The sequence below is a fragment of the Sphingobium chungbukense genome (assembly GCF_001005725.1).
Taxonomy (GTDB): domain Bacteria; phylum Pseudomonadota; class Alphaproteobacteria; order Sphingomonadales; family Sphingomonadaceae; genus Sphingobium; species Sphingobium chungbukense.
The window spans coordinates 55,267-112,937 of sequence record NZ_LBIC01000019.1; the positions used below are offsets into that span (position 1 = coordinate 55,267).

The 57,671-nt window shown below is 65.4% G+C and carries 49 protein-coding genes and 2 pseudogenes (2 of these 51 only partly in view); 17 read left to right on the forward strand and 34 right to left on the reverse strand.

Features of this window, described 5'->3' with window-relative positions; genetic code table 11:
* The 8 genes from YP76_RS24420 to YP76_RS24455 all read left to right on the forward strand — a co-directional run.
* Positions 1 to 1,323: the 3' portion of a hypothetical protein gene (locus YP76_RS24420; RefSeq protein WP_046765997.1), read on the forward strand. 63 nt of this gene lie to the left of the window's left edge; 1,323 of the gene's 1,386 nt are visible here — the last part of the coding sequence; its start codon lies off the left edge, out of view; it ends in the stop codon at positions 1,321 to 1,323.
* 56 nt (positions 1,324 to 1,379) lie between these two features.
* Entirely contained in the window at positions 1,380 to 1,802 is a 423-nt protein-coding gene (locus YP76_RS24425; protein ID WP_046765998.1) for an iron-sulfur cluster assembly scaffold protein, read from the forward strand.
* Positions 1,802 to 3,622 (forward strand): cation:proton antiporter domain-containing protein, encoded by a 1,821-nt coding sequence (locus YP76_RS24430; protein WP_046765999.1) that lies wholly within the window; start codon positions 1,802 to 1,804, stop codon positions 3,620 to 3,622. Before YP76_RS24425 ends, YP76_RS24430 begins: the two co-directional genes overlap by 1 nt.
* Entirely contained in the window at positions 3,619 to 3,945 is a 327-nt protein-coding gene (locus YP76_RS24435) for a DUF423 domain-containing protein (RefSeq protein ID WP_046766000.1), read from the forward strand. Before YP76_RS24430 ends, YP76_RS24435 begins: the two co-directional genes overlap by 4 nt.
* A gap of 46 nt (positions 3,946 to 3,991) precedes the next feature.
* Complete coding sequence (locus YP76_RS24440) at positions 3,992 to 4,462, forward strand: Fur family transcriptional regulator (RefSeq protein WP_046766001.1); 471 nt, start codon at positions 3,992 to 3,994, stop codon at positions 4,460 to 4,462.
* 120 nt (positions 4,463 to 4,582) lie between these two features.
* Positions 4,583 to 6,508 (forward strand): 1-deoxy-D-xylulose-5-phosphate synthase, encoded by a 1,926-nt coding sequence (dxs, locus tag YP76_RS24445; protein ID WP_046766002.1) that lies wholly within the window; start codon positions 4,583 to 4,585, stop codon positions 6,506 to 6,508.
* A 65-nt stretch (positions 6,509 to 6,573) separates the two neighbouring features.
* Complete coding sequence (locus YP76_RS24450) at positions 6,574 to 7,029, forward strand: SRPBCC family protein (protein ID WP_046766003.1); 456 nt, start codon at positions 6,574 to 6,576, stop codon at positions 7,027 to 7,029.
* Entirely contained in the window at positions 7,016 to 7,345 is a 330-nt protein-coding gene (locus tag YP76_RS24455) for an ArsR/SmtB family transcription factor (protein WP_046766004.1), read from the forward strand. Before YP76_RS24450 ends, YP76_RS24455 begins: the two co-directional genes overlap by 14 nt.
* Before the next feature lie 7 nt (positions 7,346 to 7,352).
* Here the strand turns inward: YP76_RS24455 and YP76_RS24460 are convergent, their stop codons facing one another.
* From YP76_RS24460 to gpmA, 8 genes are all read right to left on the reverse strand, one after another.
* Positions 7,353 to 7,766 (reverse strand): DUF3035 domain-containing protein, encoded by a 414-nt coding sequence (locus tag YP76_RS24460; RefSeq protein WP_046766005.1) that lies wholly within the window; start codon positions 7,764 to 7,766, stop codon positions 7,353 to 7,355.
* Between the two features lie 4 nt (positions 7,767 to 7,770).
* Positions 7,771 to 8,283 (reverse strand): signal peptidase II, encoded by a 513-nt coding sequence (lspA, locus tag YP76_RS24465; RefSeq protein ID WP_046766006.1) that lies wholly within the window; start codon positions 8,281 to 8,283, stop codon positions 7,771 to 7,773.
* Between the two features lie 127 nt (positions 8,284 to 8,410).
* On the reverse strand, positions 8,411 to 11,386 hold the full coding sequence (ileS, locus tag YP76_RS24470) for an isoleucine--tRNA ligase (protein ID WP_046766007.1): 2,976 nt from the start codon (positions 11,384 to 11,386) through the stop codon (positions 8,411 to 8,413).
* Positions 11,387 to 11,420: 34 nt separating this feature from the next.
* The gene (locus tag YP76_RS24475; RefSeq protein WP_046766008.1) at positions 11,421 to 12,362 is read right to left on the reverse strand and encodes a bifunctional riboflavin kinase/FAD synthetase; all 942 of its coding nucleotides are present in this window, start codon (positions 12,360 to 12,362) and stop codon (positions 11,421 to 11,423) included.
* Between the two features lie 8 nt (positions 12,363 to 12,370).
* On the reverse strand, positions 12,371 to 12,895 hold the full coding sequence (locus tag YP76_RS24480; RefSeq protein ID WP_046766009.1) for a dihydrofolate reductase: 525 nt from the start codon (positions 12,893 to 12,895) through the stop codon (positions 12,371 to 12,373).
* Positions 12,892 to 13,962 (reverse strand): 5-(carboxyamino)imidazole ribonucleotide synthase, encoded by a 1,071-nt coding sequence (locus YP76_RS24485; RefSeq protein ID WP_046766010.1) that lies wholly within the window; start codon positions 13,960 to 13,962, stop codon positions 12,892 to 12,894. Before YP76_RS24485 ends, YP76_RS24480 begins: the two co-directional genes overlap by 4 nt.
* Position 13,963: 1 nt before the next feature.
* Complete coding sequence (gene purE / locus YP76_RS24490; protein WP_046766011.1) at positions 13,964 to 14,458, reverse strand: 5-(carboxyamino)imidazole ribonucleotide mutase; 495 nt, start codon at positions 14,456 to 14,458, stop codon at positions 13,964 to 13,966.
* A gap of 97 nt (positions 14,459 to 14,555) precedes the next feature.
* A complete protein-coding gene (gene gpmA, locus YP76_RS24495) occupies positions 14,556 to 15,242 on the reverse strand; it encodes a 2,3-diphosphoglycerate-dependent phosphoglycerate mutase (RefSeq protein WP_046766060.1) in 687 nt (228 codons plus the stop codon).
* A 155-nt stretch (positions 15,243 to 15,397) separates the two neighbouring features.
* On the opposite strand from gpmA, the gene sppA reads away from it, so the two are divergent.
* Complete coding sequence (gene sppA, locus YP76_RS24500; protein WP_046766012.1) at positions 15,398 to 17,302, forward strand: signal peptide peptidase SppA; 1,905 nt, start codon at positions 15,398 to 15,400, stop codon at positions 17,300 to 17,302.
* A gap of 52 nt (positions 17,303 to 17,354) precedes the next feature.
* On the opposite strand, the gene YP76_RS24505 is transcribed toward sppA, so the two are convergent.
* The 4 genes from YP76_RS24505 to YP76_RS24520 form a co-directional block, all read right to left on the reverse strand.
* Positions 17,355 to 18,125, reverse strand: a complete 771-nt coding sequence (locus YP76_RS24505; protein ID WP_046766013.1) for an ABC transporter permease — start codon at positions 18,123 to 18,125, stop codon at positions 17,355 to 17,357.
* Positions 18,122 to 19,054: an ABC transporter ATP-binding protein gene (locus YP76_RS24510; protein WP_046766014.1), complete on the reverse strand. Its 933-nt coding sequence runs from the start codon at positions 19,052 to 19,054 to the stop codon at positions 18,122 to 18,124. Before YP76_RS24510 ends, YP76_RS24505 begins: the two co-directional genes overlap by 4 nt.
* Before the next feature lie 68 nt (positions 19,055 to 19,122).
* Positions 19,123 to 19,752, reverse strand: a complete 630-nt coding sequence (locus YP76_RS24515) for a class I SAM-dependent methyltransferase (RefSeq protein WP_046766015.1) — start codon at positions 19,750 to 19,752, stop codon at positions 19,123 to 19,125.
* A gap of 82 nt (positions 19,753 to 19,834) precedes the next feature.
* Entirely contained in the window at positions 19,835 to 20,737 is a 903-nt protein-coding gene (locus YP76_RS24520; protein WP_046766016.1) for a LysR family transcriptional regulator, read from the reverse strand.
* A 110-nt stretch (positions 20,738 to 20,847) separates the two neighbouring features.
* Between YP76_RS24520 and YP76_RS24525 the strand changes: the two genes are divergently transcribed.
* The 5 genes from YP76_RS24525 to YP76_RS24545 all read left to right on the forward strand — a co-directional run bounded on the left by YP76_RS24525 (position 20,848) and on the right by YP76_RS24545 (position 25,317).
* Positions 20,848 to 21,990, forward strand: coding sequence for an acyl-CoA dehydrogenase family protein (locus YP76_RS24525; protein ID WP_084733343.1), 1,143 nt, complete (start codon positions 20,848 to 20,850; stop codon positions 21,988 to 21,990).
* A 29-nt stretch (positions 21,991 to 22,019) separates the two neighbouring features.
* Positions 22,020 to 23,078 carry an enoyl-CoA hydratase/isomerase family protein gene (locus YP76_RS24530; RefSeq protein ID WP_046766017.1) on the forward strand — a complete coding sequence of 353 codons (1,059 nt, stop codon included), beginning with the start codon at positions 22,020 to 22,022 and terminating at the stop codon, positions 23,076 to 23,078.
* Between the two features lie 79 nt (positions 23,079 to 23,157).
* Positions 23,158 to 24,042: a 3-hydroxyisobutyrate dehydrogenase gene (mmsB, locus tag YP76_RS24535; protein WP_046766018.1), complete on the forward strand. Its 885-nt coding sequence runs from the start codon at positions 23,158 to 23,160 to the stop codon at positions 24,040 to 24,042.
* Between the two features lie 164 nt (positions 24,043 to 24,206).
* Positions 24,207 to 24,692 carry a GAF domain-containing protein gene (locus YP76_RS24540; RefSeq protein ID WP_046766062.1) on the forward strand — a complete coding sequence of 162 codons (486 nt, stop codon included), beginning with the start codon at positions 24,207 to 24,209 and terminating at the stop codon, positions 24,690 to 24,692.
* A 124-nt stretch (positions 24,693 to 24,816) separates the two neighbouring features.
* Positions 24,817 to 25,317, forward strand: coding sequence for a hypothetical protein (locus YP76_RS24545; RefSeq protein WP_052757571.1), 501 nt, complete (start codon positions 24,817 to 24,819; stop codon positions 25,315 to 25,317).
* A 6-nt stretch (positions 25,318 to 25,323) separates the two neighbouring features.
* Here the strand turns inward: YP76_RS24545 and YP76_RS24550 are convergent, their stop codons facing one another.
* The 3 genes from YP76_RS24550 to YP76_RS24560 all read right to left on the reverse strand — a co-directional run bounded on the left by YP76_RS24550 (position 25,324) and on the right by YP76_RS24560 (position 30,261).
* Positions 25,324 to 27,846 (reverse strand): sensor domain-containing protein, encoded by a 2,523-nt coding sequence (locus tag YP76_RS24550; RefSeq protein WP_046766019.1) that lies wholly within the window; start codon positions 27,844 to 27,846, stop codon positions 25,324 to 25,326.
* A 227-nt stretch (positions 27,847 to 28,073) separates the two neighbouring features.
* Positions 28,074 to 28,892 (reverse strand): arginyltransferase, encoded by an 819-nt coding sequence (locus tag YP76_RS24555; RefSeq protein ID WP_046766020.1) that lies wholly within the window; start codon positions 28,890 to 28,892, stop codon positions 28,074 to 28,076.
* Between the two features lie 121 nt (positions 28,893 to 29,013).
* The gene (locus YP76_RS24560) at positions 29,014 to 30,261 is read right to left on the reverse strand and encodes a threonine ammonia-lyase (RefSeq protein WP_046766021.1); all 1,248 of its coding nucleotides are present in this window, start codon (positions 30,259 to 30,261) and stop codon (positions 29,014 to 29,016) included.
* A gap of 97 nt (positions 30,262 to 30,358) precedes the next feature.
* Here YP76_RS24560 and YP76_RS24565 point away from each other — a divergent pair, with 97 nt between their 5' ends.
* Together YP76_RS24565 and YP76_RS24570 are read left to right on the forward strand one after the other, a co-directional pair.
* Positions 30,359 to 31,228 (forward strand): NAD(P)-dependent oxidoreductase, encoded by an 870-nt coding sequence (locus tag YP76_RS24565; protein ID WP_046766022.1) that lies wholly within the window; start codon positions 30,359 to 30,361, stop codon positions 31,226 to 31,228.
* 314 nt (positions 31,229 to 31,542) lie between these two features.
* Positions 31,543 to 32,927: pseudogene (locus YP76_RS24570) on the forward strand (amidohydrolase).
* A gap of 8 nt (positions 32,928 to 32,935) precedes the next feature.
* On the opposite strand, the gene YP76_RS24575 reads toward YP76_RS24570, so the two are convergent.
* The 19 genes and pseudogenes from YP76_RS24575 to YP76_RS24665 all read right to left on the reverse strand — a co-directional run bounded on the left by YP76_RS24575 (position 32,936) and on the right by YP76_RS24665 (position 56,693).
* Positions 32,936 to 34,675, reverse strand: coding sequence for a hypothetical protein (locus YP76_RS24575; protein ID WP_046766023.1), 1,740 nt, complete (start codon positions 34,673 to 34,675; stop codon positions 32,936 to 32,938).
* Positions 34,675 to 35,427 carry an FkbM family methyltransferase gene (locus YP76_RS24580; RefSeq protein WP_046766024.1) on the reverse strand — a complete coding sequence of 251 codons (753 nt, stop codon included), beginning with the start codon at positions 35,425 to 35,427 and terminating at the stop codon, positions 34,675 to 34,677. Before YP76_RS24580 ends, YP76_RS24575 begins: the two co-directional genes overlap by 1 nt.
* Positions 35,424 to 36,563 carry a glycosyltransferase family 4 protein gene (locus tag YP76_RS24585; RefSeq protein WP_046766025.1) on the reverse strand — a complete coding sequence of 380 codons (1,140 nt, stop codon included), beginning with the start codon at positions 36,561 to 36,563 and terminating at the stop codon, positions 35,424 to 35,426. The genes YP76_RS24580 and YP76_RS24585 overlap by 4 nt, the downstream gene beginning before the upstream one ends.
* Positions 36,560 to 37,846: a hypothetical protein gene (locus tag YP76_RS24590; protein ID WP_046766064.1), complete on the reverse strand. Its 1,287-nt coding sequence runs from the start codon at positions 37,844 to 37,846 to the stop codon at positions 36,560 to 36,562. Before YP76_RS24590 ends, YP76_RS24585 begins: the two co-directional genes overlap by 4 nt.
* Before the next feature lie 38 nt (positions 37,847 to 37,884).
* Complete coding sequence (locus YP76_RS24595) at positions 37,885 to 38,628, reverse strand: methyltransferase domain-containing protein (RefSeq protein ID WP_046766026.1); 744 nt, start codon at positions 38,626 to 38,628, stop codon at positions 37,885 to 37,887.
* Positions 38,629 to 38,689: 61 nt separating this feature from the next.
* Entirely contained in the window at positions 38,690 to 39,823 is a 1,134-nt protein-coding gene (locus YP76_RS24600; protein ID WP_046766027.1) for a glycosyltransferase, read from the reverse strand.
* Positions 39,823 to 41,172, reverse strand: a complete 1,350-nt coding sequence (locus YP76_RS24605) for a sugar transferase (RefSeq protein WP_046766028.1) — start codon at positions 41,170 to 41,172, stop codon at positions 39,823 to 39,825. The genes YP76_RS24600 and YP76_RS24605 overlap by 1 nt, the downstream gene beginning before the upstream one ends.
* Before the next feature lie 64 nt (positions 41,173 to 41,236).
* Positions 41,237 to 43,132, reverse strand: coding sequence for an XrtA/PEP-CTERM system amidotransferase (locus YP76_RS24610; protein ID WP_046766029.1), 1,896 nt, complete (start codon positions 43,130 to 43,132; stop codon positions 41,237 to 41,239).
* Between the two features lie 10 nt (positions 43,133 to 43,142).
* Positions 43,143 to 44,666 carry an exosortase A gene (gene xrtA / locus YP76_RS24615; RefSeq protein WP_046766030.1) on the reverse strand — a complete coding sequence of 508 codons (1,524 nt, stop codon included), beginning with the start codon at positions 44,664 to 44,666 and terminating at the stop codon, positions 43,143 to 43,145.
* Positions 44,663 to 45,892, reverse strand: a complete 1,230-nt coding sequence (locus tag YP76_RS24620; RefSeq protein WP_046766065.1) for a TIGR03087 family PEP-CTERM/XrtA system glycosyltransferase — start codon at positions 45,890 to 45,892, stop codon at positions 44,663 to 44,665. Before YP76_RS24620 ends, xrtA begins: the two co-directional genes overlap by 4 nt.
* Positions 45,889 to 46,950, reverse strand: a complete 1,062-nt coding sequence (locus YP76_RS24625) for a FemAB family XrtA/PEP-CTERM system-associated protein (protein ID WP_046766031.1) — start codon at positions 46,948 to 46,950, stop codon at positions 45,889 to 45,891. The genes YP76_RS24620 and YP76_RS24625 overlap by 4 nt, the downstream gene beginning before the upstream one ends.
* Positions 46,947 to 47,792: an XrtA system polysaccharide deacetylase gene (locus YP76_RS24630; protein WP_046766032.1), complete on the reverse strand. Its 846-nt coding sequence runs from the start codon at positions 47,790 to 47,792 to the stop codon at positions 46,947 to 46,949. The genes YP76_RS24625 and YP76_RS24630 overlap by 4 nt, the downstream gene beginning before the upstream one ends.
* A gap of 7 nt (positions 47,793 to 47,799) precedes the next feature.
* Positions 47,800 to 49,035: an XrtA/PEP-CTERM system-associated ATPase gene (locus tag YP76_RS24635; protein ID WP_046766033.1), complete on the reverse strand. Its 1,236-nt coding sequence runs from the start codon at positions 49,033 to 49,035 to the stop codon at positions 47,800 to 47,802.
* A gap of 30 nt (positions 49,036 to 49,065) precedes the next feature.
* A complete protein-coding gene (locus YP76_RS24640; protein WP_046766034.1) occupies positions 49,066 to 50,652 on the reverse strand; it encodes a hypothetical protein in 1,587 nt (528 codons plus the stop codon).
* The gene (locus YP76_RS24645; RefSeq protein WP_046766035.1) at positions 50,652 to 51,572 is read right to left on the reverse strand and encodes a P-loop NTPase; all 921 of its coding nucleotides are present in this window, start codon (positions 51,570 to 51,572) and stop codon (positions 50,652 to 50,654) included. The genes YP76_RS24640 and YP76_RS24645 overlap by 1 nt, the downstream gene beginning before the upstream one ends.
* A gap of 12 nt (positions 51,573 to 51,584) precedes the next feature.
* A pseudogene (locus YP76_RS24650) lies at positions 51,585 to 53,095 on the reverse strand (XrtA system polysaccharide chain length determinant).
* 2 nt (positions 53,096 to 53,097) lie between these two features.
* On the reverse strand, positions 53,098 to 53,745 hold the full coding sequence (locus tag YP76_RS24655) for an XrtA/PEP-CTERM system exopolysaccharide export protein (RefSeq protein WP_046766036.1): 648 nt from the start codon (positions 53,743 to 53,745) through the stop codon (positions 53,098 to 53,100).
* 135 nt (positions 53,746 to 53,880) lie between these two features.
* The gene (locus tag YP76_RS24660) at positions 53,881 to 55,113 is read right to left on the reverse strand and encodes a pyridoxal-dependent decarboxylase, exosortase A system-associated (protein ID WP_046766037.1); all 1,233 of its coding nucleotides are present in this window, start codon (positions 55,111 to 55,113) and stop codon (positions 53,881 to 53,883) included.
* A complete protein-coding gene (locus tag YP76_RS24665; protein WP_232307714.1) occupies positions 55,110 to 56,693 on the reverse strand; it encodes an acyl-CoA ligase (AMP-forming), exosortase A system-associated in 1,584 nt (527 codons plus the stop codon). The genes YP76_RS24660 and YP76_RS24665 overlap by 4 nt, the downstream gene beginning before the upstream one ends.
* Before the next feature lie 49 nt (positions 56,694 to 56,742).
* Here YP76_RS24665 and YP76_RS24670 point away from each other — a divergent pair, with 49 nt between their 5' ends.
* Positions 56,743 to 57,671, forward strand: partial view of a GNAT family N-acetyltransferase gene (locus YP76_RS24670; RefSeq protein ID WP_046766038.1) — the 5' portion only. 79 nt of this gene lie beyond the right edge of the window; only the first 929 of its 1,008 coding nucleotides appear in the window; it begins with the start codon at positions 56,743 to 56,745; its stop codon lies off the right edge, out of view.

Below are 57,671 nucleotides of genomic sequence, written 5' to 3' on the forward strand. Positions count from 1 at the left end.
TCGCTCAGCTACTGGCCGGGCCTCGTCACCTATGATTCGGTCCGCCAATATGACCAGGCGTTGAGCGGCGCGTTCGACGACTGGCATCCGCCGATGATGGAGGGCCTCTGGCGATTGATCCTGCCGCTCTGGCCGGGACCGGCACCGATGCTGCTGTTGCAGCTTGGCCTGTATGCGGCGGGCATGGCAGGGCTGATCGCCTGGGCGCTGCGGCGGGGACGGCCGGGCGTGGCCATGGGGTTAGGGCTTTGCGCACTGCTGCCTTTGTCCGTCGCGCTGATGGGCGAGGTGCTGAAGGACTGCCTGATGGCAGGTGCGCTGACGGCGGCCGTGGCGCTCATGCTGCTGTCGCAGGAAAGCCGGTCCGTCATGCCGCGGGCGGGTGCGGCGGCGCTGGTCTTCCTTGCCGCGACCTTGCGCTTCAACGCCTTTCTGGCGGGCGTGCCGATCCTGCTGCTGGCGCTGGGGCCGGCGGTGCTGGTTTCCCGGTTGCGGATGGTCCTGGCCACAGCCGTCATGTCCGTGCTGCTGCTGCTGGCCATGCCGCTGGCCAACCAGGCGCTGGGCGCGGCGCCGAGCGACGTCAATCTGTCGCTGGTGATCTTCGACCTGGCCGGGATCACGGAACATGGCGGGCAGGACGCCTTTCCCGCGATGAAGGTCGAACAGCCGATCGCGGCGGTCCATCATTGCTATACCCCGGTGAAATGGGACAGCTTCTCCTGGTGGGTCGATCCGCTTTGCCCGCTGAATTTCGAGCAGGTCCGGCGGGACTTTCATGCTTCGCACATCAGCGCCCTTCCCTATTGGATCGAACAGATATTTCGCCATCCGGTCGCCTATGCGCAGCATCGCCTCGCCCACTGGAACATCAATGCCCGCTTCTGGGTCCATGACGAGATCGAACGGCCCGTGCAGCGGGAATCGGCGCCCAATGACTGGAATTTCCACGTAACGGCTGGTCCGGCGCTGGATTTCGTCGATGCGGCGGCGATCAGGAGCGCCGATACGCCGCTCGGCTGGCCCTGCGCCTGGATGGCGCTGGCCTTCGGGTTGATGCTGGCGGCGCGGCGGATGCCGTCGGCGCGGACCATCGGCATGCTCGCCGGATCGGCCCTTTTCTATGGCCTTGGCTATGCGGTGTTCAGCGTTGCGTCGGAGTTGCGCTACTATCTCTGGACCATGATGGCGGCAGCCATGGCGGCCGTGATCGCGCTGGGCGATATGCCTGCCCTGCCCCGTTCCGTCCGATGGCGGGCAGGAATGGAGATGGCCGCGCCGCCACTGGTCATCACGCTGGTCGCCGCTCTGGCGCGGCTATGACAAAACATGGGTTCGCGCCCTTTCTCCCGAACACGTCCTGCCCTACATGGGTGGGAATGAGTGCCCCCCTGTACAATAAAGACATTCTGCGGCTCGCTGCGAACGTTCCCCACCATGGTCGCCTGCCCGATCCGCAGGCGAGCGTGGAGAAGCGCTCGCCCACCTGCGGATCGCGGGTGACGGCCGACGTCAGGATGGAGGCGGGGCGGCTCGCCGAAATGGGGCTTGACGTGAAGGCCTGTGCCCTGGGGCAGGCCTCCGCGGCGCTGATGGCCGCGCAGGCGATCGGCCTGACCGCCGCTGAACTGGCCGATGCGCGAGACCGGTTGACCGCCTATCTGGCGGGGGAAAGCGACGATCTGGACTTCTGGCCGGGACTGGCGGTGCTGGCGCCGGCGCGGGGCTATCCGGCGCGGCATGCTTCCATCCGGCTGGGCTTCGAAGCCATTGCCGAGGCCGCGCGCATGGCCGACGCCTGATGCAGGGACCGGCCGCTCAGATCGGCGCTTCGCCGGTTTCCGCCACCGACATATTGCTTTCCGAGGGCGTTATCCTGTTGGGCGCGGCGGTGCTGTTCGTCATGCTGTTCCGCCGGTTCGGGCTGGGCGCGGTGCTGGGCTATCTGGTCGCGGGCGCGCTGGTCGGGCCGCAGGGACTGCATCTGGTCGGCGGCGCGGAATCGAAGCTCGCCATTGCCGAGATCGGCATCGTCCTGCTGCTGTTCCTGGTCGGGCTGGAACTGCATCCGGCGCGGTTGTGGCGATTGAAGCGCGATATTTTCGCGCTGGGCGCCGCGCAGGTCGTGCTGTGCGGATGCGCGCTCACGGCGATCATCTTCTACAGCACTGGCTTTAGCTGGGGGGCTGCGATCGCGCTGGGCTTGCCGCTGGCCCTCTCCTCCACGGCGCAGGTTCTGCCAGGCCTCAAGAGCAGCGGCCGGATCAACTCGCCCTTTGGCGAGAAGGTGTTTTCGATCCTGCTGTTCCAGGACCTGTCGATCGTACCGCTGATCACCATCGTCGCGGCCCTTTCGCGCAATCCCGCCGATGCGGGCGGGCCGCCCGGATGGATGATGGCGGGCTATACCGTCGCGGCCATCGCCGGGCTGGTGCTGGCGGGGCGTTTCATCCTGCGGCCGTTGCTGCATCTGGTGGGGCGGCTGGGCGAGCGCGAGCTGTTCGTCGCGGTCGGGTTGTTCACCGTGCTGGCTGCCGCCGCCTTGATGCACGCATTGCACCTGTCGACGGCGCTGGGCGCTTTCGTCGCGGGCGTGATGCTGGCCGACTCCCCCTATCGGCATGAGATAGAGGCGGACGTCGAACCCTTTCGCTCGATCCTGCTCGGTCTGTTCTTCCTGGCGGTCGGCATGGTGCTCGACCTGCGGACGGTGGCGGCCAATCCGGTTTTCGTCATCGGCATGGCGGCGGTGCTGGTCGCGACAAAGGCGGCGTTGATCATGGGCCTCGCCCGGCTGTTCGGCATGGAACGGAACCAGGCCATCGGCGCGGGACTGCTGCTCAGCCAGGGCGGCGAGTTCGGCTTTGTCCTGTTCGCGCAGGCGCAGAACGCCCTGCTGATCGCCCCCCAGGCCGCGAGCCTGTTCAGCGCCATCGTCACCTTCTCCATGGCGACGACGCCGTTCCTGATGCTGTTCGCCCGTCGGCTGGAATTCGCCAAGCCGAAGCAGGCATCGGACCTGCCACGGCCTGAAGACGCGCCGCGCGGTACGGCGATCATCGTCGGCTACGGCCGTTTCGGCCAGACGGTGGCGCAGATGCTGATGGGCCATGGATTCGGCGTCGTGCTGATCGACAAGAAACCCTCCCAGATCGAAGTGTCCAGCCGCTTCGACATGAAGGTCTATTATGGCGACGGCACCCGGATCGACCTGTTGCGGCGGTCGGGCGCCGACGAGGCGCGGTTGATCGCCTTCTGCATCGACGATCCCTCGCTCGACAGACGCGTGCTGGCGCCGATTGCCGAGGCCTTCCCCCAAGCCGCGCTCGTGGTGCGCGCCTTCGACCGAAGGCAGTTGCTGGATTTCAAGGACCTCGATCTGGCGGGCGTCGTGCGCGAGGTGTTCGAGTCCGCCATTTGCATGGGGGTGCAGGCCATGCAGGCGCTGGGCGTGCCGCAGGAGGAGGTGGAAGAGGTGGAGCGTCAATATCGCCAGAATGACGAACAACGCATGGCGTTGCAGATGGAACATGGCAATTTGCTCGCCGCCAAGGAATTGATGTACCGCCCCGGCAGGCGGATGCACCTGATGGTGCGCGGCGAAGGGGAGGACGAGGCATGATTGCGGTTCTGGCGGCATTATCGGCGGCATTGGCGATCGCGGCGGGAGCCTTTGGCGCGCACGGCGCGTCCAGTCCGCAGGCTGCCGAATGGCTGCGCACCGGCGGCCTGTACCAACTCGTCCACGCGGTCGGCGCGCTCGCCATCATGGGCGTGGCGCGGGGACCGGCGGCGCTGCTGTTGAGCGGGGCGGCGGTCTTTGCCCTCACCCTCTACGCCATGGCTCTGGGAGCGCCGAAATGGTTCGGCGCGATTACCCCGATCGGAGGAACCCTGATGATCGCCGGCTGGCTCTGGGCCGCCTGGATCTATTGGCGGAGCTGAACCGCTCGCCCTTGCCCCGGACATCACCCAAGCTTAGATTGTACTTATGGCCGATCACCACCACCACGACCATCATGAACCGTCAGGCGACAATCTGGCGGATGCCGCACGCGCGACGCTGGAGGCGAGCCAGGAACAATGGACGCCGATGCGCGCGGCCATTTTCGACGCGCTGGCGGCGGAGGAAAGACCGGCATCGGCCTATGACATCGCCGACACCGTGTCGAAGGCGCGGGGCAAGCGGGTGGCGCCCAACAGCGTCTACCGCATCCTCGACCTGTTCGTGAGCAACAATATCGCCATGCGGGTGGAAAGCGCCAACGCCTACATCGCCAATGTGCATCCGGGCTGTCACCATGACTGCATCTTCCTGGTATGCTCCCGGTGCAAGCAGGCCACGCATGTCGACGACGATAAGGTCACGGACAAGGTGCGTGCCGTGGCCCGGATGGCGGGTTTTCAGCCGGAACGCCCCATCATCGAGATATTGGGCACCTGCGCCAAGTGCGCGGCATGAAGGAGGCGTTGCGCTTCGGCCCGGAACGGCCCAGAGCGGTCTTCGAAGCGGATGCCGTCCGCTGACTCGGAAAACGCGACAAACAGGGAACCTCCTGCGCTCGGGAGTCTATAGTCTTTCATGAACGATCGTCCTTCCACCCCGCTGCTCGACCAGGTCGTCTGGCCTGCGGACCTGCGCAAATTGCAACCCGACCAACTTCGGCAGGTCGCCGATGAGCTGCGGCAGGAAGTGATTTCCGCCGTGGGAGTGACGGGAGGCCATCTGGGGTCGGGGCTGGGCGTGGTGGAACTGACCACGGCCATCCATTATGTGTTCGAAACGCCGGACGACAAGCTGGTCTGGGATGTCGGGCATCAATGCTATCCGCACAAGATCCTGACCGGACGGCGCGACGGCATCCGTACCTTGCGCCAGGGTGGCGGGCTCAGCGGCTTCACCAAGCGGGCGGAGAGCGAGTTCGACCCCTTCGGCGCGGCGCACAGCTCCACCTCGATCAGTGCGGCCCTGGGCTTCGCGGTCGCGAACAAGATGCAGGGCAAGCCCGGCAAGGCGATCGCGGTGATCGGGGACGGCTCCATGTCGGCGGGCATGGCCTATGAGGCGATGAACAATGCACGGGAGGCCGGCAATCGGCTGATCGTCATATTGAACGATAATGACATGTCGATCGCTCCTCCCGTCGGAGGGCTTTCGGCCTATCTGGCGCGGCTGGTGTCGAGCCGGGAGTTCCTTGGCCTGCGCGACCTTGCCAAGCGGCTGGCGCGCAAGTTGCCCCGCCCGCTCCACAATGCGGCGCGCAAGACCGACGAGTTCGCGCGCGGCATGGCGATGGGCGGCACCTTGTTCGAGGAACTGGGCTTCTATTATGTCGGGCCGATCGACGGGCATAATCTCGACCAGTTGATACCCGTGCTTGAAAATGTCCGCGATGCGGCGGAGGGCCCCTGCCTCGTCCATGTCGTGACGCAGAAGGGCAAGGGCTATGCTCCGGCCGAGGCGGCGGCGGACAAATATCATGGCGTGCAGAAGTTCGACGTCATCACCGGCGCCCAGGCCAAGGCGCCTCCCGGACCGCCCAGCTATACCGGCGTGTTCGCCAAGGCGCTGATCGCCGAGGCGGAGCGCGATTCGACCGTGTGCGCGATCACCGCCGCCATGCCATCCGGTACGGGTCTGGACAAATTCGCCGCCGCCTTTCCGGACCGGACCTTCGACGTCGGCATTGCGGAGCAGCATGCCGTGACCTTCGCGGCGGGGCTGGCGGCGCAGGGCATGCGGCCCTTCTGCGCGATCTACTCGACCTTCCTGCAACGGGCCTATGATCAGGTCGTGCATGACGTGGCGATCCAGAACCTGCCTGTGCGCTTCGCCATCGACCGCGCAGGCCTGGTAGGCGCGGACGGATCGACCCATGCGGGCAGCTTCGACATCACCTATCTCGCGACCTTGCCCAATATGGTGGTGATGGCAGCGGCCGACGAAGCGGAACTGGTGCACATGGTTCACACCTGCGCGCTGCACGACGATGGGCCGATCGCGGTGCGATACCCGCGTGGCAACGGCGTGGGCATCGCCCTGCCCGAAACACCGGAGCGGCTGGAGATCGGCAAGGGCCGGATCGTCCGCGAAGGACGGCAGGTCGCGATCCTGTCGCTTGGCACCCGGTTGGAGGAGGCAATGAAGGCCGCCGAGGCGCTGGAAGCCAGGGGCCTGTCGACCAGCGTGGCCGATCTGCGCTTCGCCAAGCCGCTGGACGAGGCGATGATCCGCAAGCTGCTGACGACCCATGAGGTCGCCGTCACCATCGAGGAAGGGGCGATCGGCGGCCTGGGCGCGCATGTCCTGACCATGGCGAGCGATCAGGGCCTCATCGACAACGGGCTCAAGCTGCGAACGATGCGCCTGCCCGACATATTCCAGGACCAGGACAAGCCCGAGAAGCAATATGCCGATGCGCGACTGGATGCGGAGGCGATTGTCGACACGGTGCTGACGGCCCTGCGCCACAACAGCGCGGGCATCGGATCGGAAGTACGCGCCTGATTAGCAACTATATGGTTGCATGAAGGGATCAGCGCGCCCATATTGGCAACCAGGAGGTTGCTGATATGACCGATTCCATCATCAAGACCATCGAGATCGCCGCGCCTGTCGAAAAGGTCTGGGACGCGCTGATCGATCACGAGAAATTTGGAGCTTGGTTCCGCGTAGCGCTGGACCAGCCTTTCGCCGTGGGCCGGGCCTCGACCGGGCATATGACCTTTCCCGGTTATGAGGATTACCGCTGGGAAGCGCGGATCGTGGCGATCGAACCGATGACCCGCTTTGCCTATGAGTGGCCGGCAACCGGGGGTGACAAGGCATTGATGGACAGCGGCGCGACGGTGCCGGAGTGGACGCTGGTGGAGTTCCTACTGGAGCCGCTGGGCAACGGCACGCGGCTCACGGTGACGGAGAGTGGATTCGACAAGGTGCCCGAGCCCCGGCGTTCCAATGTCATGCGGTCCAATGACGGCGGCTGGACCGAGCAGGTGAAGAATATCCGCGACTATGTCGGGGATTGAGGGCTCCCCCGCCCGCCTGTTCGCGGCATTGGGGGATGCGACGCGGTTGGGTTTGATCGGACGGCTTTCCGATGGATCGGAGCGGTCGATCGTCCAACTGGGCGAGAATCTGCCGATCAGTCGGCAGGCGGTGGCCAAGCATCTCGACGTGCTGCTGGGCGCGGGGCTGGTGCGGCGGACCAGGAGCGGGCGGGAGGTGTTGTTCACCTTGCAGCCGGAGGTCTTGGTCGATGCCCGCAACTGGCTGGATCAGGTGAAGAGCCAGTGGGACGGGACTTTGGGCCGGTTCAGGGACTTTGTCGAGAACCAGCCCTAAGCGGTTCTTATTGCTGCGGCGTGGAGGCGCGGGCGTCCTGGCCGTCGCCTTCCGGGGCAGCGATGATGTCGCGGGTCGTGGCGCCCTTATCCACGACTTCCGTGCCCGGATCGCCCGCCGATGAGCGGATGCCCGCTGCGGCGTTGACGCGGCCGGCGGCGTTCAGCGTGCCGGTTTCGGCGACGCTGCGGGCGGCGGGGCCGCCGAACATGGCCTCCATCGCGGCCTTGCTCGAATCGACCTGGGCCGCCGCGGGGGTACCAGGCGCAGGCGGGACCAGCGCGAAGTCGGGCGGGATCACCAGCGGAGCCTGACGCGAGACGGCGAACTCATCGGGGCGGGCGCGGTTGAACAGGCCGCCACCGCCGCCGCAGGCGGACAGCATCGAAATCAGGCCAGCGGCGAGGATCAGTTTACGCATCAGTTCAGAGTCTCCGTCTTTTTGCGCCCTTCTCGCGCAGCAGAAGCGCTCGCGCAAGGAGGATCAGCACGCCGAAAGTGATGGCCGCGTCAGCCAGGTTGAAAATCAGGAATGGCCGCCATTCGCCGAAATGCAGGTCGGCATAATCGACCACATAGCCCAGCCGCACACGGTCGGCGATGTTGCCGATCGCGCCGCCAAGGACGAGGCCAAGTGCCGCGACGTCCTGCCGCGCCTTTTCGCGCCACATCCACACGCCCACGAAGCCGGCGATCAGCATGGTCATGCCGACCAGTATCCAGCGCATCATATTGGTGTCGGCGTGGAAGAAGCCCATGGAAACGCCGCGATTTTCCAGCCAGCGCAGGCGGAAGATCGGCAATATCTCGATGCCGTCGTCCATCCGGCTTTTCAGCGCCAGTGGATAGGTGACGGTATATTTGACGAGCTGATCGAACATGAGGGTGACGATCGCGACGGTGAGCCCCAAGGGGCGATGGTTGATCGGGGTGGGCATGGGCTTCAGATCGTCGCCTTAGTGATAGAAACCCATCGTGCTCCTGCGAAGGCAGGAGCCCAGATCAGGCCTTGGGACTGGGCTCCTGCCTTCGCAGGAGCACCTACCTCTTGGCAAGCGCTTCCTGTCACGCAGTTAGCACCTCATCGCAGCGATTGCAGAGCGTGCCGTCTTCTTCCACCTCTGGCAGCAGACGCCAGCAGCGGCCGCATTTGTGCTTTTCGGACGGTGCAACGCTGATACGCCTGATGCCTTCAAAATTATCGTCGGTGAAGCCGGAAATGGAGGCCGAGGCAGTGATACAGATTTCAGCGAAATCGACTGCGCTGGATGCAAATCGCTCAACCGCTTCCGGATCTTTCAAGTCTACTGCCACTTCGGCTTCGAGACTGGATCTTATCGTCTTGTCGCGACGATAAGGTTCGATGGCATCAGTCACATAGCCACGCAAGAGGCGAAGCTCTTCCCACTTTTCCGCAAGCGTTTCATCGAACCAAGCGGCGTCGACCTCCGGCCATTCCAGGAAATGCACGCTTTCTTCAGGGTTTGGATAACGGCTTTGCCACACTTCCTCAGCGGTGAAGGGGATGATCGGCGCGGCGTAGCGGACCAGCGCGTGGAACAGCGTGTCCAACACTGTGCGATAGGCCCGGCGCTTGGGGTCCGACTTCGCGTCGCAATAGAGGCAGTCCTTGCGAATGTCGAAGAAGAAGGCCGACAGGTCGCTATTGGCGAAGTCCATCAGTGCGCGGGTGTAGCGGCTGAATTCGAGCCAGTTTTCGCTGCCTGCCGCCTTGTCGACCACGGACTTGAGGTCGGTGTCCAGTTTCGCCAGCAGATGGAGCATGTAGCGCTCCAGTTCCGGCATTTCGGCTACTGGCAGTTTTTCCTCTTCGGAGAAATCGGAAAGAGCGCCGAGCAAGTAACGGAAAGTGTTACGGAGTTTGCGATAGGCGTCGGAGGAACCGGCCAGCACTTCCTTGCCGATGCGGACGTCGTCGAAATAGTCGGTGCTGGCGACCCAGACGCGCAATATGTCGGAGCCGCTTTCGGCGATGACCTTGAGCGGGTCGACCACATTGCCGAGGCTCTTCGACATTTTCCGGCCCTGCCCGTCCAGCGCGAAGCCGTGGGTGAGGACGGCGTCATAGGGCGCGCGGCCGCGGGTGCCGCTGCTTTCCAGCAGCGAGGACTGGAACCAGCCGCGATGCTGGTCGGAGCCTTCGAGATAGAGGTCGGCGCGGACGCCTTCGCCATAGCGGCCCTCGACCACGAAGCTGTGGGTGGAGCCGCTGTCGAACCAGACGTCGAGAATGTCGTTCACGACCTCATAGTCGTTGAGGTCGTAATGGGGGCCGAGAAGGGCTTGGTGGTCGGCGCCGAACCATGCGTCGGCGCCAGCGCCCTTGAACGCTTCGATGATGCGGGCGTTGACTGATTTATCAACCAGATATTCGCCGGTCTTGCGATGGACATAGAGGGCGATGGGGACGCCCCAGGCGCGCTGGCGGCTGATCACCCAGTCGGGGCGGCCCTCCACCATCGAGCGGATGCGGTTGATCGAGCGTTCGGGGACCCATCTTGTGTGTTCGATGGAGTTGAGGGCGAGGTCGCGCAGGGTGGCGCCGTTGTCGCCCTCACCCTTCCCACTCGCTGGCGCGAGCGGGCCCCTTCCCTCTCCCGCAGGAGAGGGATTCTGGTCCATGGGGATGAACCATTGGGGGGTGCAGCGGAAGATGATCTTTGCTTTCGAGCGCCAGCTATGCGGGTAGCTGTGCTTGAAGTCGTCGGAGGCCGCCAGCAGCCCGCCCGCCTGCGCCAAGTCGGTGCAGATCGGGCCGTCCTTGCCGACGAATTTGGGGTTGATGACCGATCCCTGACCACCGAGCCAGAGCCAGTCCTCGCGATATTTGCCGTCATTCTCGACCGCGAAGACCGGGTTGATGCCGTTCGCCTTGCAGAGCGCGAAGTCGTCCTCGCCATGGTCGGGCGCCATGTGGACGAGACCGGTGCCCGCGTCGGTGGTGACGAAATCGCCTGCGAGCAGCGGGCGGGGCTTGGCGAAGAAGCCGCCGAGATGGTGCATTGGGTGGCGGGCGATGGCTCCGGCTAGGTCGGAGCCTTTGCCGCTCCAAAGTGGTTTCGCGAACTGGTCATCATCAGACGAAAACGCCGAACGCCCCCGAAACTCATCGAACAGTTTGGCCGCTACAAGGACAACCCCTTCCCAATGGGTTTCCAATTGGTCGCCCGAAGTAACTGTGCCGACCCCTTCTTTGCGAATGAACTGCCGACCACGGATCGCTACATACTCAACCTCCGGCCCATAGGCCAAAGCCTGATTGACCGGGATCGTCCAGGGCGTGGTCGTCCAGATCACCGCATGGGCGCCGACCAGTTCCGGCGCGTTGGGTGCTTCGACAATCTCGAACGCCACGTCGATCTGGGTCGAGACGATGTCCTCATATTCGACCTCCGCCTCGGCCAGCGCGGTCTTTTCGACAGGCGACCACATGACGGGCTTGGCGCCGCGATAGAGCTGGCCGCTTTCCGCGAATTTCAACAGTTCGCCGACGATGGTGGCTTCGGCGTCGAACTTCATGGTGAGATAGGGGTCGTCCCAATCGCCCATGATGCCAAGGCGCTTGAACTGGTCCTTCTGCACGCCGACCCATTTGTCCGCATAGGCGCGGCATTCGGCGCGGAATTCCTGCGCGGGAACCTCGTCCTTATTCTGCTTCTTCTTGCGATATTCTTCTTCGATCTTCCATTCGATGGGCAAGCCGTGGCAGTCCCAGCCGGGCACATAGGGCGCGTCCTTGCCGAGCAAAGACTGGCTGCGGACGATGATGTCCTTGAGCACCTTGTTCATCGCATGGCCCATATGGATGTCGCCATTGGCATAGGGCGGGCCGTCGTGGAGGATGAAGCGTGTCCGGCCCTTCCGCCGCTCGCGCAGCTTGCCGTAGAGGTCCATTTCCTCCCATTGGCCAAGGATCGCCGGCTCCTTCTGCGCGAGGCCCGCCTTCATCGGGAAGTCGGTGACGGGCAGGAAAACGGTGCTCTTGTAATCTTTGGTTTCTTGGCTGGGCTGGTCGGTCATCGGGGTCCGCGCGTTTTGATCTGATCGCGCGGCATTAGGCGAGGTGGGGCATTCCCGCAAGGATTTGCCGCGCATCCTCGCAGTCCTTCGCAATCGCCGCCATCAGCGCATCGAGGCCGTCGAATTTTGCTTCGGGGCGGAGGAAGTGGATGAGTTGGACCTCTATCACCTGATCGTAGAGGCTTTCGGCGAAATCGAAGAAATGCGGCTCCAGCAATTCCTTGGGCGGATCGAAGCTGGGGCGGATGCCCAGATTGGCGGCGCCGTCGAGGATGCGGCCGTCGGGAAGCAAGCCGCGCACGGCGTAGATGCCATAGGCCGGGCGCAGATAATGGCCCATGTCGACATTGGCGGTCGGGAAGCCGATGGTGCGGCCGAGCTTGTCGCCATGCTGGACCATGCCTTCGATGGTGTACGGGCGGGTCAGCAGGCGGGTGGCGGTGGCGCAGTCGCCGGACTTGAGCGCCTGCCGGATGCGGGTGGAGGAGATGACCTCTCCGCCCTCCCCCGTGACCGGGGCCACGGCCTCGGCAATGAGACCCATGGAGGCGCCCAGTTCCGCGAGGCTTTGGATGGAACCCGCGCGGTCCTTGCCGAACGTGAAATCCTGACCCGTGACGACTCCGGCGACGCCCCAATCCTGGGCCAGCATGCGAACGAAGGAGAGCGGGTCGAGCGCGGCCAGTTCACGGGTGAAGTCGAACAGCAGCATCGCGTCGGCGCCCGCCCTGGCGAACAGGCGTTCGCGCTGGTCGAGCGTGGTCAGGCGAAACCAGGGCGTGTCCGGGCGGAACAGGCGCATCGGATGCGGGTCGAAGGTGGCGATGATCGCGGGGCGCCCCTCGGCCCGGGCGCGTTCTATCGCGCGGCGGGCGACGGCCTGATGCCCGGCGTGAAATCCGTCGAAATTCCCCAGCGCCATGATGCTGCCGCGCAGATGGGCAGGCATCGCGTCACTGCTGTGCAGCCGCTCCATGAGGCGCGCTATAGGGGCGCGTCCGGCCGCTGGCAATGCGCGGCGGTACGACGGAAAGTGACGAAGCTGTAGGCGAGGCGGCCATTTTCCGCCGGATGATCCTCGCGGGCGATTTCCTGCCAGTCCGCGGGATCGGGATAGGGAATGTGGGTGTCGCCTTCCGCGTCGATGTGGACTTCGGTGAGTTCTATGCGATGAGCGAGCGGCTGGAAGAGACGGTAGATTTCAGCGCCGCCGATGACCGCGATCGTGGCGGCACCGGCCTGAGCCATGGCGTCCTGCGGGCTGCCGGCGGTTTCGGCACCCTCCCCTGTCCAACTCGCGTCGCGGGTCAGGACGATGTGGCGGCGGCCGGGCAGCAGGCCGGGCAGGCTGTCGAAGGTCTTGCGGCCCATGATCATCGGATGCCCCAGGGTCAGCGCCTTGAAATGCTTGAGGTCGGCGGGCAGACGCCAGGGCAGGTCGCCATCCCTGCCGATCACGCCATTATCGGCGCGGGCGAGGATGAGCATGATTTCGGGGGGTTCGTTCACAGCGTCAGGCGCGTGACGTGGCCCATCTTGCGTCCGGGGCGGGCTTCATGCTTGCCGTAGAGGTGCAGGTGGTTCGCCGGATCGGACAAGATCCGCTGCCAGTCATTGGCCTGTTCGCCGATGAGGTTGTGCATTTCCACCTTCGCGGCGGCGAGGCGGGTGTCGCCCAGCGGCAGGCCGCAAATGGCGCGGACATGGTTTTCGAACTGGCTGGTGAGCGCGCCTTCGATGGTCCAGTGGCCGCTATTGTGGACGCGCGGGGCCATTTCGTTGAAGACCGGACCGTCGGCGCTGGCGAAGAATTCAAGCGTCAGGACACCGACATAGTCGAGGGCGTCGGCCACCTTCGACGCGAGGGCGCGGGCTTCGGGAAGCTGGCCTTCGATGAGGGGGCCTGCGGGGACGGTCGAGGTGTCGAGAATGCCGTCCGTGTGGACGTTCGCCGCGCTGTCCCAGAAGCGGATTTCGCCATGGGCGCCGCGCACGAGGATGACGGAGAACTCCTGCGCGAAGGTGACGAAACCTTCGAGGATGGCGCTCTGGCGGCCGATGGCGTTCCACGCGCCGACCGCGTCGCCGGGGTCGGACAGGCGCGCCTGCCCCTTGCCGTCATAGCCCATGCGGTTGGTCTTGAGGATCGCCTTGCTGCCGATCTGATCGAGCGCTTCCTCAAGATCGTCGAGGCTTTCGACCGGGGCGAAGGGGGCGGTCAGGCCGCCAAGGTCGCAGACGAAGCGCTTTTCCGCGAGGCGGTCCTGCGCAATGCGCAGCGCCTGCGCGCCGGGGCGGACGAGGCCGTGGGTGGCGAGGACTTCGACCGCCGAGGGGTCGATATTCTCGAACTCATAGGTGACCACATCGACGCTGTCCGCGAAGGCCGCGAGGGCGTCGGCGTCTTCATAGGCGCCCTGCGTCCAGCGCGGGGAGACGTCGGCGGCGGGACCGCTCGTTTCCGGGGCGTAGATATGCGTGCGATAGCCAAGCTGCGCGGCGGCGATCGCGATCATGCGGCCCAATTGGCCGCCGCCGAGTATACCGATGGTGGAGCCGGGCGGGATGATGGTCATCTTATTCGGGGGTTTCCGCGACGTCGTTGGTTTGGCTAGCGCGCCAGGCGTCGAGGCGCCCGGCAAGGGCCGTGTCGGTGGTGGCGAGGATCGAGGCGGCGAACAGCGCGGCGTTGATCGCGCCGGGCTTGCCGATGGCGAGCGTGCCGACGGGGATGCCGCCGGGCATCTGGACGATGGAGAGCAGGCTGTCCATGCCCTTGAGCGATTTGGATTCGACGGGGACGCCAAGGACCGGCAGGCGGGTCATGGAGGCGGTCATGCCGGGGAGGTGCGCGGCGCCGCCTGCGCCCGCGATGATGACTTTCAGGCCGCGGGCTACGGCGCCGGTGGCATAGTCGTAGAGGCGCTGCGGGGTGCGGTGGGCGGAGACGACCTTGCACTCATGGGCGACGCCAAGGGCCTCCAGCGTCTCGGAGGCATGGCGCATCGTTTCCCAGTCGGATCGGCTGCCCATGATGATGCCGACTTGCACGGCTTCGACTGCCCCGTTCATTTCGCTTCGCACTTTCCCTGATCATGCGGAAAGCAAAGCCCCTTAGCGGGAGGACCGCCAAGGGGCAATGCGGGATTTGCCCGCAGGGCGTACCCTGTCAGCGTTCGGACAGATAGTAGCGGTCCTTGGCGGTCAGATCGTCGTTCAATTCATAGACGATCGGCTGGCCGGTCGGGATTTCCAGTTCGGTGATCTCGTCGTCGGGGATGTTGGACAGATGCTTCACCAGCGCGCGGAGCGAATTGCCATGGGCGGAGATGACGACGCGCTTGCCGGCCTTGAGATCGGGAGCGATGCGCTCTTCCCAATAGGGCAGCACACGAGCGATCGTGTCCTTCAAGGATTCCGTCGAGGGGATCGGGATGCCGGCATAGCGGCGGTCCTTCGATAGGTCGAACTCGCTGCCCGCCTCCAGCGGCGGCGGGGGCGTGTCGAAGCTGCGGCGCCAGATCTTCACCTGATCGTCGCCATGCTTGGCCGCCGTCTCCGCCTTGTTGAGACCGGTGAGACCGCCATAATGGCGCTCATTGAGGCGCCAGTCCTTTTCGACCGGGAGCCACAGGCGGCCCATTTCCTCCAACACGAGGTTCAGCGTCTTGATCGCGCGGGTCTGGACCGAAGTGTAGCACTGGTCGAAATCCAGCCCTTTCTCCGCCATCAGCTTGCCCGCCGCACGGGCTTCCTCCGCGCCCTTTTCGGTCACGTCGACATCCCACCAGCCGGTGAAGCGGTTTTCGAGGTTCCAGGCCGACTGGCCGTGGCGGATAAGGACGAGCGTGGGCATGAGGCGTGTCTCCTGCACGAAAAGCCATGAGTTGCGGCCTCCCATAGCGCCGGATTCATCCGGCGCAAGCTTGCGCGGTCCCCGCCCGCCCCCACATTGCAGTCGGTCCGTCGATGGGATAGCCCATTCAGGCATTGTAGGAAGGAACCGGCGACTTGGCATTTGTGAAGGGGATGTGGCGCATATTGGTCGCCATCAAGGACGGGCTGGTGCTGTTGTTCCTGCTGATGTTCTTCGGGCTGCTTTATGCGGCTCTGTCCTGGTCGCCCAAACCGTCCCAAAGCGTGAGCAGTGGCGCGTTGCTGCTGAAACTGGACGGCAGCATCGTCGAACAGCCCGCGGAGGTCGATCCGATGGCGCTGCTCACCGGTTCCCGCGACAAGAGCAAGGAATATGGGCTGGCCGAGATCGTCGCCGCGCTGGACGCCGCGAAGGACGATCGGCATGTCAAGGCCGTGGTGTTGAACCTGGACGGCTTTGCCGGCGGCGGCCAGGTCGCGCTGGCGCGCGTGGGCAAGGCGCTGGACGCGGTGCGCGCGGCGAAGAAGCCGGTCCTGGCCTATGCCACCATCTATAGCGACGACGGCTATCAGCTTGCCGCGCATGCGAGCGAAAGCTGGGTCGACCCGCTGGGCGGCGTGGCGATCATCGGGCGCGGCGGATCGGGGCTTTATTACAAGGGACTGATCGACAAGCTGGGGGTCAACACCCATGTCTATCGCGTCGGCACCTACAAGAGCTTCGTCGAGCCTTTCACCCGCACCGGCCAGTCGCCCGAGGCCAAGCAGGCCAATCAGGCGCTGGCCGATGCGCTGTGGGAGGATTGGCAGCAGGAGGTGGCCAAGGCACGGCCCAAGGCGAAGCTGGCGGCCTATGTGAGTAATCCGGCGGGTCTGGCGGAAGCGGCTGGCGGCAATCTGGCGAAGGCGGCGCTGGGTGCGGGCCTGATCGACAAGCTGGGCGACGAAGCGGCGTTCGGGAAGCGTGTAGCCGAAATCGCGGGCGATGCGCCCGACGACAAGGCAGGCGACTTCGCGGCCATCGACCTTAAAAACTACATGAAGGCGCACAAGCCCGCCAATGGCGGTGACATCGGCGTGCTGACGGTGGCGGGCGACATCGTCGATGGCGAGGCGGGTCCGGGAACGGCCGCGGGTGACACCATCTCCGCCCTGCTGCGCAAGGCGCTGGCGGAGAAGGACCTGAAGGCGCTGGTGGTGCGCGTCGATTCGCCGGGCGGATCGGTGATGGCGTCGGAGAAGATCCGGGGCGCCATTATGGAGGCCAAATCCGAAGGGCTGCCGGTGGTGGTCTCCATGGGCAATGTCGCTGCCAGCGGCGGCTATTGGGTGTCGACGCCGGGCGACGTGATCTTTGCCGAGCCGGACACGATCACCGGATCGATCGGCGTGTTCGGGATCATCCCGAGCTTCGAGGGCACGCTGGCGAAGATCGGCGTGACCACCGATGGGGTGAAGACGACGCCGCTGTCGGGGCAGCCCGATGTGGTGGGCGGCACGACGCCCGAATTCGACCGGATCATGCAGATGGGGGTCGAGGATATTTACGGCCGTTTCGTCGGGCTGGTCGCGCAATCGCGCCACAAGACGCCGCAACAGATCGACGCGATCGCGCAGGGCCGCGTGTGGGACGGCGGCACGGCGCGGCAGATCGGGCTGGTGGATCGCTTCGGTGGGCTGGAGGACGCGATCGCCGAGGCGGCGAAGCTGGCGAAGATCGATCCGGCCAAGGCCAAGCCCTATCGCATCGCCAAGGAACCGGACAAGTTCGCGCAGTTCGTCCAGTCCATCGTGGATCGCGAAGATGAGGACGATGCCGGGACGACCGATGGGGCGGTGGGACGCGACCTGCTGGGACGGCAGGCTGTGATCCAGCGGAACTGGGCCTTGCAGGCGATTGCCGACGTGCGCGCGCTGGTGAGCGGCGCGGGCGTGCGGGCGGATTGCCTGGAGTGCCGGGGCTATGGCGCGCCGCGCGTGACGAAGGCTGCCGATCAGCGCGGGATATGGGCGATGCTGCTGGGCTTGCTGAAGGGATGAGATAAAGGGAATGGCGGCCGTCCGACCGGGACGGCCGCCATGGCGTCATCCTCTATTTCTTCAGCCGGTAGCCCGTTCGGAACATCCAGCCGATGATTGCCAGGCACAGGGCCAGCATCCCGGCAATGAACAGCAGGCTGAATTCAATGCCCACATCGCCGCGTCCGAAGAAGGTCCAGCGGAAGCCGGAGATCAGATAGACGATCGGGTTGAACAAAGTGATCGTCCGCCACGGCTCCGCCAGCATGTGGATCGAATAGAAGGCGCCGCCCAGGAAGGTCATCGGCATGATGATCAGCAGCGGGATCACCTGCAACTGCTCGAAACTCTGCGCCCAGATCCCCAGGATGAAGCCGAACAGGCAGAAACTGACCGCGATCAGGACCATGAAGACCGCCATCGCCAGAGGATGGGCGACCGGCAGGTCCACGAACAGATGCGCGGTCAGGAAGATGATCGTGCCGACGATCAGCGATTTGGTGGCCGCCGCCCCGACATAGGCGATGATCGTTTCCATGGCCGATACCGGGGCCGACAGCAGTTCATAGATGGTGCCGGTGAATTTGGGCATGTAGATGCCGAAGCTGGCGTTGAAGATGCTTTCCGTGAACATCGACATCATGATGAGGCCGGGCACGATGAAGGCGGCATAGGGAATGCCGTCGATCTGCGTCATGCGCGAGCCGATCGCCCCGCCGAACACCACGAAATAGAGCGAGGTGGTGATGACCGGAACCAGCAGCCCGGTCAGCCAGGTCCGGCGGAAGCGGTGCAGTTCGAACTTGTAGATCGACCAGATCGCGCGCGCGTTGAAGCCGTTCATGCCGCCTTCTCCCGATGGACCAGGCTGACGAAGATGTCCTCCAGGCTGCTCTGCTGCGTATTGAGGTCCTTATATCCGATGCCGAGATCGCCCAGCCTGCGCAGCAGCGAAGACACGCCGGTACGTTCGGCCTGGGTATCGAACACATATTCCATCTCATGGCCGTCCGCCTTCAGCGTGACCTGCCATTCATCCAGGTCCGGCGGAACGGCGGACATCGCCTCCGCCAGCACGATGGTCAGCGTCTTCTTGCCGAGTTTCTTCATGAGCGCGGTCTTTTCCTCGACCAGCACCAGTTCGCCCCTGTTGATGACGCCGACCCGGTCGGCCATCTCCTCCGCCTCCTCGATATAATGAGTGGTGAGGATGATGGTGACGCCGGTCTGGCGCAATTCACCGATCAGTTTCCACATGTCGCGGCGCAGTTCGACGTCGACGCCCGCGGTCGGCTCGTCCAGGAACAGCACGCGCGGTTCGTGGGACAGCGCTTTTGCAATCATCACGCGGCGCTTCATGCCGCCGGACAGTTCCAATATCTTGTTGTTGCGCTTGTCCCAGAGCGACAGGTCGCGCAGAATCTTCTCGATATAAGCGTCGTTGCGCGGCTTGCCGAACAGGCCGCGGGAGAAGGTGACGGTGTCGATCACCTGCTCGAACGCGTCGGTATGAAGCTCCTGCGGCACCAGCCCGATGGCGGAGCGCGATCCGCGATAGTCGCGGATGATGTCATGCCCGGCGACGGTGACGCTGCCGCCGGTCGGGCGGACATTGCCGCAGATGATGGAGATCATGGTGGTCTTGCCGGCGCCGTTCGGCCCCAGCAACGCGAAAATCTCGCCCTCCTCTATTGCCAGGTCGACGCCTTTCAGCGCCTGAAAACCCGAAGCATAGCTTTTCGTCAGGCCGGAAACGGTGATGATGGACGCCATGCGCGGCAGTGCCCCCTTTGTGCTGAGCGGCAAAGATAGGGCGCCGCCAGCCTGAGGCAACGGGTGGCCTATTCGCCCTTGCGGAAAAAGCGGAAAACCGTGGCGGGTGGAAAGTTGCGAACGGTCTGCCCGGCCCGAACCACATCCAGGCCCAGCGCGTCCAGAATCTCGCGGTTGACCGGCGGGCGCAGGGAATAGGTGAACTGGATGAAGGCCCCGCCCGGCCGCAGCATGCGGAAGCTTTCGGACAGGATATCCGCGTGCATCTGGCGGTCCATGGCCAGCAACGGCAGGCCGCTGATCACCGCCTGATATTCCCCCGCCTCCCCGGCCGCTGCCGTGGAAACGACCTGCGCCGGGGTTTCGAGCACCGACACATGGGGGAAATGACGTCGCAGCCCGCGCGCGAAGGCGGGATTGATCTCGACCACCTCCAGATTTTCCGGAGGCAGGCCGGTGCCCAGTATCGCGCGGGTGAAGACGCCGGTGCCGCCGCCCAGTTCGATCACGCGGCCCCCGTCGGGATCGACATGCTCGACCATCAGCCGCGCGAGATAGCGGCTGCTGGGCACGACCGAGGCGGTCTGGCGCGGCTTTTTCACCCAGGCGGCCAGGAAATCGAGATATTCGGTCGCGCGCGCGCGCAAATCGCTGTTCGACAGGGCGATCGCCCGGCTGCGCTTGGACTTATGCTGCATGAGCGAATTGCGACCATTTCACTGTCATGACGACTCCCTTAGCGGGCCGGACAGGCGCCGTCGATTGGCTTTAGGAGGGTTTTCAGGTCGTTCGACCGACAGAAGCCCCGCTCTTCAAGGTTTCGATACGTTCCTGCAACCACAGCGCGACCGCCGCGATTCGAGGCAGTTTCTTGAGGTCGCCATGGGTGACGAGCCAGAAACTGCGCATGATCTCCACCCGATCGGCCATCACCGGCACCAGCCTCGCATCGCGCCCGGCGATGAAGTCCGGGAGCACGCCGATCCCCGCCCCTTCGGCGATCATCCGATGCTGCATGTTGATGCTGGTGGCGCGCAGACTGGCCTCCAGACCCGCCTCCACCTCGTCCAGATAATCGAGTTCGGGCGAGAAGATGAATTCGGGCACATAGCCGACCAGCACATGATCGCGCAGGTCGCTGGCGTTTCGAGGCCTCCCCGCCTGCGCCAGATAGGCGGGGGACGCATAGAGGTGCAGCCGATAGTCGCCCATGCGCCGGACCGACAACCGCCCCCGCTGCGGCCGCGCCAGCATGACCGCCATGTCCGCTTCGCGCTTCGAGGGGTTGAGGAAGCCCGAGGCGGTGATGAGGTCCAGCCGGATGCCGGGATGGCGGCGGCTGAAATCGGCAAGACCGGGCGCCAGCACCCAGGTGCCGAAGCCCTCCGCCACCGACAGCCTTACCTGGCCGCTCAGATGGCGTTCCCGGCCAGTCGCCTCCTCCATCGCGGCGAGCGCGGCGCTCTCTATGTTTTCGGCGTGGCTGAGCAGGGCCTGGCCATGGGCGGTCAGGGTGCGCTCCCCCGCTCCCACCTCGAACAGTTCAGGCCCCAGCGCCTTTTCCAGCCGGGCGAGTCGCCGGGCGATCGTTGTCGCGTCGATCCCCAGGGCACGCGCCGCCGGGGCGATCTTGCGCGCCCGCGCCACCGCCAGAAAGACCCTGAGATCGTCCCAATCGAACATCCGCCCCCACCCGACTGCAAAATCGCTGCGATGCTATGCAGAACTGCGTTGTTGCGTGCAATTCCGCATTATATCTAGAGGAGAGTTTAAAGCGCACGTCAGGAGAGCTTGTGAGCCAGTTCGATCTCACCGAGGACCAGTTGGCCATTCAGGAGATGGCGCGCCGGTTCACCGCCGATGCGATCACCCCCCATGCGGCGGAATGGGACGAAAAGCACATCTTCCCCCGCGACACCATCCGCGCCGCCGCCGAGTTGGGCTTCGGCGGCATCTATGTGTCGGAGGAAGCGGGCGGCATCGGCCTCGGGCGGCTGGAGGCGGCGCTGATCATGGAGGCGATGGCCTATGGCTGTCCGTCGACCAGCGCGTTCATCTCGATCCACAATATGGCCGCCTGGATGATCGACCGTTTCGGCAGCCAGGCGGTGAAGGACAAATATCTGCCCTCCATGGTGCCGATGGAGCGGATCGGCAGCTATTGCCTGACCGAAGCGGGATCAGGGTCCGACGCGGCGGCGCTCAAGACGCGGGCGGTGCGGGAAGGCGATCATTATGTCGTCACCGGCTCCAAGCAGTTCATCTCCGGCGGCGGCGAGAATGAAATCTATGTCGTCATGGTCCGCACCGGCGACGACGGGCCGAAGGGCATAAGCTGCCTCGTCATCGAAAAGGACATGGCGGGCGTCAGCTTCGGCGCGCAGGAACGCAAGCTCGGCTGGCATTCGCAGCCGACGGCACAGGTCAATTTCGACGGCGTGCGCGTGCCGGCCGAAAATCTGGTCGGCGGCGAAGGCGAAGGCTTCCGCATCGCGATGATGGGGCTGGACGGCGGGCGGCTGAACATCGGCGCCTGCTCGCTGGGGGGCGCGCAGCGCTGCATCGACGAGGCGGTCGCCTATACCAAGGACCGCAAGCAGTTTGGACAGAGTATCGCCGATTTCCAGAACACGCAGTTCGTGCTGGCGGACATGGAGACGGAATTGCAGGCGGCGCGCACCCTGCTCTATGCGGCGGCGGTCAAGGTGACGGAGAATGCGCCGGACAAGACGCGCTTCGCCGCCATGGCCAAGCGGCTGGCGACGGATACCGGATCGTCGGTGGTCGACCGGGCGCTGCAACTGCATGGCGGTTACGGTTATCTGATGGACTATCCGATCGAGCGTTTCTGGCGCGATTTGCGCGTGCATTCGATCCTGGAAGGCACCAATCAGGTGATGCGCATGATCATCGCCCGCGACATGCTGCGGCCCTAAGCCCGAGAGAGACGAGCGCGGAAGATTGTATGACTGATCAGGTTCTGATTTCCATCGACAATGGCGTGGGGCGCATCAGGTTGAACCGGCCCAAGGCGATCCATGCGCTGACCACCGAAATGTGCAGCGCCATCATCGACGCGCTGCTGGCGTGGCGGACGGATGAGAGCGTCGTTGCGGTCATGCTGGATCATTCAGAGGGGCGTGGATTTTGCGCGGGCGGCGACATTGCCATGATCGCCAACAGCGCCAGGGGCGACTGTTCGGAGGCGGAGCAATTCTTCTTCACCGAATATCGGATGAACCATCTGCTGTTCGTTTATGAAAAGCCGATTATTGCCTTCATCGACGGCATCGTCATGGGCGGAGGCGTGGGGATTTCCGATCCGGCGCGCTATCGCGTGGCGACGGAGCGGACCACCTACGCCATGCCGGAAACGGGCATCGGCCTGTTTCCCGATGTGGGCGGCGGCTGGTTCCTGCCGCGCTTGCCGGGACGGACCGGAGCCTGGCTGGCGACGACGGGCGCGCGGATCAAGGGCGCGGATTGCGCGGCGATCGGCATCGCGACCCACTATATGGCGTCGGACAAGCTGGAAGCGGTGAAGGCGCGGATCATCGCCGATCCGGACGGGCTGGCCGAGATATTGGACGAGATGGCCGACGCCCCGCCGCCCTCTGCCGTCGAAGCGCATCGGGACGAGATCGACCGGCTGTTCGCTTCGGATCGATTCGAGGACATATTGGCGGCGCTGGAGGCGGAGGGGTCCGGCTGGGCGCGGGAGCAGCTCGCCACCCTCGCCACCAAGTCGCCGCAGACGATCAAGGTCGCGCTGCGCCAGATGGTGGAGGGCGCGGCCTTCACCGATTTCGCCGACAATATGCGCAACGAATATCGCATCGGCCATCATGTCATCCGCCGCCCCGATTTCGTCGAGGGCGTGCGCGCCGTGATCTTCGACAAGGACAATGCGCCGCGATGGAATCCGGCGCGGCCCGAGGATGTGACGGACGAATTGGTGGACAGCCTGTTCGCCCCCCTGCCCCCGGGAAAGGAATGGACGCCGCTGCCCGAATTGCGCGGCTGAAAGATGCTTTGTTTTCCGCGATTTTACGAGTCGCCCGATGATCCATCGGACTTGAAATCGCTCTAGAGGAGTGCCTGAAATGAGCCAGACCATCGCCTTTATCGGCCTGGGCAATATGGGCGGTGGCATGGCCGCCAATCTGCTGAAGAACGGATTTGCCGTGCGTGCCTTCGACCTGTCGGAGGAGGCGCTGGCCAAGGCGGTCGAGGCCGGGGCCGTACGTTGCGCGAGCGCCGCGGAAGCCGCGACTGGCGCCGACGCGGTCGTCACCATGCTCCCGGCGGGCAAGCATGTGGAGGGCGTCTATACGAGCGAAGTCTTCGGCGCGGCCAAGGCGGATGCGTTGTTCCTCGATTGTTCGACCATCGATGTCGCGACCGCGCGCCGGGTCGAGGAGGCGGCCGCCGCCAAGGGTTTCGAGATGGTCGACGCGCCCGTGTCGGGCGGCATCGCGGCGGCCAATGGCGGGACGCTGACCTTCATGGTCGGGGGCTCGGACCAGGCCTTCGGCCGGGCCAGGCCGATATTGTCCGCCATGGGCAAGGTGGTGATCCATGCCGGGGGCGCGGGCAATGGGCAGGCCGCCAAGATCTGCAACAATATGCTGCTGGGCGCGACGATGGTCGCGACCTGCGAGACTTTCGCCATGGCGAAGAAGCTCGGGCTCGACCCGCAGACCTTCTACGATATTTCCAGCGTGTCATCGGGACAGAGCTGGTCGATGACCAGCTACTGCCCGGTGCCGGGCATCGGGCCGCAAAGTCCTTCGGATAACGGCTATCAGGGCGGATTCGCCGTGGGGCTGATGCTGAAGGACCTGAAACTGGCGACCGAAGCGGCCGCTTCGGTCGGCGCAAGCGTGCCGATGGGCAATGCGGCGGAATCGCTTTACCAACTGCTCGCCAACCAGGGCGAAGCGGCGCGCGACTTTTCGCTGATGATCGAGATGCTGGAAGGCAAGTGATCCCTTTTCCTTCGGGAAGGGCAGGATTCGTGCGTGGGAAACGGACTTTCCCGGCTTCGTCGCCCCGGATCAGGTCCGGGGTGGTGACGATGTGGTTCCGCAATCGGCCCAATCCTTCGATCTCAAGGCTGGCCGATGCGGATCGCTCCACCTATATTTCCGTCATGTTCGATTTTGCGCCCGCGGCGGATGCCGACAAGACCACCCTCTATGACGATCTGCTCTCGGCGGCCGATGCGCTGACGGCGGGCGAAGCCGACACCGTCGCCAATATGGCCAATATCTCGGCCCTGATCTGGCAATTTCTTCCCGATCTCAACTGGGCCGGCTTCTACCGGATGGTCGGCGGCGAACTGGTGCTTGGCCCGTTTCAGGGCAAGACCGCCTGCATCCGCATCCCGCTGGGCAAGGGCGTCTGCGGTGCCGCGGCGGCGAGCGGCGACACCCAGCTTGTCGAGGATGTCCACGCCTTCCCCGGCCATATCGCTTGCGATGCCGCCAGCGCTTCGGAAATCGTCGTGCCGGTGATCCGGGACGGCAAGGTCGTGGCCGTACTCGATCTCGACAGCCCCCTGCCCGCCCGGTTCGACGAAGCCGACCGGGCCGGGCTGGAGACGCTGATCGACCGGATCGGATCGCGCCTCACCTGAACCAGGCTGAACCGACCGACCTGCTCCGTTTCGGGACGGAGCAGATGGCGCCGGCCCATGGATCGCCGGGCTTTCCCATGCTAAACAAGCCGTTAACAAATCGGCCGAAAACGGGGAATCCAGCATGCGTATCCGGAACATCATCCTGGCGGGCGCAGGCCTCGCATGGGGGATGACGATACCTGCCCTGGCAAGCAGCGGCGTGAACCGGGACGCACAGGCAGGCGATCCGCCGCCGCCCGCCATGGGCTATGATGACGATGTGACGATGGGCAGCGCCCCGCCCCCTCCGTCGCCTCCTCCACCGCCAATATCGCGACAGGAGGGCTCCGTCGAACGCCGGGGCGGGCCCGGCGTCGATTATGATGCGCCGCCCTATGCCGCCGCACCGCGCCCGGCCACCCCCTTGGGGGCAAGTCGGCTTCCCTCTCCTGGCCAGCCCTCCGCTCCGGGCCAGCCTGTCGTCACCACGACGCAGGCACCGGGCAGGTTCGCGAACGGCTATTATTATCCCGGCGTCACGACCACGACTGTGGTGATCCAGCCCGCGATGCAGACCACGCGGACCTATGTGACGGAAACCGTGACTTCGCGGCCAGGCCGTCGCCAGATGCGGTCGAAATAAGCCTGTTCAGGCGGCCTGCGAGCATATGGTCGCCCAGGCTTGCGGCCGGCCGAACAGATAGCCCTGCCCGACCAGGCAGCCGCGCGCCAGCAACATGTCGATCTGCCCGAGCTGCTCCACCCCTTCGGCCACGACCTCCATGCCCAGGCTGCCTCCCAGCTTGCCGATGGCATCGACGATGACCGCGTCGCCCGCATCCTGCTCGATATTGCTGATGAAGCTCTTGTCGATCTTCAGCACGTCGACCGGATATTGCTTCAAATGGCTGAGCGAGGCGTAGCCCGTCCCGAAATCGTCGAGCGCGATCCGCACGCCCGCCGCCGACAACCGGTGCAGCGCCTGTTCGACCTGGTCCGTGCCACGGCCAAGGAACACGGTTTCAGTGACCTCCACCTCGAAATGCCGCGGCGGAATGCCGCATCGCGCGAGATGAGCGAGTACATAGCCCGCGAAATCATGTTGCATGAAGTCCGCCGCCGAAGCGTTGATCGCGACTCGGCCCGGATCATGCCCCGCGCGCAGCCAGCGGCGGACGTCGCGCACGACGGCCGCCATCATCTTCTCGGTAAGCTGGACCGCGATGTCGGCATTGTCGAACGCCGCCGCGATGCTGTCCGGCGCATGGACGCCGGTGCGCGGATGTTCCCAGCGCAGCAGCGCCTCATAGCCCAATATGCGGCCGGTCCGCAGGTCCACCTTGGGCTGATAATAGGGCACGACCAGATCGTCGGCGATCGCCTGCCGCGCCATGTTGATCATCGAACTGCGCTGCTGCGCGTCCGCCCGCAATTGCGAATGGAACAGCGTCAGCCGTCCGCGACCCGCAGCCTTGGATGCATAAAGGGCAAGGTCGGCCGCCTTGAGCAGTTCGGTGGCTTGATCGCCATGTTCGCCGAAAACCGCACCGCCGATGCTGATGCTGCAATCGAGGGAACGCCCATTATGGACATAGGGCCCCCGCACCCCGCCGAGCAGCTCCGCACTCCACGCCGCCAGCGCATCGCTGTCGGCCAGGGACGGCGCGATCATGCCGAATTCGTCGCCGCCCAGCCGCCCGACCGTGGCATCGGCGGGCGCGCAGGCGGCAAAGCGCCGGGCGAAGCCGCACAGCAGCGCATCGCCAGCATCATGACCCAGCATGTCGTTGGTGCGCTTGAGGTCGTCAATGTCGACCAACAGCAGGCCGAAGCGTTCGCCCGACTGGCGCGCATGCTCGGTCATTTCCTCCAGCGTCGCCTGCCACAATGCGCGATTGGGCATGCTCGTCATCGGATCATGGGTCGCGGCCCAGCGAATGCGCTCCTCGCTGTTTCGTTCCTCCGTCACGTCCTGGAAGGTGACGATGACCCGCAGCGGGCGGCCGGATTCGGAAAAGCTGCTCCAGCCGATGCTCTTGATCCAGCGCAGGGCGCCGGTGTCGGCCCGGTAGACGCGCAGCGTCGCCTCGAAATGCGGTGGCAACTGGTCGGCGGCCACCGCCTCCAGCATCTGCGCCAGCTGGTGCCGATCCTCCGGATGGACCAGCCGCAAGGCGAGTTCGCTGGTTGCCGGTTCCGTGTCGGACAGACCCAGCATGGCGCGGAACTCGCGCGACCAAGTCCGGGTGCCGGCGACGCCGTCGAAATCCCATATGCCCAACCGCGCCGACTGGATGGCGAGGCGGAAACGCTCCTCGCTTTCGGCCAGTTCGCGTTGGACCAGCTTCTGCGCGTGAACATCCTCCAGCGTGCCGTACCACCGCACGATCCGGCCTTCTTCGTCCCGCCGCGCCGACGCGCGCGCGCGCATCCAGCGGTAGCTGCCGTCCGACAGGCGCAACCGGTAATCGACATCGATCGGATCGCCGGTGCGCAGCCTTTCCGCCCAGAGGTCGAGCGTGCGCCCGGCATCCTCGGGATGCAGCGAAGCGATCCATCCCGTCCCCCGCGCCGAACCGGGCGAGCTTCCGGTCAGGTCCCGCCAGCGCGGACCGACCTCCTCGATCGCGCCGTCGGGGGCCGCCGTCCAGGGCACTTGCGGACTGAGCTGGACCGACCAGCGATAATGCTGCCGGCTTTCCGCCAGCGCGTCGGCCAGGGCCCGGCGATCGTGATCGTGGCGATCGTCAATATCCTCGATCGTGCCATACCAGAGCGGCGCCTCGCCCGGCTCCGTCACCAGCGCCATGCGGACGATGCCCCACCGTCCCTCCCCCGAGGGACAGCGCATCCGGACCTGGACGGGATGCGGCCGCTCCGATCCTCTCGCCGCATCGGCCAAGGCGCGCCAATCCGGAGGCTCCAGCAAGGCGCGCCAGCCATGGCCCATCATGTCGGCGGAGAAATGCCGCGCGAACAGGTCCGAACAGATTTCCCGGGAAAGCACGCGACCGCGATCATCCGCGATCCAGCGAATCAGCGGCGGCGAGACAGCGTGAAAGAGAGGTGAGAACAACAGTTCGTTACGATAATGGAAAATGTCCCAGTCCAACCGATCATGGACGGGTTCTGCGTCAAATTCTCCAAATCGGCGATCAGCAAAACGGTCCATGGGCCGGCCCTGATCCTTCACTGTTTCCGCAGTTCATCAGCATGCAGTAGCGGAAAAAGTTAAATAAGCTTTCCCATGCAAGTGACGGAAATATATCCGTAATGAACAGATATGCCGCGACGGCGGCTGGGAGCCGGTTGGACACACGACATTCGACATAGTGCGGCACAAGCCTCGGAAATGCGTCATTCCGCGCATTTCCAGACAGCCTCTAGGGGCGATATGCCTTATTTGCGGAAAATCGCCGCCAGTTCGCGCGGCAGGGCAGGCTCATCGCGGCTTTCCGCTTCTCGAACGGCCTGCACCTGTTCCTGCGGATCGAAACGGGTCCAGCCGTTGCGGCTCAGCCGTTCGAGCGGGCGATAGCGGATCTTATATTCCATACGCTGCGACCCTTCGACCCAATAGCCGAGATAGACATAGGGCAGACCGGCCTTTGCCGCGCGCAGGATATGGTCCATGATGATGAAGTTGCCCAGGCCCTTGCGATGCTCCAATTCGGTATCGAAGAAGCTGTAGATCATCGACAGTCCGTCGCCCTGCCGGTCGGTCAGGCAGGCACCGATCAGCTTGCCGGGGCGGCCGTCCTCACCGGGTTCACGATATTCGACGACATGGCTTTCGACCGGGGTCTGTTCGACCATGTCGGCAAAGTCCATCTCGTCCATCTCGGTCATGCCGCCGCCCGGATGGCGCGCGCGCAGATAGCGCTGGAGCAGGGCGAACTGCTCCTCGGTCGACCATGGCTTGCAGGCGGTGATGACGAGGTCTTCATTCTTGCGCAGCAATTTGCGCTGGGTCGCATTGGGTTCGAATTCGCCCGCGACGACGCGCACCGACACGCAGGCGGAACAATCCGCGCAACTGGGGCGATAGGCGACATTCTGGCTGCGGCGGAAACCGATGCGGCCAAGCGCGTCGTTCAGCTCCGCCGCATTGTCGCCGCTGAGCTCCGTGAACACCTTCCGCTCGCTTTTGCCCGGCAGATAGGGGCATGGGCTGGGATTGGTCACGAAGAAGCGCGGAAAGCGGAAAGGCGCACTCACAACCGCATCTCCCCCACAGCGCTGCCCGACCCCTGATTCATGAGACGACTATGCCGTCCGCAGGCCGCTGTGCAAAGTTTATTTACCACGAAAAGTGGTTAAGGGGCAGAGGCCGCGTCGATCAGGCCACTTCGATCGGCGCAACCTCGTAACCGACCTCGCGAAGCGCCGCGATCAGGCGCTCCAGATGGGCGCCGTCGCGCGTCTCGCACTCGACATCGAGGCTGAGGCCCTTGGCCGGCAGATTGGTGAAAATCCGCTGGTGCGACAGTTCGAGGATGTTGACGGCTTCCTGGTCGAAGATGCGCGCCACATGGAACAGCGCGCCCGGCCGGTCCTGAAGGATGATGCGCAGCCGCGCCAATCGGCCCGAACGCGCCAGATCGCGCAGCAGCACGTTCGCCAGCAGGCGCGTGTCGATATTGCCGCCCGTCAGGATCAGGCCGACATTGCGCCCGGCAAATTCTTGTCCATGCGTCAGCAGCGCGGCGAGGCCCGCGGCGCCCGCGCCCTCCACCACCGTCTTCTCGATCTGGAGCAACAGGCTCACCGCTTCCTCCAGATGGCGTTCGCTGACCAGCAGCACATCGTCGGCCAGCCGCTCGACGAAACGGCGGGTGAGTTCACCCGGCTGCTTGACGGCAATGCCCTCCGCCAGCGTGTCGCCGTCGCAGGGCAGGTTCGCGCCCTTGATATAATCGTACATCGACGGATAGAGCTCCGCCTGCACGCCATATATCCTGATATCGGGCTTCATCGCCTTGGCCGCCGTCGCCACGCCCGAAAACAGGCCACCGCCGCCGATCGGGACGATCAGCGTGTCGATTTCCGGCGCGTCCTCCAGCATTTCGAGCGCGACCGTGCCCTGCCCAGCCATGATGTCCGGCTCGTCAAAGGGATGGACGAAGGTCAGGCCCTGCTCCACCTCCAGCTTGCGGGCATGGGCATAGGCGTCGTCGAACTTCTCGCCATATTGGACGACCGTGGCGCCGTGGCCCTGCGTCTGCGTCACCTTCACCGTCGGCGTGGTGGTGGGCATGACGATGGTGACGGGCACGCCCAGACGCTTGCCATGATAGGCAAGACCCTGCGCATGATTGCCGGCCGAGGCGGCGATGATGCCCTTCTTCTTCGCCTTCTCGTCCAGTTGCAGCAGGCGGTTGAGCGCGCCGCGTTCCTTATAGGCGGCCGTGAACTGGAGATTCTCGAACTTCAGGAACACCTTGCAGCCGAACATGTTGGACAGCGTCTGGCTGACCAGCGTCGGCGTATGCACGACGGAGCCCGAAATTCGCACCCGCGCCGCCAATATGTCGTCGACGGAAATGGGCAGCGGCATGGCGCTTTCGATCTTGCTCAACGTGTTCATGGGCGGCGCCCTACCTTAAAATTGCGGCGGAAGGAACTGGCACTGACGGAAAACTGTGCCTATGGCATTGACGCGCGCATCCAACTGATCGAGGCATATGGCTAAAATCGCGTTTATCGGCCTGGGCGTCATGGGCGGCCCGATTGCGGGGCATCTGGCCAAGGCCGGGCACCAGCTTACCGTCTACAACCGCTCCATGGGCAAGGCGAAGCGCTGGGCGGAAACCTATGGCGGCGCGGTCGCCGTCAACCCGGCCAAGGCGGCCGAGGATGCGGAAATCGTCATAAGCTGCGTCGGCACCGACGATGACCTCAGCCAGATCACGCTGGGCCGCGACGGCGCCTTTCGATCGATGAAGCCGGGCGGGCTGTTCATCGACCATACCACGGTGTCGGCGCGGATCGCGCGGCAATTGTTCGTCGAAGGCGAAAGCCGGGGGCTGCATTGCGTCGACGCGCCGGTGACGGGCGGACAGGCGGGTGCGGAAAAGGGTCGGCTGGCCGTCATGTGCGGGGGCAGCGAACCGGCGGTGGCGGCAGCCAGCATCGTGATGCAGGCCTATGCCCCGCGCATCGTCCATGTCGGGCGCGCGGGCGCGGGCCAAACCGCCAAGATGGTGAACCAGATCTGCATCGGCGGAATCGTGCAGGGCCTTGCCGAGGCGTTGCGGTTCGCGCAGGCGGCGGAACTGGACCTGGACAAGACCTTCGACGCGATTTCGGGCGGGGCGGCGCAAAGCTGGCAGATGGACAATTATTGGAAGACGATGGCGGCGGACAGTTTCGATTTCGGTTTCGCGGTGGACTGGATGCGCAAGGATCTGGGGCTGGCGCTGGAGGAAGCGCGGGCCAATGGCGCGACGCTGCCGGTGACGGCGCTGATCGATCAATTCTACGCCGATGTGCAGGCGATGGGCGGCCATCGGCAGGATACCAGCGCCCTCGTGCGGCGGATCACGCGGGCATGAGGGCCGCGCTGCTGGCGGCGGTTGCCGCGCTTGCCCTGCCCGGCGTGGCGCTGGCTTCGGGGGTGATCGACAATGTGAACGGCATCGCGCTGGACGCCGATGGGCGGCTGGTGCGGTTCAGGGCGCTGACCATCGACGATGAGGGCAAGGTCGAGAAGCTGCTGCCCGATCGCTATCAGGAACCGGAATATGTGCGCCCCAAAAAGCGCCGGAAGAACGAGCCGGAGCCGGTTCAAGCCAAGCGCCTTGACTTCAAGCTGGACGCGGGCGGCAAGACGCTGATCCCCGGCCTGATCGATGCGCATGGTCATGTCATGGGATATGGGCTGTCGCTGATCACGCTGGACCTGTCGGACACGAAATCGCTGGCGGAGGCGCAGGCGAAGATCAGGGCCTATGCCGCCGCCAGTCCGGGGCGGAAATGGATCATCGGGTCGGGCTGGAACCAGGAGATATGGGGTCTTGGCCGCTTCCCCACCGCCGCAGAACTGGATGCGGCGGTGAGCGACATTCCGGTCTGGCTGGAACGGGTGGACGGCCATGCGGGCTGGGCCAATACGCTGGCCATCAAGGCCGCGGCCATCGGCGCCGCGACCAGGGCCCCTGCCGGCGGCCGCATCGAAATGGCGGGGGCAAGCCTGCGGGGGTATTCGTCGACAAGGCGATGGAGCTGGTGACGCGGGCCGTGCCGCCGCCCGCGCCCAAGGATCGCGACATCGCGTTGGAAAAGGCGCAGCAGGCCTTGTTGCGGCAGGGCATCACCGGCATTGCCGACATGGGCACCAGCATCGAGGACTGGCAGGCCTTCCGCCGCTCCGCCGATCGCGGCGCGTTGCGGGTGCGGATCATGTCCTACGCCTATGGCCTGGACAATATGGTGCTGATCGCCGGGCCGGAGCCGACGCCCTGGCTTTATGACGACCATCTGCGCATGGGCGGAATCAAGCTGATCCTCGACGGCGCGCTGGGATCGCGCGGGGCTTGGTTGAAGGCGGACTATGCCGACGCGCCGGGGCAGCGCGGGCTGCCGATCATCCCTTCGACGCAGCTTCGCAACATCATGAGCCGGGCGGCGATGGACAATTTCCAGATCGCGGTTCACGCCATCGGCGACGCGGCCAACAGCGAAATACTGGATGCCGTTCAGGAACTGAGCGAAACCTACAAGGGCGACCGGCGCTGGCGCATCGAACATGCGCAGATCGTCGATCCGGCCGAACTGCCGCGCTTTGGCCAATGGGGCATCGTCGCCTCGATGCAGCCGGTGCATCAGACATCGGACTGGCGCATGGCGACGGCGCGGCTGGGCGACGCCCGGCTGAAGGGTGCCTATGCGTGGAAGGCGATGCTGGACAATCGCGTGCCCCTGGCCTTCGGGTCCGACGTGCCGGTGGAAAGCCCCAATCCCTTCCCCGGCATCGCCGCCGCGATGAGCCGCGAGGATGCTTCGGGTCAGCCCGCGGGCGGGTGGATGCCGGAGCAGCGGGTGAGCTTCCAGGCGGCATTGGACGGCTTTACGCGGCAGGCGGCCTATGCGGGCTTTGCGGAAAAGCGGTTCGGCAGCCTGGTCCCCGGCCAGCGGGCGGATTTCCTGCTGATCGACCGGGATATTTCCTCGGCCAGCGCGAACGATATTCGCGCGACGCAGGTGCTGGAGACGTGGATCGGCGGCAAACGGGTCTATGTGAAGGGGCAGTAAGGCGCCCCTTACAATACATCCCCCGCCGCGTTGAAGGCCTCTTCCTCCGTCTCGGGCAGCGGCGGCTGGACCGGCTTGTCGCAGTCCTCTTCCTTCATATGCGCGCGCAGGGCGTCCATCCGCCCCAGGTTCCAGCGCGCCAAAGGCACGCCCAAGGGGCGGAACTCCGCCCGGTCGAACAGTTCGACCACATAATTTTTGCAGAGATTGTCGACCTGATCGAGCGTCAGCATGCCCAGGTTCATCACCATCGGCTTGCCCGGCACGCCATTGCGACCGCGCACCAGATCGGTGACGTACAGCCCGCCGCGCGGGTCGACCAGCACGACATCGGCCTTCGACGCGTCGATCATCCGGTGGCTCGCCGCATAGGGCGCGACGAAGCTGTGCGTGCGCCAAACGAGATAGGCGCTGCTGAGCAGCGTGACCGCCACCCCCAGAAAGACCGGCCGCATCGCGCCCCTGCGGAAATGCGCCCAGCCCAGCCCCGCGAGCAGGCAGAACGGCCCGATGAAGCCATGGGCATAACGATAGCCCCAGCCATAGCCCTGCGCCAAAGCCAGCGCGCTCCCCGCAAAGCAGCCCAGCGCCAGCGGCAACGCTATCTCCTGCCCCCGGATCGCCTGACGCCAGCGCATCGCGAACACGCCCAGCGTCGCCAGCGGCACCATCAATATATTGTTCCAGGCGGCAAAGCGGCTCAGGTTGACCAGCGGCTGCCAGCGATCGCCCAGCCGTTCGAACAGGCTGCCCACCTTGTCCGCCACCCCGGCCGAGGGCCGCACGTCAGTTGGCTGGCCGAGCACATGCGTCAGGAAGGCAGGCCACAGCTTGGCCCAGACGATGACGATCGCCGCCAGCACCAATATGTGGAAGATCGCGACCTTCCACCGCCGCCCCAACAGCATCCAGAGGATGAAGGGCGCGATGAAGATCGGCGGGAAATGCCATTGGTGCAGCCCTGCCGCCGCCAGCGCGACGACGCCTGCGCTCAGATGCCCGACCAGCCCGCCGCGCAGCACCAGCGCCAGCCAGACCATGTTGAGCGCGAAATGGCCGGTCATGGCATAGGGCGTCATCGCCGTGACCCAGAGCTGCGCGGAGGAGAGGGCCAGCAGCATCGTCACCCATACCGCGTCGGGCCGGTCGGGGAAGAGATGCAGTGCCACGCGCCATAGCGCGAACAGCCCGGCCATCAGCAGCGCGGGACCCGCCAGGTTGGGATCGCCCAATTGCCAGAACAGCGCCTGGATCGCGCTGTTCACCGGCAGATAGGCCGCCGTCCAATAATCCGCCGCGCCGAAGGGCGAGAAGAATTCGGGCATGATCGCCCGGCGATAGGCTTCCCATTCCATCGGGATCGGCCGCGCCAGGAAACCTTCCCGCATATAGGCGGCGGCGAAGCGCGCCACCTCCTCATCGCGGGAGATGGAATAATCCTGGAACAGCCAATAATGGCCCGCCCAGGCGACAAGGCCGAACAGCAGGACCAGCGGCACCATCACCCGCGCCCTGGGCAAGGGTAGACGCCAGCCCAGCCCTTCGGCAAAGGGCGCGGCCAGCGTCAGCAGCAGCAGCGCGCCGAGCAGCGCGGGAAAATCCTGATCGAGGAACAGGATGACGGCCAGGCTGATGCCCTGCCGATAGGTCACATGCCACAGGAAGGTCGCGCCCAGCCAGAGCGTCAGGCCGATCGCGCCCGCCAGGAACAGGCGGGTGGCGCTGACCGAGGACGGGGCGGCCTGCATCAGCGGTCCTGTGGCAGCAGTGCCTGATTGACGAAAATGCCGTCCATCTCGACCAGCAGCGGGAAATGCCCCTTGTTGTTGGCGAAGAAAGCCGAAGGGACGAACGCGCGATCGGCCAGCCAGTCGATCATCGCGCGATAGCCGGTGCCGCCCTCATAGATGGGACGGACGCCGAGTTCGGTCTGGACGCCCGTCATGTGGCCCAATGCGCCCCCCGCGCCCTCGCAGACGGAAAGGTCATGGCCCTGTGTGTCCATCTTGAGGAACGGCCGGGCAAAGCCATAAGCGCGCTGGAGGTCGGGCAGCATGGTTTCCAGACGGGCGCACTGCATGTCGACCGTGCGCGTCACCCTGTTGCGGTCGGCGAAGATCGCGTCCTGTTCCCCCGACGGTGTCTTCAGGGAACTGAACTGGTCGGCGGCCATGATGTTGAAGCTGGCGGTGCCGTCGAAATCGGACAGCGCCATGTTGAACACATGCCATTGGCGGTCGGAGGCGGCCTTCCGCTCCAGTTCCGCGAAAATATCGGGATTGGGTTCGAAGGACAGGATCGTGCCTTTGAAGCCCGCATCCTTGCGCAGCATCGTCGCATATTGGCCGCGATTGGCGCCGACGTCGAACACGCAGTCGACGGCGAAGGCGCTCAGGAACCGGCGCAGCGCCTGGATTTCGGGATATTGATGGACACGGCCCGCCAGAGCGAGGCGCGCCGCCAGCGCCCGGTCGCGCAGTTCACGGACATGGCGGCTCATTGTCTGATCACGCTCCGGTAGATCGCGATGGTGGCCAGCGCCATGTCCTTCCAATTACCCATTGAATCTCCATAGGAGCGCGCGTGCGCTCCCAAAGCCTGCCTGATGGCCGCGCTTTCTACGAGGGGCAAGAGGGCTTGCGCAAGCGCCGGTGCATTTCCCGCCGTTGTCCTGGCGGCTACCTCGTCCGGCAGGCCCGCGAACATGCCCGCGTCGGACGTCACCATCGCCTTGCCATGGTGGAGCGCCGAGAGGAATGCGCCGCTCGAATCGATGTGGCGATAGGGGAAGGCCAATATATCCGCCTTCGCCATATGCGCGTCGAGCCGCTGTTCGGTGAGGAAGCCGAGATCGGTGATCAGCCGATCCCCGAAGCCCGCGGCGCGCACGCTTTCGAGGATCGGTGCTATGTCCATGAAGGGCTTGCCCGCCAGCACCAGTTCGAAGTGGTGCCCTGCGCGCCAGAGCGACAGGCAGGCCTCCACCAGCAGGTCGACGCCCTTATAGGGGCGGATCGTGCCGAAGAAGAGCAGGCGCGGGATGGCGGCATCGGGCACCTGCGCCAGATCGTCCGGCCCGGCGGGCGCGAGGCGCATCGGCGGATGCGGCGTCACATGGATGCGCGCGGGATCGACGCCCTGGCTCTCCAGCGCGGCGCGGGTGGTTTCGCCATGGACGATCAGCGCGTCGAACAGGTCGAGCAGGTCGCGATAGCCCCTGCCCTGCACCCCGGCATCGGCATGATAGGCATCGGCATTGTGAACCGTGTGGACCAGCGCCGTCCGGCCCTTCAATCGCCGCAGCATGATCCGGTCGGCGGGCGCGAGGGGGAGCCATTGCATATGGGCGACGTCCGCATCGGCAAGCGTGCCGAGGTCGCCCAGGGTGCAACTCAGCCCATATTCGGCCGCCTTGAGCAGACGGAAGGCCCGCCCCTCCCCGATCCGGTCGCGCAGCGCCTCGCTGCGGCGGAAGAAGCGCGCATCGTAGCGATAGCCGTGCGGCACGATCGCGTCGGTCGGCCGCATCGGACGGCCGAGCAGCGTCACCGCCATGCCCTCCGCCGCCATCGCCACGCAAAGGCTGTCGTCATAGCGCCCGGTGAAGAGCGAGGGATCGCACATCGCGACTTTCATGCGCGCCGGCCCACCAGGCGGCGCAGCGAAAGGCCATGGATGATCGCCGCCACGAACAATGTCAGTGTGTAGAGGATGAGGAACAGCAGATCGAACCGATCCGGCGCGAAGATGTGGGCCAGCGGCACGCTGAGCAGGGAACCGGCCAGAAAGGGCAGAGAGCGCCCAAGGAGCAGCGTGAAGCGGCCCAGCGCGCCCTGTACATAGACCGACACGCAGATCACCGCGAGCGCCAGTAATGCGCCGTCGATCAGCAGCAGGTCGATGCGGTCGATGGCCGCGCGCCCGTCGAACAGCTTGTCGAACAGCCATTCGCCCAGCAGCAGCAAGGCCGCCGAAGCGCCCAGCGCAAAGACCAGCGCGACGCCCAGCGCCCGTGCCATCAACTGGCGCAGCCGCGCCCTGTCGCCAGCATGGAAGGCCCGCGTGATGCGGGGCAATGCCGCCTCCACCATCGCCCGCACCAGCATCGAGAGCGACCGCGACATCTTGAAGAAGAAATCGAAGATCAGCATCGGCCGCGCATCATGGGTGGCCGCCGCGATGGTGAAATAAGGTGCGTTATAGGCCAGTATTTCCGAGATGGTGAAGGCCGCCGAAGCGCCGATATCGCGCAGATAATGCGCCCGGACATGGCCTCCCCCGACACGGAAGGACAGCCAGTGGTGCATCTTCATGTCCAGGCGCCGATGCACCAGCGCGATGGCATAGCCGATCACGGCGATGCTCACGCAAAGCTGCAAGGCGACGGACAGGCGCGGGTCCAGCCCTTGCAGGATGAACAGCAGCAGCGCGATCGTCATCACCCGGCGCAGGCAATCGAGCGCTTCCCACAGGAAATTGCCGTCCACCGCCGCCAGCGCCCTTTTCGCCAGCAACGCGGGCAGGTTGAGGCAGGCGGAAAGGAAGAAGAGCAGGAACAGCAGCGGCATCCCGCTATGCAGCCCGCCCAGCGCCAGCGCGGCCAGCAATATGGCGAAACCGCCGACGATCAGCAGGCCGAGGAACAGGAACAGCACGCCCATTTCCTCCAGCCGGAAACCGCCTGCCTCATCCTTGCCCATGCCCAACCAGTGCCGCCGCAACCGCGCATAGATGATGCTGGTCAGGCCGAATTCAGCGGAAATGGTGAAATTGCCGAAGGCGACGAGCAGCAGGAAGGACTGGAATTCGCGCAACGGCAAGGCGCGCACGAAGACATAGGTGACGGCAAAGCCCCAGATCAGCGTCAACCCGACATTGGCGAGCTTGATCAGGGCAAGGATGCGGGCCGAAGCCTCCATCCGGGCGATCGCCCTGCCGAGCGGTTCGCTCACCGGGATCAGGCTCGCACCGGCTTGCGCGCGCGGAACAGGCGGTCGTCCAGCGCATAATAATGCCGTGTATCGGCATCGATGCCGCTGGCGTCGATCTCTTCCAGGTCGAAGCCCGCCGCGCGGATGCGGTCGGCGAAATCGGGACCATATTGGCGCACATGGTCCCATTGGCCGAAACGCCGTTCGCGTTCGCGGGGCGGTATGTCGAAACTGCCGTCCTCGGTCGGCTTGTCCCACAGCGGCACGATCAGCCAGGCCTCGCCGCCGGGCTTTAGGGCGCGGTGAATGTTGCGCAACACGGCATGATCGTCCGGCACATGCTCCATCACATGGCTGGCGTAGAACAGGTCGTAGCGCTCGCTGTCGTCAAGCGCCATCAGGTCGACGCGCCGCATGTTGGGCACAGGGTAGCGGCCGGGATCGAGATCGGCGGGGATATAGTCGGCAGCGGCGGAAAAGCGGCGGACCAGGCTGGCTTCATTAGGCGCCATGTGCAGCACCGCGCCCTGTTGCGGCACGGTCAGCACATCGCCCGCGATCAGATGGTTCATCAGCCGCTCGCGCGGGGAAGCCCCGCAGTTCGGACAACCCCATTCGCCATTGTCGCCATAGCGGAAGAACCCCACCACCGTCTGACCGCAAGCCGGGCAGCCGCGATTGGCGCGCGCGCCCAGCGCCTTGCGCACGGCCAGCATGGTCCGGGTCAGATGCTTGCCGGCGGCCTTCGCCACCCGCTGGAAAGTAATCACGCCTTGGCTCCGCTATTGGGTGGGATGCCTATACAATATGCCGCCGCTTTGGCGAGAGGGATCAGCGCGACTTGGCCGGATTCCAGATGGTGACGGTGCGGCCGGTCATGGCCTTGAACACGCCCTGGAGGGTCGCGAAATAGGCGATCACGATATCCACCACCGCCGCGAACGGCCCGCCCCTTGACCGCAGGCCGCGCCAGAGGATGAACACGCCGGTCAGCCCGCCGATCATGTAGAGCGTGGGCGAAATCCGCATCGCCAGCGTGCCTGCCGCGACGATGCCGGTCAGGATGAAGAGACCGCCGAACCAGCGCACGATCTTGCGCGAGGCATATTTGAAGCGATCGAGCGCCCCCATGCGTCGCAACTGGGGCCGCAAATGGCTGTGCGTGTGCCATGCGCGGGCGGCGATGCGGACCTTGCGGCGATATTCGTCGCCCCGCGCCGCCACCAGCCGCTCGCGGGCGATCACGTCCCTGGCCTTCACCAAGCGTTTGCCCGCGAACACCACCGCCATGGAAACGGTCAGATCGTCGAGCACGCTGTCGGGAAATTCGGGATAGAGCGCCCGCCGGATCGAGAAGATCGATCCATCAGCCCCCAGCACATTGCCGGTGCGCGATTCCTCGTCCTTCAGCCTTTCCTCGATCCGCCAGTAGAGCGAGCCGACCGAGGCCGTCGCGCTTTCCCCGTCACCGATATAATGGAGTGACCCCAGCACCCCGCCAATGTCCGGATCGGCATAGCGGGCGAGCAGATTGTCGATGGCGTCGGCATCCAGAATCACATTGGCGTCGGTGAAGATCAGCACATCACCCCGCGCCTTGGCCGCCAGCAATTTCATGCCATGCGCCTTGCCGCTGCGCCCCGGTCCGCGCAGCAGCGTCACGGACAAGCCCTGCGCCGCGATCAACGCCGCGGTCTCGTCCGACGAGCCATCGTCGAAGGCGAGGATTTCCAGGCTCGGGTAACGCGCCTTCAGCATCGCCAGATTGGCGAGCTTTTCCGGCATCGCAGCCGCCTCATTATAGGCGCAGAACAGCAGCGAGGCGGATGGCGCCGGCCCCGCCACAGGCTGTTCGGGCCGCGTCGGCAACATGCGCAGGATCAGCGGGTAGAAGAGGAACGGCCACGCTACCACCACCAGCGAGAGCAGCAGCACCAAAGCCGCGATCAGGTCGATCCCGTCCATCAATAAGCCTTATGATGAACCAGCACGCCGATGGTCGCGACGATGATGCGCAGGTCGCGCCAGATCGACCATTGGGTCACATATTCGAGGTCCGACTGGAGCCGGTCGATCAGGTCCTGATGATGATCGGTCGATCCCCGATGGCCACGCACCTGGGCGAGACCGGTCATCCCTGGCTTGATACAATGCCGTTCCCAGTAACGATCGTCGACCTCCCAATAGAGGCTGTCGCCCGCCTTGGCTGCGGCGGCATGGGGGCGCGGGCCGACGATGCTCATATCGCCGCGCAGCACGTTGAAGAGCTGCGGCAATTCATCGATGCTGGTCTTGCGCAGGAAGCGGCCCACCGCCGTCACCCGGTCATCGTCGCGTCCCGTCAGCTTGTCCGCCTTGTGGTCGCTGGCCTCCGCGCGCATCGAGCGGAATTTGTAGATGCTGAACGGCCGGGCGTCGCGGCCGATGCGCGGCTGGCGGAAGATGATCGGGCCGGGACTGGTGAGCTTCACCGCCAGCGCCGCCGCGATCAACACGGGCGACAGGGCGATGGTCGCCGCCGTCGCCACGACGATGTCGAAGAAGCGCTTGATGAGGCGATCGCGGAACTGGAAAGGCCCGCCCGCCACGATGATCGTGGGCTGGCCGTCAAACTCATCCACCCGCGCCGGGGCGAAGCGCAACAGTTCGGGCACGACAATTTCTCCCCGCGCGGAGAGGGATTTGAGCGCCACCGACCAGTCGCTCATCCGCTCCATCGGGCAGGCGACGATCACCCGCTCCGCCATGCCCACGGCGGCGGCCAGGCGCGCGGCCATGTCGGCATCGTGCCCCTTGGGCGAAAGCTGCGCGGCGGCGGCCTCGATCACATGCATATGCGGGCCGGTATCGATCGCCACGCCGTCCATGATGACGACCGTCAAATGCGGCACCTCGCCCAGCAGGCGCGCGCCGAGCCGCCCGATGGCCAGCCGCACCATCGCGACGCTGACCGCCGAAAGACCCAGACCGACGATGAAGGTCAGGCGCGACAACTGCTCCGCGATCTTGCCCAGATAGACGATCAGCAGCATCAGCATCGCCGCCTGCGCCAGCGCCAGCAGGCCGCGGAAGATGCCCCGCCGCAAATTCTCCAGCATGTGAATGCCGTAAGCGCCGCCCTGCACCCCCAGCAGCACATAGAGCGGAGCGATCATCGCGAACATGACAAGGCCGTGCGGCTTGCCCGGCTCCCCCGTGAACGCGCCCAGCACCAGCCAGTTCGCGAGCAGAAACGACAGGAACAGCCCCGCCATGTCCCCCAGCAGACACAGCAGGTACAACCGCACCCGCACGATTTCCTTGGAGACTGTCACTCTTGGACCCTGTTCACCTTAACGTGTCCGCTCCGTTGGCACCGCTCGCGATGCCTTTCAAGAGTTAGAGCGCGAAGAGCCGCGTCAAAGCCTTGTCGAGCATCAGCAATTGCCACAACAGCCGCCCATGGTCGGCAATGCCGGCCTTATGATCCGCCGCGATCCTGCCCAGCATGCGCGCATCGAACCATTCCGTCCGGGCCAGGGCCGATCCGCCCGCGATCGCCGTCGCCTCTCCGGCCAGCGGTCCCCGGAACCAGTCGCTGATCGGCGTCACGAAACCCATTTTCGGGCGATAGAGAATGTCCTGCGGCAGATAGGGCTCCATCGCCTTCTTCATGAGATATTTGCCGCTATTGCCGCGAATCCGCTGGGCGACGGGCAAGCGGGCGGCGAATTCGACCAGCCGGTGATCGAGCAAGGGCTCGCGCGCCTCCAGGCTGACGGCCATGCTCATTCGGTCGGTCTTGGTCAGGATATCGCCGGGCAGCCAGATGCGGATATCGGCATATTGCGCCCGGTCCAGCGGATCGCGCGCCGGGGCCTGCGCCATCGCCTTGATATAGCGATCCTCCGCCCGATAGGCGCCGAGCCGCGCCTTCATGTCCTGGCTGAACAGCCTTTGCCGCAAGGCATGGGGCGTCACCCCGACCGAGGCGGCATAGGCTTCCCCACCCTCCCCCGCCAGTTCGAGGAAGGTCGACTTGGCCCGCAGGAAGCGGGGCGCCCAATCGGCCTTGGGATAATAACGCCCGAGCGTCCCGAACACAGGCTGGCGCACCGAAGCCGGGATCAGGGAGCGCAGCCTTTCCCCCTGCATCTGGAAGCGATGGCGGCGATAACCGGCAAAGGCCTCGTCCGCGCCGTCGCCCGACAGCGCCACAGTCACCTGCTCGCGCGCCAGTTCGCACACCCTGTAGGTGGGCAAGGCCGAGGCATCGGCAAAAGGCTCGTCGAAATGCAGAGCGAGCGTGTCGATCAGCCCATAATCGTCGGGCGACACGATCCGCGTGCGGTGATCGGTGGCGAAGCGCCGCGCGATCCGGTCGGCATAGGCGGTTTCGTCCAGTTCCTTGACGTCGAAGCCAATGGTGCAGGTCCTGACCGCCTGTTTCGACGCCTCGGCCATCAGCGCGACCACGCTGCTGCTGTCCACCCCGCCCGACAGGAATGCGCCGAGCGGCACGTCCGCCACCATGCGGGATCGCACCGCCTGCCGCATCAGCGCGACCAGTTCCTCCTCCAGCGCTTCGGGCTTCGCCTTGCTGCGGTCGGCGAAGCTGACGTCCCAATAACGCTGCGGCTGGGCCATGGGCCGCCCCCGCACGAGACGCAGGGTCTCACCCGCGCCCAGCTTGCGCACGCCCGCCACCAGGCAGGCATCGTCGGGCACATAGCCGTAAGCTAGGTAATCCTCGACCGCCGACAGGTCCGGCGCGCGCCTCAAAAGGGGGTGGGCGAGCAGGCTCTTCAATTCCGACCCGAAGATCAGGCTGCCGTCCGACAGCAGCGCATAATGGAGCGGCTTCACCCCCAGCCGGTCGCGCACCAGCCAGAGCGCCTGCGCCCGCGCATCGAACAGGGCGAAGGCGAACATGCCGTCGAACTTCTCGACACAGGCCTCACCCCATTGGCGATAGCCGTGCAGGATGACTTCGGTGTCGCTATGCGTGCGGAAGACATGGCCCTTGGCCTCCAGCTCCGCGCGGACTTCCATGAAATTGTAGATCTCGCCATTGAAGACGACGGCCAGGCTGTCATCCTCGGTCAGCATGGGCTGCGCGCCGGTGGAGAGGTCGATGATCGACAGCCGCAGATGCCCCAGCCCTATCCCCGGTGCGGTCCAGATGCCGCTGTCGTCCGGCCCGCGCCACGGCATGGCGTCCAGCATCAGGCCGACCCGCGCCGGATCGACCGGCTTGGCCGTTTCAAGGTGGAAGATACCCGCAATTCCGCACATGCGAAGGGTCTTAGCGGCTTCTAAGGCTGCGGTCAGCCAAATCCTTCACATCGCCCAGATCGTGGAGAAAGGCGCTGATCGTGGCATCCGAAGAACGCCCGTCCCGCTCCTCCACCGATACCAATATGGCGGCGGCACGCTGATCGCCACCCAATAACCGCGCCCTCATCGTCTCCAGCTTGACCAGATGACCGCTGCCGGTCGGATGCGCCGTTCCAACGACATAGAAGCTCACCACATGGCGAATCACGGGGCCGGGGCCGGTGATCTGCTCGCCCCGCGCATCGGCGGGGGCCGGCGCGGGCTGCGACCAGGTCCAATCGCCGTCGGGATCGGCCGCCCCCTGCGCGAAGCCGACGAGTTCGCGGCCCTCATCCTGCCTGTCGAAGGTCGCGATGGCGAGGTCGACGACCTCACCCGTTGCGTTGCGGTAGCGGGCCATGCCCAGATAGTCGGCCCCGTCGAAACGCGGCCGCCATGGATGGAGCGGCGCGTCATCGCTGCGCATCCAGCCCTTCACATCCGGCATGACAGGAGCGCGGGGCAAAGGCTGCCCTGCCGCCGCGCTTGCCGCCAGCCACAGCGGGGCGGCCACGATGATCGCCAATGCGGCGCCAGCCACATGCGCCGTGGCGGAGCCGCCCCTCTGCCTCAACCGTTCCGGGTCGAACCAGGGATCGCCCGGCTTGCGGTCGAAAAAGGGCCAGGCCGTGGCCATCACCAGCGTCATGATGATGGCGAAGAAGACCCAGCCATAGACGACATGATCGAAGCCCGCCGCCGCGTCGATGGTCGTCACTTCCGCCACGAAGATGGTGGCGAAGGCCCGGACACCGTTGGCCAATATGGACAGGCAAAGCGCCCCCGCCATGAAGGCGACCCGCCGTGTCCAACGGGTGAAGCAGACGTTGCAGACCAGCAGGCCATAGGCGGTCATGGCGATCACGAACTTAGCGCCGGAGCAGGCCTCCGCCACCTCGAAATAGCCGTTGGGCGTGGTGATGAAGATGCCCTGCATCTGCGCGGGGATGCCCGTCAGGTGAAGCAGGATCATGCTGATATGCGCCGTCACCAGTTGCAGCGGCGCGACGATCTCTTCCCCGAAAGGTACCATGAAAAAGGCGTAGAAAAGCGGGAAGAGCAAGGCCCGCGCCACGGCCGGACCGAGCAGGGCGATCACCGATCCCTGCAACATCAGGATCAGCGCGCCGTGCCGGAACACCGCCACCCCCGCCGCCGCGCCCAGCATCCAGGCAAAGGCGCCCAACCCCAGCCAGAGCAGCCCCGGCGCCCAGGCGGCGGGCGTCATCTGGCGAAGGCCCGGCAAACGCTGCTGCACCAGCCATGCGACCAAGATCGGGATGAACAGGCAATGGCCGTAGGTGGATGCGTTCCACCAGATCGCCATCATGCCCAGCACATCGCGATGGAACAAGGCGAGGATGGTGAAGGCGATGATGCCGAGCGCGGTCAGATGGCCGTGCCAGCCCGCAAGCTCGACCTCCCGCTTGATCGAGAGGACGCGCCCGATCATGCGGCCCTCACTTCGGCGCCGGACGGCGACCCGAACAGCATGGCAGGCAAGCCGGCCAGCGTCGCAGACCAGCGATAGCGTTCTTCCATCCTCGCTCGCGCGGCTTGGCCCAAGCGCCCGGCGCGATCCCGGTCATCGAGCAAGGCGACGACCGCCTCCGCCTCCTGCGCTGGATCGGCGGCGATCAGCAGATGGTTCCCGTCGCGCGCATCGATCCCTTCGGCGGCCTGTGGAGAGGCGACCACGGGCCGCGCCATGGCCATCGCCTCCAGCACCTTGTTCTGAATGCCCCGCGCGATCCTCAGCGGCGCCACCACCACATCCGCCGCCGCCAGCCAGCCGCGCACGTCGGGCACGGCGCCGGTCACGATCACACCGGGCAGTTCCGCCAGCGCCCGGACCGGTTTCACGGGATGACGGCCCACAATGGCGAAGACCGCATCGGGACGTCGGGTCCGGATGACGGGCAGCGTCTCGCGGGCGAAACTCTCCACCGCCTCGACATTGGGGCGGTAATCCATCTGCCCGGTGAAAACGAGCAACGGTCCGTCCGGATGCTCCACTGGGGGGAAATCGGCCGCAGGATCGAAATAATCCAGCGCCACGCCATTATCGATGCCGACGATCCGATCCGGCCCGAGGCCGCTCGCCTGACGGAACAGGGCTGCCTCCGCCTCGCTCACAAAGGCGCAGAGATTCGCACGCTGCGCCACCTTCCGCTCGAAATCGAGCAGCACCCGCCCTTCGCGCCGGTTGATCCAGGCCATGGGTCCGGAACCCTGCGCGCCGTAAGCGGCATATTTGGCCGAATCGAAATCCACGAAATCCATGACGAAGCGGACACCCTCTGGCAGGACCGGCACGAAATGCGCCATTTGCGCGGAATAAGTGACGACCGCCGCGATGGGCCGCTCCGCCAGGGTTTGCGCGACCCAGCGATGCAGGTCCGGATGATCGAACAGCGACACCAGCAGCGGCTGCCCTGTGGCCAGCCCTTTCAGCCCGGCGATGACACGCGACCGGTCCCGCATTAGCACGCACTGGCTGGCGGTCAGCTTCGCCATGTCGGGCGCAAAGCCCATGTCCCGCGCATCGTCCGCGAAGCAGCCGACATGGACCGGCGCGATCTGCGCCATCCGTTCCAGCAGATGATAGGAGCGGATCTTGTCCCCCCGGTCCGGCGGAAAGGGAATGCGGTGGCAGAGGAAGAGTATCTCTCCGGTCACCCCAACCCCCGCGCGATGAACGGCCCGACCCAGTTCGCGACCGGCAAGGGCAGCTTCTTCCACAGCTCGATCCGTCGCTGATATTGCGGGCTGTTGGGGTTGATGTCCCGTCGCTCGCCGTTCATTGACCAGCTATGATAGGAAAGCGGGACGGGCACGAAGCCGAAGCTCTTCTTCCACGCCGCCTGGCCGCTGCCCGTCTTGGACCGTCCGAAATCGAAGACGCGCATGCCCCGCGCCCGGCCATGGCCCATCAGCCGGTAATACATGAGTTCGTTGGTCCGTAGCCGCCGCGCGTCCGCGATCCCGCCACCCCAGAAGGGCATGACCCGCCCCTGGTGATAGAGCGTCAGCACCGCCGAGACCGGCCTCTCGCCCTCCAGCACGAGCAATATATCGGCATCCTCGCCAAAGGCGGCCAGCACTTCGCGGAACAGCCGCGCCGGAAAGACGGGCGTGCCCAGATTGCGCACGCTTTCCGAATAGACGCGATAATGTGCCTTCAGGTGGCGCACCTCTCGCCCGATCTCGATACGGAGCGTGTCATTCGCCAAAGCCTTGCGCAATTCCGCCCGATGCTTGCGTGGCACGGCGAGCAATTCCGCCTCGTCATCAGCCGCGATCGGCCGCGCGAAGCCCAGATGGCTGCCCTCATGCAATGCCCAGCCCTCGCCCGGGGCCGGACCGCCGCGCAGTTCCACCGATACGATGCCGCGATCGCGCGCCAGCCCCAGGCAGGCGGCGGTCAGAGCCGACACCGCCGCCGGATCGTTTGCGAGAAGCCCGCCGTCGACGGCGAAGCCCGACGACACCAGCGCCTGTCCGAACAAGGCGCTTTTCACATGATGCAGCGGCAGCAGACCAACGATCTGCCCCGAAGGCGCAATGGCGGCCAGCATATTCGCCCGATTGCCCGTTCCGCGCTCGACGCCCGTCAACCAGGCGGGGCGATGAAAGGGCGTGCCTTGCCGATGCCCCAGCACGAAGGCATCCGCCGCCGTCCGCTGCGCCGGATCGGCGAGGTCGAGCGCGGTGACGAGCATCTCCCCCGCTTTCATGCCGCCCGCTCCGCTTCCTGCCTTGCCAGTGCATCTACCCGGTCCCAGGAAAAATCCCGCGTCAGGCGTCGCAACTTGGCCGCCATGACCGAGAGATTGGTGTAGTGGCGAAACCGCGACCGCAAGGGTGCGCCATCGACGCGCGGCTGATCGGGGTCGATCTCCCACGGGTGGAAATAGATGATCGCGGGCCGCCGGTCGCGCCGGTTGACCTGCCGGATCGCCCAGCGCGAAAAGCCGTAGGGCAGCAGGCGGAAAAAGCCGCCTCCCCCCGCGGCCAGCGTCCGTCCGGCGAGCCTTGCCGTCGTCACCGGCAATTCGACCAGCGGCGATCCCGCCACCGGCTTCCAGGCGAAGCGCGGGCTTTCCGGCCAGCCATAATGATCGTGCCGGATCGGCGCGACGCTGCTGGAATAGGCATAGCCCTCCTCCGCCAGCACCTCATGCGCCCAGGGCACGCGCCGGTCGATGGAGAAGCTCGGCGCGCGATAGCCGGTCACCGCCTGCCCGCTCGCATCCTCCAATATCGCCCGCGAGCGGCGCAGATCGGCGCGAAATTGCGCGCCGTCGAAAGTGAAGACCCGCGCATGGTCATAACCATGGCTCGCCACTTCATGGCCACCTGCGACGATGCGCCGCATCAGCGCCGGATAACGCTCCGCCACCCAGCCAAGCGTGAAGAAAGTGGCCTTGACCCCCGCCTCGTCGAACAGCGCCAGCACCGCATCGGTATTCTGTTCTACGCGGTGGCTCAGGCCCGGCCAATCCTCGCGCCGGATCGTACGCTCGAACGCGCCGACCTGGAACCAGTCCTCGACGTCAACGGACAGGGCGTTCAGCATGGCGATGTCAGGCAGCGGCGCTGTGCTGCGTGTCGCCCATCCGCTCCTCGCGCTCGACCCATTCGACCAGCAGCGTCAGCACCCGGCGCAATGCCGTGTCCTGCTCCGTCACGCGGAATTCCAGCGTGGAGAGCCGCTCCTCGATCAGGGTGAAGCAATCCTTGAGCGCTTCGGGATCGACGGTCGGCACGGCGCGGGCAAAGTCATGCTCCGCCCGCAACATATCGATCTCCGCCCGCAGGGACGCGATCTCATCCAGCAGATGTGCCGCGGGCTCGCTCCGCGCCGCGCGCAGCGCCTCGACCTCCGCGTGCAACGCCACGACATCATCCGACACCGCCGGATCGACGGCGACCGGCACGATCCGCGCTGGCTCAGCCAGCTCTTCCGCCTCGTCCAGCACGCTATGCGCCATCGGTTCGGGCGTCACATCGGCGTCGGCACCCATATCGGCCACGACCGCATAGACCACCTCGGCATCGATCACCGACAACTGGTCCAACGCGCCCAGCAGCAGCACCCGGCTCACCAGCACATTGATCCGGCGCGGCACGCCGCCCGTCGCGGCGTAGATGGCGGCGAAGGCTTCCGGCGTGAATTGCGGATCGCCCTGCCAACCGACCAGCGACAGGCGATGCAGGATATAGGGCTCGACCTCCCGTCGCATCATCGGGTCGAGATGATGGGTGGCGATCACGCGCTGGCGAAGCTGTTCCAGTTCCGGCGATTTCAGCAGGTCGCGGAATTCCGGTTGGCCCAGCAGGAAGATCTGCAACAGCGATTGCCCGCCCAACTGGAAGTTGGAGAGCATCCGCAATTCCTCGATGGCCGAGATGGGCAGGTTCTGCGCCTCGTCCACGATCAGCAGCGACCGCTTGCCCGCCCGCGCCTGTGCATGCAGCCAGCCTTCTATCTGCTTCAAAATCTGTGCCTTGGGCATGCCGTCGACCGCCAGGCCGAAGCTCTGCGCGGCGAGGCGCAGCATGTCGTCGCCCTCGACCTGGGTCGAGACGATCTTCACCGCCGTCAGCCGCGAAGGATCGATGGTGTTCATGAGGTGCCCGACCAGCGTGGTCTTGCCGGCGCCGATGTCGCCGGTGATGACGATGAAGCCCTCCCCCTGCGCCAGGCCATAACCGAGATAGGACAGTGCCTTGCGATGGGTCGCGCTCTCGAAATAGAAATGCGGGTCCGGCGTGAGCTGGAACGGCCGTCCCTGCAATCCGTAGAACTGATCGTACATGTCTATCTCTCCACCCTGTCGGGCATTGGCTTAAAATGTGTAGCGAAGGCCAAGCTGGCCCATGGCGTTGATGACGGCGTCCAGCTTGTCCGCCTTGGCGCTGTCGATGCCGACCGAGGCCGACGCCTGCAAATTGCGGGTGACGAGCCGGTAATAGCTGGTGAAGGCGCCCAGGTTCAGCACGTCCAGGCGATTGCCGCTGGCGTCGAAATAATTGGCGTAGACCGCCGTATCGATGCTCGACTGGCTGTCCACGCGATAGGTGAGCGAGGCGTTGCCGTACCAGTTCTGGTCGCGCGTGCCCCGGACGAACAGTGTCTCGCCCGAGGGCGTCACGGACTTGCGCTGCGAATAGCCAAGGCCAATGCCCATGCCCCAGGGACCACGCTCCGCCGCGAATTGCGCGGCAACGCCGCGATAGCGGAAATTGGCGCCCGTCACGCCGGCCAGCGCATCGTTGAAGCATTGTCCGCCACCGGTGGTGGAGAAGGCGCAGCCGGTGAAATCGCCGGTGAAGGGATTGCGCACGATATTGAGGTCGCTGCCGGACAGCGCCGCCACATCGGATGTGATGACCCGTCCGAAACTGTCGATGCCATCGAACACCACCAGCGCGAAGCTCTTGTTCCGCCCCTGCCAGACGAAGCTGCCCGAATAGGTCATGCCGCCATAGCGCTCGCCCACCCGCGCGGTCAGCGAGGTGCGGTGGCTCGGCCGCCAGAGCACGCCGACGTCCCAGATGATATCGTCGAAATCGTAGAGGAGCTGGCGCGGCGAATTTTCGTCGGTGACATAGCGTCCGCTGGAGGAGATCACCGGCACACCGTTGGAGTCCAACAACGGCGACCTCTGGCTGATCCCGATCTTTTCATAACCGACGCCGCCGATCAGGGCGACCGTAGGCGATACCGGCAGCGTGGCGTCCAATCGCGCCCATTTGTCCTCGAACCGCTGGTCGAGCTGGCTCGCATCCTCCCGGCTGTATCCCGCGCTGGCGACCAGGCCCAGCGGCATCCACACGCCCGGGCCCACGCCCACCGATCCCATCAGATCATGCGTCGTCGAATCCGCGAACGAACTTCCTCGCGGCGCGCCGGGGAAGTCGACATTCACGTCATCCTCGACCCGCGCATAGCCAAGCCGATAGGAAGCGCCGATGTCCAGATCGCCGAGCCGCGTCGTATAGGACGGCCCGACATAGCCGGCATAGACCTGGCTGCTGTAACCGTCATTGCGCACCGAAGCGCCGGACAGCCCATCGGTCCGCACCCGGGTCGCCAGACCACCCGCGTTCAGCGTCAGCCCCCGCGCGACACTATATCGCCCGCTGACGATGCCGCTGATGATATCCTGATCGCCAAGGTCGCCGCCCCAGCCGAAGCTGTGGGCATATTGCAGGTCCGCCGACGCCTCCATGCGCCGCGTCTGGATGCCGGCCGTCACGCCCGCGGTGACGTTGGTATAGGTCAGCACATCGCCGCCGCCCTTGATCGGCGCGACCACGACCTGATCGATGCCGAGATAGGGCGTGACGTCGACCTTGTGCTGCTCGTCGCGCGCAAGGGCGGGCGAGGTCAAGGCGATCCCCGCGAGAAGAAGGGCGATGCGAGACATCATTATCCCGCATTCCCCTGGCCATAATAGCTGCCGAAACGGCGCCCGCTATTGGCGAAGTTCACACCGTTCAGGAGCAGCTTCACCTTCGACGCGCCCTTGAGCAGGCTGGCGGCATCGCGCAGCGCGCTTTCCGTGGTCCGGTCCGCCCGCACCACCAGCAGCGCGATAGCGGCATGGCCCGCCAGAACCGCCGCCGGAGACGCGGCCAGCAAGGGTGGCGAATCGAACAGGATGATGCGGTCGGGGCGGCCTTCGGTCAGGCTATCGAGAAGCATTTCCGTGCGTGCGGAGGCCAGATATTCGGTGTCGTTGTTGCTCCGCCGTCCGGCGGGAAGGATGGAGAGGGAGGGGATGTCCGTCCGCACCACGATATTCTCTATGGCGATCGCCGGATCGGCCAGCGCGTCCATCAGGCCCGGCCCCGCCTCCAGCCCCAACGCCTCGGGAATCCCCGGCTTGCCGAAATCGGCGTCGACCAGCAGGATTTCCCGGTCCTTCTCCGCCGCCAAACTGAGCGCCAGATTGATCGCGCAGAAGCTCTTGCCCTCCCCACTGTGCGCCGAGCAGACGAGCACGCGATTGCCCCGGACATTGCCCGCCAGTTCAGCCAGCAGGTCGCGCTTGAGCAGGCGGAATTCCTCGCTCATCGCGGTGACGGGACCGTCGGGGAGCAGATAGCCCGCCTCGACCAGCGCGATCCGGTCGACGGGCTGCACCGGTCCCGTCCAGTCCGATGCGCGATAACGCGTGTCCGGCTGCTCCACAGCGACCGGTGCGGACTGGGCGACCGCAATGACGGGCTCGTCGTCCGGCACCTCGACCGGAGGCGCCGTCCGGCCACGCAGGGCCGCGTTGAAATCGTAGATTTCGGTCGCCCGCTCGATCAGCGATCCGCCGGAAAGGGACTTCATCTTGTTCATCGTCCGTCCCCTTCAGGCCATTCCACGCTGGACAAATTCGATGACGACGAGCAGCAGGCACAGCGCCGCCAGCCCCCCGCTCGCGCCGGCAAACCATTTCAGCCGCTGCTTCTCCACCGCGACCTGCGCGGCGCTGACGGTCTGGCTGATCGATCCGATCACGGGCACGCCCAGCGCCTTTTCCAGCCGCGCCGCATTGGGGAAGCCGCCCTTCAACTGCGCCATGGCAAAAGCCGTGCCGACGCCGGCGCCGATCCCCAGGACCAGCACGCCCAGGAGCAGCAGCGGCCGGTTGGGCGCGTCGGGCACGGTCGGCAGATTGGGCGGATTGATGACGCGGAACTGGATCGATCCGGTTTCCGACTTCACGTCGCCGCGCAGGCGGATTTCCTCCCGGTCGGCGAGCATCTTGTCATATTGGGTCTTGAGCACCTGATAGTCGCGGTCGAGCCGTTCCTGCTCGGCGGCGAGACCCGGTTCGTCGGTCTGGCGAGAGGCCATGGCGTTGAGGTCCGCCTGCAACTGCGCCTTGCGGGCCGAAAGCCCCTGCACCGTCGCGGCACGCTCCGCCTGCATCGACCGGATCGAGAGATAGGCGGGTTGGGCGTGCTGCCCGCGCCGCCGCCGCCCTGCCCGCGCAGCAGGTCGACCTGCCGCTGCGCCGAGATCATATCGGGATGGCTGCTGGTGAAGCCGCGCGCCCGCATGGAGGCAAGGTCGGCCTGCGCCTGGGACAGCGCCGAAGGTCCGCCCGACGCGCCCACGCCCGGCAAGGTCTGCGGCGTGCCCGCCAACTGGCCGTTCATGGCCGCCAGGGCACTCTGCGCCTGCACAAGCTGCGAATCGATCGAATTGATCTCCGACCGGGCGGCATCCATGCGCTGGCCGATCGACCCCGCGCCCGGCAGCATCCCGGCATAGCGCTGCTCGAATTCGACCCGGCGCTGTTCGGCGGCGGCAAGCTGCTTGCCGCGCCCTTCCAGTTGCTGGTCGAGGAAGCTCAGGCTCTGTTTCGTCTCGACCTTGTCGGACGACAGGTTGGTTTCCTGGAAGATGTCGACAAGCTTCTGCACGATCTGCTGCGAAATGCGTGCATTGGCGCCGTCCGACAGGCCGGAATCGGCCCAGGTGGCGCTGATGTCGATCATGCTGGGGTCCAGTTGCGCGACGACCATGATGCCTTCGCGCAGCTTGGTGATCTTCGCCGCCAGATCGCGGGGACCGTCGACCGTCCGGCTGAGGTCGGTTTCCTTGACCACCCGTTCCAGATTGGCGGTGCTGGCCAGCGTCTGGCGCACCCGGTCCAGGTCCTGCTGCGACTGGAGCTGGGTGATACCCACCTTGTCCTCCAGCAGCGACTGGGTGTTCACATAGACCCGTGCCTTGGACTCATAACTATTGGGAATGAGCGCCACGCCCAGCCAGCCGGCCAGGCACACGCCCCAGGCAACGCCCAGCGCCAGCCAGCGACGGGTCCATAGGCCATGCAGGATGACGAGCAGTTCGTCGACCAGCGCCGCCATGGTCAGAACATGCTTTCGGGAATGATGATGACGTCGCCGGGCGCCAGCATGACATTGGCCTTGCTGTCGCCGCGCTTCAGCAGATCGCCGATGCGGAGCTGATATTCGTCCTGCTTGGCGGTTTCGCGGTTGAACCGCACCAGCCGCGCCTTGTTGCCCGCCGCATATTCGCTGAGCCCGCCGACGGAAATCATCGCATCGAGCAGCGTCATGTTCGCGCGGAACGGGATGGAGGCGGGCTTTTCCGTCGCGCCGACGATCCGCACCTGCTGACTGAAGGTGCCGGAGAAATTGTTGACGATCACCGACACCAGCGGATTTTCGATATATTTGCCGAGCGCGACCTTGAGGTCGTCGGCCAGTTGCTTGGGCGTCTTGCCCACGGCAGGCATATCCGAAATCAGCGGCGTGGTGATGCGCCCGTCGGGCCGCACCTGGACCTTCGCGCCCAGATCGGGATTGCGCCACACGAAGATGGTGAGGTCGTCGAGCGGACCGATGATATATTCCTCGCCCGGCCCCTCCTGCGTCGAGACGAAGGCGGCCGGCGGCAGATTCGGCGCGCTTCCCCCACCGGAGGCGCAGCCAGAAAGGGCGACCGCAGGCAGCGACACGCCGATCAGAGCCCGGGAAACCGACTGGAAACGCATGGTCTTCACCCTCTTGCTTGCTTGCCGCGCGCACAGGGCCGCCAAGGGACAAGGCGGACCGTCGGGCACGGGGCTTTGACCGCCTTCATGCCCGCAAAGGGTAAAAATAGCGTTAGGAGTTAAGTTGTTGGCAAATCAGTCAAGTAATAGCTGTTGAGGACTTGGGTGGCCAAGAAAAGCCGCGGGGCTGGCGGAGGCTCCATAGGCCCCCGCAAGGAAGATCGCGATCAGGTCGCCTTCCTCCACCGGCGGCAGCGCCACCTTGTCGCCAAGCCTGTCGATCGGGGTGCAGAGACACCCCACGACCGTTACGGCCTCCTGCGCCGGCCCCTTCCCGAAGCGGTTGGCGACGGCGATGGGATAATTGCGCCGGACCACCGTGCCGAAATTGCCGCTGGCCGCCAATTGATGGTGCAGCCCCCCGTCGACCACGACAAAAGTTTCGCCCTGGCTTTTCTTCACGTCTATTATGCGGGTCAGGTAGACGCCTGCCTCCCCGACCAGCCAGCGGCCAAGCTCCATGGCGAATGCGCTGCCCTTGAGAATATCGGCCCGCGCCTCCAGCAGCCTGCCCAGTGCATCCCCGATCGGCCGGATGTCGAGCCGCTCGTCGCCAGGGAAATAGGGAATGCCGAAGCCGCCGCCCAGATTGACCAGAGACGGCGTCGCCCCGACCGCTTCGGAAAGCCGCGTCGCCAGGCCGATGGTCGCCGCCTGCGTATCGATCAACGCCTCCGCGCCCAAGGCCTGGCTTCCGGCGAAGATGTGCCAGCCGCGCCAGTCCGCGCCCGCATCGATCACCCAGCGCACCAGATCGGCGGCCCGTTCGGCATCCACGCCGAAGGGCTTGGCCCCGCCGCCCATGCGCATGCCGGAGCCCTTGAGGTCGAAATCCGGGTTCACCCGCACCGCCAGTTTCGGCGTCCTGCCTCGCTGCTCGCCGAGCGCGATGGCCCGTCGCGCCTCGCCTTCCGATTCCAGATTGATCGTCGCGCCGCTGTCGATCGCGACGATCAGTTCATCGTCCCGCTTCCCCGGCCCGGCAAAGCTGATATGCGCCGCGTCCATCCCCGCTTCCCGCGCCCGCGTCAGTTCGCCCCCGGAGGCCACGTCGAAGCCGTCGACCAGCTTCGCCATCCGCTCCAGCAAGGGCGCATAGGGGTTGGCCTTCACCGCATAATGAAGCGACAGCATGGACGGCATGGCGTCACGGAAGGCGCGCACCTGTTCCTTCACGATCCCCATGTCATAGACGAACAGCGGCGTGTCGCCGGCTTCGTCGACCAGACTCGCCGCGCCGCTGCCGCCGATCAGCAGCATGCCCTCTTCGCCCGTGAAAAAGGGCGGGATGGGTCCCATCGGTTTCATGCGGCATATTCCCTGGCAAGCGCCACCCGGTCGATCTTGCCGTTGGGATTGCGGGGAAATTCAGACAGCATGACGATCTCGCGGGGTTGCATGAAATTGGGAAGCTCGGCCTTCAGCCGCGCCTCGACTTCGTCCTTCAGTTCGGGGCCCTTCAGTTCGAGCCCCTTTAGTTCAAGCGAAGCGCCGCGCAACAGCAAGAGCACCGCCTGACCCAATCGCTCGTCCTTGACGCCCAGCGCCACCGCCTCGGCCACGCCATCGACGGCGACGGCGGCTTCCTCGATCTCGGTCGGGCTGATGCGGTTGCCCGCCGACTTGATCATCGCATCGTCGCGTCCCACGAAAGTGAGCAGGCCTTGGGCATCCCGGCGCACCGTATCGCCCGACCACACCGCCATGCCGCCATAGCGGGAGGCCTTCGGGGCAGGCTTGAACCGCTCCGCCGTGCGCGCTGCATCGCGCCAATAGCCCTGTGCCACCAAAGGACCGCAATGCACCAGCTCGCCCGGTTCATCATCGTCGGTCACGCTGCCGTCGGGGCGCACCACCAATATCTCGGCATGGGGGATGGCCGATCCCATGCTGTCGGGATGGCTGTCCACCAAAGCGGGCGGCAAATAGGTCGAGCGGAAGGCTTCGGTCAGGCCGTACATGGGATAGAGGTCCGCCTTCGGGAAAAGCGCCCGCAACTTTGCCACGAGGGACCGGGTCAGCGCCCCGCCGCTGTTGGTGAGGCGCCTGAGCTTCGCCGCAACCTCCTGCGGCCAGTCCAGTTCGGTGAGTTGCACCCAGAGCGGGGGCACGCCCGCCAGTGTGGTGATGTCCCGCCGGTCCACCGACTTCACCACGTCGCGCGGCGTCAGATAGTCGAGCGGATAGACGCATCCTCCGGCGAACCAGGTGGAAAGCAACTGATTCTGCCCATAATCGAAGCTGAAGGGCAGCACGCAAAGAGTCCGGTCCTGCGCGGTCAGCTTCAGATAATCCGCCACGGACACCGCGCCCAGCCAGAGATTGGCGTGGCTCAGCATCACGCCCTTGGGCCGCCCGGTCGAACCGCTGGTATAGAGGATCGCCGCCAGATCGTCCGGCGCGGCGTCGGATGGGTCCAGCGCGTCCCCGCCGCTCATCGCGCAAGCCGCATCGTCCTCCCGATGCAGATGGCATCCTTCGGGCACGTCGCCAGCGCCCAGGGTCGCCAGTCGGCTCGCCGTCCCGATCAGCAGCGCCGCCCCGCTATCGGCCAATATATGCGCGACCTGGGCATGTTTGAGCAGCGGATTGACCGGCACATGCACCAGCCCGGCGCGCGGCGCCGCGAGCGGCATCAGCGCCGCCACAGGCCCCTTGGCGATCCAGCTTGCGACTCGCGCGCCCTTCTCCAGTCCGAATCCCGCCAGCCAGGCCGCCAGCCGTCCCAGGGTTCTTTCCAGCTCGGCGTAACTCTGGGTGCCGGACCGCCCATCCAGCGCGGGCCGGGCGGGATCGCCGCGCAGCAGGATGTGATCGATGGGCGATATTCGGGCACCATCGACCATCATCGGGCCAGTCATCGCCGCAGGGGAATCGCTTAACTCCATCTCCAGACTTTTTTCCTAAACGCCATGATGTTGCCGGGGAGATAATGGTTTGCTGGTCGCAAGGGAATATCGCAGTGTCATGGAGGCGCGTCAGGCGCTCGGCACCGCGCTCGACCGGACCTCCACGCCCTCGCTGTTCGACCGCATCGACTGGTTCGAATCGCTCCACGAACATTGCTTCGCCGAAACCGATGCCCGCATCATCCAGGCGTTGGAGGGCGAGCATCAGGCATGGCTTTTCCTCGTCTCCCCCAAAGCCGGCCGGCTGAGCGCCCTTGCCAACTGGTACAGCTTCGACTGGACGCCGATCTTCCTGGGCCCGTCCGACCTGACCGTCCGACGTCGCCTGATCGAAGCCGTCGCGCAGAATCTGCTGAAGGACAGCGCCCAGATCAATCTCTATCCGGTGACGGAGGCATCCGGTCTGCTGCTCGACGCGTTCCGCCGCGCGGGCTGGTTCGGCGTCCGGCGGCCGATGGGCGGCCGGCACATATTGCACCTCAATGGCCGCACATTCGAGGAGTATTGGGCGCAAAGGCCCGGTCGCCTGCGCACGCTCATCACGCGCAAAAGCCGCGCCAGCCGCTTCACCCTCAGCATCACCGACAGGCTGACCGATGCGCTGTGGCGCGACTATGTCGCCGTCCATGACCGAAGCTGGAAACAGCCCGAGGCGAACCTTCCCTTCCTCCACGCGCTCGCCGCCAGGGAAAGCGCCGCGGGAACCCTTCGCCTGGGCTTCGCCCGGCTGGAGGAGCAGCCCATCGCCACCCAGCTCTGGACCGTGGAAAACGGCACTGCGCTGATCCACAAGCTGGTCCATGACCAGGCGTTCGACGGCGCATCGCCCGGCAGCCTGCTCAGCCATGCGATGTTCGCCGATGTGATCCGGAACGACCATGTCGCGACGATCGACTATGGTACGGGCGACAATAATTATAAGACCGATTGGATGGAGCAGCGCGAAACGCTCCACCA

Coding starts and splice junctions, on each gene's coding strand:
- YP76_RS24485 (WP_046766010.1), bottom strand. CDS start 13,962: ATGACCATCATCCCGCCCGGCTCCACCATCGGTATACTCGGCGGCGGC.
- YP76_RS24515 (WP_046766015.1), bottom strand. CDS start 19,752: ATGCAGCATAAGTCCAAGCGCAGCCGGGCGATCGCCCTGTCGAACAGC.
- YP76_RS24560 (WP_046766021.1), bottom strand. CDS start 30,261: ATGAACACGTTGAGCAAGATCGAAAGCGCCATGCCGCTGCCCATTTCC.
- lspA (WP_046766006.1), bottom strand. CDS start 8,283: ATGCCCACCCCGATCAACCATCGCCCCTTGGGGCTCACCGTCGCGATC.
- YP76_RS24665 (WP_232307714.1), bottom strand. CDS start 56,693: ATGGAGTTAAGCGATTCCCCTGCGGCGATGACTGGCCCGATGATGGTC.
- YP76_RS24550 (WP_046766019.1), bottom strand. CDS start 27,846: ATGGACCGTTTTGCTGATCGCCGATTTGGAGAATTTGACGCAGAACCC.
- YP76_RS24655 (WP_046766036.1), bottom strand. CDS start 53,745: ATGCGTTTCCAGTCGGTTTCCCGGGCTCTGATCGGCGTGTCGCTGCCT.
- YP76_RS24630 (WP_046766032.1), bottom strand. CDS start 47,792: ATGCTGAACGCCCTGTCCGTTGACGTCGAGGACTGGTTCCAGGTCGGC.
- YP76_RS24460 (WP_046766005.1), bottom strand. CDS start 7,766: ATGCGTAAACTGATCCTCGCCGCTGGCCTGATTTCGATGCTGTCCGCC.
- YP76_RS24565 (WP_046766022.1), top strand. CDS start 30,359: ATGGCTAAAATCGCGTTTATCGGCCTGGGCGTCATGGGCGGCCCGATT.
- YP76_RS24450 (WP_046766003.1), top strand. CDS start 6,574: ATGACCGATTCCATCATCAAGACCATCGAGATCGCCGCGCCTGTCGAA.
- YP76_RS24585 (WP_046766025.1), bottom strand. CDS start 36,563: ATGAAAGTCGCGATGTGCGATCCCTCGCTCTTCACCGGGCGCTATGAC.
- YP76_RS24440 (WP_046766001.1), top strand. CDS start 3,992: ATGGCCGATCACCACCACCACGACCATCATGAACCGTCAGGCGACAAT.
- gpmA (WP_046766060.1), bottom strand. CDS start 15,242: ATGCCCACGCTCGTCCTTATCCGCCACGGCCAGTCGGCCTGGAACCTC.
- YP76_RS24645 (WP_046766035.1), bottom strand. CDS start 51,572: ATGAACAAGATGAAGTCCCTTTCCGGCGGATCGCTGATCGAGCGGGCG.
- YP76_RS24530 (WP_046766017.1), top strand. CDS start 22,020: ATGACTGATCAGGTTCTGATTTCCATCGACAATGGCGTGGGGCGCATC.
- mmsB (WP_046766018.1), top strand. CDS start 23,158: ATGAGCCAGACCATCGCCTTTATCGGCCTGGGCAATATGGGCGGTGGC.
- YP76_RS24435 (WP_046766000.1), top strand. CDS start 3,619: ATGATTGCGGTTCTGGCGGCATTATCGGCGGCATTGGCGATCGCGGCG.
- YP76_RS24575 (WP_046766023.1), bottom strand. CDS start 34,675: ATGCAGGCCGCCCCGTCCTCGGTCAGCGCCACCCGCCTGTTCCTGGCG.
- YP76_RS24590 (WP_046766064.1), bottom strand. CDS start 37,846: ATGGAGGCTTCGGCCCGCATCCTTGCCCTGATCAAGCTCGCCAATGTC.
- xrtA (WP_046766030.1), bottom strand. CDS start 44,666: ATGATCGGGCGCGTCCTCTCGATCAAGCGGGAGGTCGAGCTTGCGGGC.
- YP76_RS24425 (WP_046765998.1), top strand. CDS start 1,380: ATGAGTGCCCCCCTGTACAATAAAGACATTCTGCGGCTCGCTGCGAAC.
- YP76_RS24625 (WP_046766031.1), bottom strand. CDS start 46,950: ATGAAAGCGGGGGAGATGCTCGTCACCGCGCTCGACCTCGCCGATCCG.
- YP76_RS24545 (WP_052757571.1), top strand. CDS start 24,817: ATGCGTATCCGGAACATCATCCTGGCGGGCGCAGGCCTCGCATGGGGG.
- YP76_RS24540 (WP_046766062.1), top strand. CDS start 24,207: ATGTTCGATTTTGCGCCCGCGGCGGATGCCGACAAGACCACCCTCTAT.
- YP76_RS24580 (WP_046766024.1), bottom strand. CDS start 35,427: ATGAGCCGCCATGTCCGTGAACTGCGCGACCGGGCGCTGGCGGCGCGC.
- YP76_RS24600 (WP_046766027.1), bottom strand. CDS start 39,823: ATGGACGGGATCGACCTGATCGCGGCTTTGGTGCTGCTGCTCTCGCTG.
- YP76_RS24455 (WP_046766004.1), top strand. CDS start 7,016: ATGTCGGGGATTGAGGGCTCCCCCGCCCGCCTGTTCGCGGCATTGGGG.
- YP76_RS24475 (WP_046766008.1), bottom strand. CDS start 12,362: ATGGAGCGGCTGCACAGCAGTGACGCGATGCCTGCCCATCTGCGCGGC.
- YP76_RS24520 (WP_046766016.1), bottom strand. CDS start 20,737: ATGTTCGATTGGGACGATCTCAGGGTCTTTCTGGCGGTGGCGCGGGCG.
- YP76_RS24640 (WP_046766034.1), bottom strand. CDS start 50,652: ATGATGTCTCGCATCGCCCTTCTTCTCGCGGGGATCGCCTTGACCTCG.
- ileS (WP_046766007.1), bottom strand. CDS start 11,386: ATGACCGACCAGCCCAGCCAAGAAACCAAAGATTACAAGAGCACCGTT.
- YP76_RS24635 (WP_046766033.1), bottom strand. CDS start 49,035: ATGTACGATCAGTTCTACGGATTGCAGGGACGGCCGTTCCAGCTCACG.
- dxs (WP_046766002.1), top strand. CDS start 4,583: ATGAACGATCGTCCTTCCACCCCGCTGCTCGACCAGGTCGTCTGGCCT.
- YP76_RS24660 (WP_046766037.1), bottom strand. CDS start 55,113: ATGAAACCGATGGGACCCATCCCGCCCTTTTTCACGGGCGAAGAGGGC.
- YP76_RS24510 (WP_046766014.1), bottom strand. CDS start 19,054: ATGGCGTCCATCATCACCGTTTCCGGCCTGACGAAAAGCTATGCTTCG.
- YP76_RS24430 (WP_046765999.1), top strand. CDS start 1,802: ATGCAGGGACCGGCCGCTCAGATCGGCGCTTCGCCGGTTTCCGCCACC.
- YP76_RS24505 (WP_046766013.1), bottom strand. CDS start 18,125: ATGAACGGCTTCAACGCGCGCGCGATCTGGTCGATCTACAAGTTCGAA.
- YP76_RS24610 (WP_046766029.1), bottom strand. CDS start 43,132: ATGTGCGGAATTGCGGGTATCTTCCACCTTGAAACGGCCAAGCCGGTC.
- purE (WP_046766011.1), bottom strand. CDS start 14,458: ATGAACGGGGCAGTCGAAGCCGTGCAAGTCGGCATCATCATGGGCAGC.